Below are 57,671 nucleotides of genomic sequence, written 5' to 3'. Positions count from 1 at the left end.
CCTGCCTGCAGCAACCGGGCGCGGCGTTCTGCTCTGCGCTGCTCGGGTGACACACCGGCGTAGGCACGGGCCACGGGACGGACTCCAATCCGGTAATCGGCGTTGTCAGATTACGTCGGTGCAACCTCGCGCGCACCCCAGGCGTCTAGACCTTTGCACGGGCGCTCAGCTGCCGGTCGCGCTCTTCTCCAGCGGAGGACAGCCGCCCGTGGAGTAGGCGGTGTTGTACTCGAAATGCCACTGCTCGTTTTCGTAACGGCGGCACCAGCCTAGGGTGCTGCCGTTTTTCTCGACCCATTTTGCTGATTCGATCGGCTGAATGTCGACGGCGAATCCGCGGACGTGCATCGACCGGTCCGGCGGGTTCAGCACATAACGCGAGGCGAGTTCCGCGGTGCCGAACTTCTGCACGGCGTCGTCGAACTCCTGCTGCTGTTGCTGCCTGCTGCGCTTGCCGTCGTTCAGGCAGAGCTGAACGCCCTGCTCAGAGGCCTTGGCGCGCAACGACTTCCACGCCTGCAGCACCTCGGGGCGCAGGCCTTCCGGCGACTCGTCGAGGTAGCGAGCGTCGATTGCGCACTTCGGCCCGTCCGGCGGGCCGGGCACCTCCTCGAGAATCGCGAGCGGCTTTCCCGGGTGCCGGTCGAACACGAGCGTCAATCTGCCCAGGTATCCCAGCGCGCCGCCGGCGGAAACCACGAGTGTGACGATCAGCAGCACGCCGAACGCGACGCGTCTGGAGGTCTTAGACATGAATCGAATAATACGTCCGCGCGCGACGGCGTCTGTCAGCGTCCCGTAACAGTCTGTCGGCAGGTGTGTCCCCGCTCGCGTGGCGGAGAACACATCCATTTGGCCCAATCACGCTTTCGGCGGAGCGGACAAATGTGATCGGTGAACAGATCCTGGCCCCTTTCGCGGCGACGAAACATGATGGCAACATCTCCGGCGGCTGAGAACCAGCCCGTTTTCGTGAGGTCTCAGGAGGACCGCTTTCATGTTCGGCCGCATTTTTGCGATCGTTGCTCTGTCCGTGTCAGCTCTCGCGTTCACCGGCACCGCGCAGGCCGCTCCTGCCGCAGGAGGGGATACCGCGTTGTTGCTCACGGTGCAGTACTCGGACATCGAGGACAACGCCTTCAAGGCAACCGTCCTGACCTGCGAACCAGGCGATTCCCACCCGCGCAGGGCCCAGGCCTGCGCCACCCTGGCGTCCACCGGGGCCGACCTGCAGGCCATGCGCTCGGACGACCGCGCGTGCACGTTCATCTACGCGCCGGTCGAGGTCACCGTGTTCGGCTTCTGGCGAGGCAAGCCCGTCTCGGAGGTTCAGACCTACCCGAACTCGTGCGTCATGCTGGCGCACACCGGTGCCGTTTTCGATTTCTAGGACTCGATCACGACACCGGAAATAATGTGCGGCGGGGCGCGGCAGGGGCGCTCCGCCGTACATTTTCTCGTACCGAAATCCGTTGTGAGCCGAATGGCGCAGGCGCTGCCGGGCGTGCGAAGGTGTGATCATGGCCGCCACCTCGCGCTTCCCGCTGCTGTCCTGGACGACCATCGCCCCGGTGTTCGGCGTGCTGCTGCTCGCCCTGGCCTGGGGACGTGACCTCGCACCGGTGCTCGTCGCGCTGGTCGCCGTCGTCCTCGCGGTCACGGTGCTCGCCGCCGTGCATCACGCCGAGGTCGTCGCACTGCGGGTGGGGGAGCCGTTCGGCTCACTGGTCCTCGCGGTCGCGGTGACGATCATCGAGGTGGCCCTGATCGTCACGCTGATGGTGTCCGGCGGCCCCGAAGCCTCGTCACTGGCCCGCGACACCGTGTTCGCCGCGGTCATGATCACCACGAACGGCATCGTCGGCATCGCGTTGCTGCTGGGCGCCCTCAAGCACGGCACGACCCTCTTCAACGCGGAAGGCAGCGGCGGCGCGCTCGCCACCGTGATCACCCTCGCCACCCTCACGCTGGTGCTCCCGACGTTCACCACGACCACGCCCGGCCCCGAGTTCTCCGGCCCGCAGCTCGCGTTCGCCGCGCTCGCGTCCCTCGCCCTGTACGCGATGTTCGTGTTCACGCAGACCGTCCGGCACCGCGACTTCTTCCTGCCCGTCACCGAGGACGGCGTGATCGAGACCGAAGAACACGCCGAGGCACCGTCCGGCAAGGCCGCCCTGGCCTCCCTCGGCCTGCTGCTCGTCGCCCTCGTCGCAGTGGTCGGCCTCGCGAAGATCGAGTCGCCCGCGATCGAGGCGGGCGTGCGGGCCGCCGGCTTCCCGCAGTCGTTCGTCGGTGTCGTCATCGCCCTGCTGGTGCTGCTGCCCGAGACGATCGCCGCCGCACGAGCCGCGCTGCGCGACCGCATCCAGACCAGCCTCAACCTCGGCTACGGCTCGGCGATCGCGAGCATCGGCCTCACGATCCCGACCATCGCGCTCGCCACCGTGTGGCTGGACGGACCGTTGCTGCTCGGACTCGGTCCGATGCAGATGGTCCTGCTGCTGCTCACGGTTCTCGTCAGCGTGTTGACCGTGGTGCCCGGTCGTGCCACGCGGCTGCAGGGCGGCGTGCACCTCGTGCTGCTGGCGGCCTTCCTGTTCCTCGCCGTGAATCCATAAACCCGAAGAGACTATTGCCACGTTACGACGTTCGGCCCTACATTGCGGTAACGCCGGTTACCACAAAGGGGTCCAACGATGCAGCTCCGCACCGTGCTTGCCGCCGTTCTCCTGTTATCAGCCCTGGTCACACCCGCTGCCGCGGCCGCACCGGGCGACCTGGTCAGCAGTCAGGAGGTGGCGTGGCATCCGGAGCCCCTGCGGTTGCTGCCCGCTCCCGTGAAGGCCTACGACATCCGCTACCGCTCGACGTCCGCGACGGGCACGGGCAACGTCGTGTCCGGCATGGTCCTCGTCTCGCCGCTGCCGTGGACCAACGGCCCGCGCCCGATCGTCGCGTACGCGATGGGCACGCAGGGCATGGCCGACCGGTGCGCGCCCTCGCGGCAGTTGCAGAACGGCACCGAGGTCGAGATCGCGTTCCTCTCGCAGGCCATGTTCAACGGCTGGGCCGTCGCGATCACCGACTACGAAGGCCTTGGCACGCCAGGAGATCACACCTACGCCGTGGCCCGGTCGGAAGGCAGGGCGCTGCTCGACGTGGCACGGGCCGCGAGCAACATCCCTGGTCTGTCGGCGAACGCCCCGGTCGGCGTTTTCGGTTACTCGCAAGGTGGTCAGGCCGCGTCGGCCGCCGCCGAGCAGTGGAAGGCCTACGCGCCGGAGCTGAACGTCGTCGGTGTCGCGGCCGGTGGTGTGCCGGCCGACCTCAACGCGGTCGCGAAGTTCAACGACGGCAACGCCGGTTCGGGGCTGGTGTTCGCGGCGGCCGCGGGGTACGCGGCGGCCTATCCCGAATTGCCGCTGGCCGAGGTGCTGAACGAGCGCGGCAAGCAGGTCGTCGAGCAGATCCGCAACTCGTGCGTCGCCGAGATCGCCCTGGTGGCGCCGTTCACGCGGTTGAACTCGCTGACCACGCGGCCGGACGTGATCCAGGACGCGGCGTGGCAGAAGAGGCTGGTGGAGAACACGCTCGGTGCGGTGAAGCCCGCCGCGCCCGTCTACCTCTACCACGGCACGATCGACGAGCTCATTCCGTTCTCCGTCGGGCAGAAGCTGCGGTCGCAGTGGTGCGGCCTCGGTGCTGACGTGCAGTGGACCGCGCTGCCGTTGCTCGGTCACGTCGCCGCTGTCAGCGCGTGGGGTTCGAACGCCCTGAACTGGCTCGGTGACCGCTTCGCCGGGAAGGTCACGCACCCCAACTGCTGATCACCGCGGCAGCGAGGGCCGGGAACCAGGCCACTGGCGCGATCCACGCGTGCGCCAGCGCCAGTGGCCTCTTCAGCAGTGACTTCACCGCCTGGAAGTAGGCGTTTCCCCCTGCGGTGGGGTTGCGCTTGCGCCAGCCCCTCACCATCAGGGTGTCGCCGAACGTGTTGTGCAGGGTGAGCACGGCGAACCCGATCCAGGCCAGCACGGGTGAACCCGCTGCCATGAACGCGATCCAGATGCCGAGCCCGACGACCGCGGTGACGACGTGGTAGTAGGCGAGGGCCGGTATCGGTCTTCGTGCTCTGAGCAGCCGTGCCAGCAGTACGAGCCCCACCACGATGTTGAGGATCCACCCGACCAGCGCGATTGTCGCTGTCATGGTCCGACGGTACTACGATCGTAGTGTCAAGTCACTACGTTTATAGTGACGCTGTGACCTCGAACAGGGACCGTGCTCTGGCCGCGGCGATCCAACTGCTCGGCACGGAAGGGTTGCGCGGGCTGACGCACGCTCGCGTGGACGACAAGGCCGGGCTGCCGAAGGGTTCGACGTCGAACTACTTCCGCACCCGCGCGGCGCTGCTCGACGGCGTGGGGGACGCGATGCTGGCCAGGGAGGTCCCCGTCGTCGAGGCGGCGCTCACACCGGAATCGGCGGAAGACCTCGTCGACGAGCTTTGTCAGCTGTACGAGTTCATGACCGGACCGAACGAGGTCACGACCACCGCGCGCATGGTGCTGTGGATGGAGTCCGCGGCCAACGAACGGATCCGGCAGGCCTTGCTGAGCGGCCGGGCCGTGATGATGGCGATGCTCGTGCCCGCACTGGCCCGCCTCGGCGCGCGCGATCCGGTGGCGGCGTCGGACGCCATCGGTGCGTGCTTCCAGGGCCTGTTCCTGCAGCGTTTCGCGAGGAGTGAGGAGGTCGATCCCCGGCCGCTGCTGGAGATCATCGTCAGAGGAGCTCTGGCGCCGGGAACCTCCGCCGGAACGTGAAGCCCTCCGGCGTCGGGCCTTCACGCCGGACCAGGTCGAGCTTCGCGAGCCCCTCCTCGGTCGTCGGCTGATGCCCGGCGGGCACCCACCACATCACGTCGAGAGCGGTGTCCGGGTCGAACCACTTCGCGCTGCGCTTCACCGCCTCCAGATGGAGGCCGCCGAACGTGAAGGCCCACAACGACTCGACCGACTCCCACACGCTGAGGTTGAACGCCTCCAGCATCGGATCGCGCCCCAGCCGGCGCAGGTCCTCCATCATCCGCTCCGACGTCGGCCGCCACACGAAACCGGGGGCCCGCTGCGCGAGGTCGTTGATCGCGTCGACCCTGCTCGTGAACCCGCGCATCCGCCAGTGGTCGAACGGCCAGCGCCCGGTCGTGATGTTGGCCTGGGCCAGGTGGAAGTCCCCCATGCCCCTACTCTGACATGATCAGCCCATGAGGTGCGTGGTGCTGGACGACTACCAGGGTGTGGCTCTCGCGAACGCGGACTGGTCGGGGCTCGACGTGACGGTCCTGCGCGAACACCTGGACGATCCCGCGGACGCCCTGGCCGACGCCGAGTGCGTGGTGATCATGCGCGAACGCACCCCGTTCACCGCGTCCCTGTTCGCCCGGCTGCCGAAGCTGCGGCTGCTGGTCACCAGCGGCATGCGCAACGCCTCGATCGACCTCGAAGCCGCGAGGGAGCACGGCGTCACGGTCTGCGGCACCGGCAGCGCGAAGACCCCGCCGACCGAGCTGACGTGGGCGCTCATCCTCGGCCTCGCCCGGCACGTCGCCGTCGAGAACGCGGCCTTCCACGCCGGCGGCCCGTGGCAGAGCACCGTCGGCGTCGACCTCGCCGGTGCCACCCTCGGCCTCGTGGGCTTCGGCAACCTCGGCAGGGCCGTCGGCCGCATCGGCAAGGCGTTCGGCATGGACGTCGTGGCGTGGAGCCAGAACCTGACCGCCGAGCGCACGGACGCCGAGGGCGTGCGCCTCGCGTCCTCCTTGCACGACCTGCTCGGACAGTCCGACTTCGCGTCCCTCCACCTCGTGCTCGGCGACCGCAGCCGGGGTCTGGTCGACGCCGCCGCGCTCGCCACCATGAAGCCCACGTCGTTCCTGATCAACACGTCCCGTGCGGCCATCGTGGACAACGCCGCCCTGCTGGAAGTGTTGCGGGAGCGCCGGATCGCGGGCGCCGGCCTCGACGTCTTCGAGGTCGAGCCGCTGCCGTTGAACGACGAGCTCAGGACTTTGCCGAACGTGCTCGCGACCCCGCACCTCGGCTATGTCACGCAGGCGAACTACCGCACGTACTTCACCGAGGCCGTGGAGGACATCCACGCGTTCCTCCGTGGCAAGCCCGTCCGTGAACTGTCGTAACCGGACCCACTCCCGGTAGAGCACCCGGCGGCTGAACGGGTGATAGGCCGACGTCTCGTCGTCGCAGCGGTAACGCCTCCATCCGGACCGGCGACTTCTCGCAGTGGCGGCACAGCTGTGCGCTGCGTCGCTCCACATCGGATACCTGGCAACGAGGCGTCGGGGGCCTTACGCCGAAGGGCGGGTAGGCCATGCGGTCTTCGCGGAGCATCGGACGGCGGACGACGGCGGTTCTGACCAGCGGCGCACTCGCGTTGTGGGGTCTGGCGGCGGTGAGCCCACCCGCGGTGGCCCAGGCGGAGGACGTGCAGAAGATCCTCGCGGGGATCAGCGCGTTCGGCGACTTCTCCGAACAGCTCGCGACCGTGGGCAAGCTGGGGGAGGCGCTGCCGCTGCTGGGCGTGAGCCCCGGCGCCGCGCTCGGCTTCGGCGATCTCGTCGCCAAGACGGTGCACGACCCGCTGAAGGACAAGCAGAACTTCCCCGACCTCGCGGGCACCTACCAGCTCGGCGGCACCCGGCCGGGCACGCTGACCGTGCAGACCAGTGACGCCAACGGGATCAAACGCGTCGACGCGACCCTGCACGTCACGACCGTGGCGGACAAGCAGCCGATCGGCGTCGCCGACCCGTCGGTCAGCTTCACCACGTCTGGCGCCGTGGACGTGGCGTTCACGCTCGACGCCAAGTTCCACTTCGCCTACCAGGACGCCACGAAGTCGTTCTGGCTGGTGAAGGACGGCGACTCGCCGAAGTTCACCGTCGGCGCGAAGGGCGAGCTCGACCCGGACGCCGTGCCCACCGCGGGCTTCGGCATCCTCGGCGTCGACCTCGACAAGGGCGCGAGCCACGTCACCGTCGAGGCGAACATCACCGCGTCCGCCGACGACCCCAACGGCGACGGCAAGCTGACCGAGATCACCGAGCAGGGCGCCGCGGCCGGGCTCTTCCACATCGGTCTCGGCAACCCCGCGGGCAAGGTCGACGCGAGCCTCAAGTTCACCTCCCAGCAGCTCGCCGGCGCGAACGTCGGCGGGCTCACCGGCACGATCGGCGTGCAGTGGCCCGACATCGCGAGCGGCGCGCCGTCGATCACCGTCACCGGCCCGGACCTGGCCCAGCTCAACCGCTTCACCACCCTCAGCCCGCGCGACCTGCTCGAAGGCCTGAGCCACCTGGTCAACTCGATCGACGCGGTGCAGCGCGCCCAGTGGGGGTCGGTGGCCGACCCGGTCGGCAACGTGAACCTGCCGTTCATGCGCGGCACGGTCGCCGACGCGGTGAAGGCGGGCAGCGCGCTCGCGAAGTTCGTCGACGCCAACGTGTTCAAGCCCGAGGAGGACCCGGCGAAGGCCGGGCTGCCGAAGTTCAGCTCGGTCCAGGAGCTCTTCACCAAGCTGAACGTCGCCCCGATCTCGGTGTCGGGCGTGAACTACCGCGACGACGTGAAGAAGCTCGAGTTCACGCTCACCATGAAGGAAGACGCGCCGAGCGACGGCAAGCCGCTGGACGTCGTGGCCGAGCTGACCTCCGGACAGGGCGACGGTGTCACCTACACCGACACGACCCTCAAGCACGTCAACAAGACCAAGCCGTGGCTCGTCGACTCGTTCAAGGGGCGCATCGTGTCCGCCGGCACCTCGCAGGGTGTCGTGAAGAGCAACACCGCCGACGAGATCACGCTGGAAGAGCCGTGGCAGGGCGGCAAGCCGCTCGACAAGTCGCCGTACAAGGTCAACGCGCCGGACCCGATGACCGGTCAGGTCACGTTCGGCGACACCTTCGCGGGCAAGGGGCTCAAGGACGCCAACGCGCTGAACGCCACCGCGACGGTCAAGCCGTCCTACGAGGCCAAGGCCACGCTCGTGCTCGACCTGCGCGACCCGATCAAGGGCGAGGCGTGCAAGCCCCTCGACCCGGACGCCGCGACCAGCGGCTGCCCGTTCGCCGACAAGAACCCCGACGGCACCACGACCCTGGTGTCCAGCCTGCCCCGCACGCCGGACCGGTTCCTGCTGCGCACCGGCGGCCAACTGCTCAGAGCCACGGCCAACGTCGACACGAACGTGGACGTCAACGGCAGCGTCGGCTACCTCAAGGTGCACCTGTCCGGCGACCTGCACATGTCCACAAAGGACGGATCGGCGGACATGCTGTCGATCAGCCTGAAGAAGCTCGGCGACGCCGACGGCGACCTGCCGTTGTCGCAGATCTTCGCGAAGGTCGTCGACAACCCGGACACCCCGGCGCTCGAACCGGAGAACCTGCTCACCGTCGCGGTCGGCGCCAAGGCCACGGGCAAGGTGAAGCTCGACGTGCCCGGCATCGAGAACTTCTTCGGCGGGCCGGTGGAGGTCGGCGTCACGATGCCCGACATCACCGAGCCGACGAACGTCCAGTTCACCGGCCTCGACGCGCTCGACAGGGCCAAGGCGTTCGACTTCGACCCGAACAACCCGCGCGCGATGTTCGGCCAGATCATCAAGGCGCTGCAGGTCCTCAACGGCTCGCTGCAGGCGGTCGAGGGCGACGGCAAGGTCAAGAACACGCTGACCACCCCACTGCCGGTCGTCGGCAAGTCGCTGTCCGAGCTGCTCGGCAGCGCCGACACCGGCACGGGCAAGTACGGCAACACCACGCTCAACGGCAAGAGCGTCGGCTTCCTGCGCGACGACAGCAGGACCGGCGACAAGGCGTTCGGCGCCGACCTGCAGGGCCGGGCCGTGCTGGTCGGCACCCAGGTCGCGGTGATCTTGGCGGCCGACCCGCAGAACAACCGCGTGCTGCTGGCCGAACCGTGGGGCCAGGTGCCCTCCGACGGCACCGCGTACGCGTTCCGCAGCCCGCTGGAGGACGCGGTCGACCGGCTGACCGCGGCACCGCCGGACTACCTGCAGGACCTCGTCGCGCAGCTCAACGCCGCGCTGCCGAGCGGAAGCGGGATCTCGTTCGCCTACCAGGTCGTCGACACCAAGCCGTCGATCGTGCTGAACGTCGACGTCAAGCGGAAGGTCGCCACCTCGCAGCCGGTGCGGTTCTCGTTCACCGACGACAAGGGCACCCCGCGGTCCCTGGTCGGCGCCGAGGGCGAGGCCACCGCGAACCTGGCGCTGACCGGCTCCACCAAGATCGGGTTCGTCCTGCCGCTGGAGGCAGGCGACGGCCCCGCCAACGCGGGCGCGCTCAAGGTGCTGCCGAACTCCACTGTGGACCTCACCGCGCACGGTGGGATCACCGGTGTCGTGAAGTCCTCCGTCGGGCCGTTGTCCATCGCGCTCGGCAACCCGAAGGGCACCGAGAAGGCCGTCGCCAACGCGCACTACAACGCGCACCTCGGCTACAGCGGGCAGAACCCGGTGTCGCTCAGCGACTTCGTCAAGGGCGTGTCGCTGACCCTCAACGGCGACAACCAGCCGGTGACGTGCGCTGGTGATCCCGCGCAGGGCACCGACCTCGCGCTGTGCGCGGTCATGCCCGTGTTCGTCAGCTCCGACAACGTCACCTGGACCAAGCTGTCGAGCCCCGGCGACTCGTTCATCGTCCGGCTGCCGCGTCAGGTCAGCGACCTGGACCAGGCGTTCTCGTTCAGCCCGGACCTGCCGGGTGGTGTCAAGCGGTTCGAGATGCCCACCGACATCGGGCAGAAGATTCTCGACGCGCTGCTGGACTTCTCCCAGTTCGGCGACGGCATCGAGAAGTACCTGGCGATGATCGAACGCGCGCTGCGCACCGCCGCGTTCGACGGCAAGCTGCCGCTCGTCGGGGACGACATCCAGCAGGGAGCCGACAAGTTCGGGCAGCTGCGCGCCAAGATCCAGGAGGCGATGACCAAGCTGCCGGGCGGTGGCCGGGTGAACAACACCGGCGAGCTGCAGACGTGGGTCAACGACCACCTCAAGCCCGCGGTCGGCAGCGCGGTCACGGTCGGCTTCACCTGTGACGCCACGCTGGCGCCCGCGACCAACGCCAAGGCCACGGCCCAGGGCACGACCGGGTCGAAGAAGTACGTCTACGGCGTCGTCGCGACGGCTCAGGGCAAGGACGCGCCACCCGCGGTCGCGGAGGTGACCAACGGCGCGGACCCGTTGACCAACGACAACTTCAACCGCATCACGTGGACGAAGTCGCAGTACGCCACCGGCTACAAGATCATCCGCAAGACCGACCCGAACACGAACAACTGGGTCGTGATCAAGGGTGACATCGCCGGCGACCAGGTCCAGTTCGACGACAAGAACCTGCCCAACGGCGCGGCGTACGTGCCGGCCACCTCGAACCCGAAGCTGACGGACTGCCCGGGGGCGGCGTCGCTCGCGGACATCACCGGTGCCACGTTCACGTTCGACGTGTGCGACGGCGACGTGTTCGGCAACGACTGCGACAAGGAGACGCTGACCCCGGAAAGCCCGCTCGACATCGGCATTCCCGGTCTGTCGCTCAAGGCGGCGGAGGGCGCGCCGAACATGAAGGCCGCGCTGGCCTACCACCTGCACGTCAAGGTGGGCGTCGACAAGAGCAGCGGGTTCTTCGTGGCCACCAAGGACGGCCCGAACCCGGAGCTCGGTGTCAAGCTGAGCTTCACGCTGCCCGACAACATGAAGGCGCGGCTCGCGTTCCTCGACGTGAACCTCAAGCAGCACGCGGGCGGCGCGACGGACCTCTTCGCCGGCACGTTCGTCGTCGACCTGCACAAGAAGGGGCAGGCGGCTTGCTACGAGAACTGCGGGCCTGCCAACGACGACCGGATCACGCTGGCCGACCTCGCCGACATCGGCCAGGTCGCGAGCGTGTCGCTGAAGGCCAAGGTCGGCATCGACTGGGACTTCGACGTGAGCGCAGGACCGCTGCCCGGCATCAACGGCTGGTTCCACCTCAAGTGGGAGTGGAACGCGTTCGGCGGCAAGCCAGGTGACGGCACACCGGAGATCGCGTTCAACAACGTCCAGCTGAACGCGGGCAAGTTCCTCGGCGAGGTGCTCAAGCCGATCGTCGAGAAGATCGCGCTGTTCACCAAGCCGATCCAGCCGATCATCGACCAGCTCTACGCGCCGATCCCGGTGCTGTCGGACCTCTCGCGCGCGGTCGGTGGTGGCGACGTCAACCTGGTCACCATCGCCAAGGAGTTCTCGACCATCGCGGGCGGGCCGGACCTCGAGTTCGTCGACAAGATCCTGCGAGCGATCCAGCTGATCAGCAAGATCGCGAACAACGGCGGGGCGGTCGACATCGGCAGCTTCAGCGTGCTCGGCGACAAGGCGAAGACCACGACGAACTCGCCGGACAACGCCGCGTCGCTGATCGACCCGAACAAGATCAACCTCGCGCCGGGCGATCTGGCGGCGAAGATCGACGCGTCGGCCGGTGGCAGCACGAAGATCGTGTCCGACGGCGCGGAGGGCAACGCGGCCGGGTTCACGTTCCCGATCCTCAAGGAGCCCGCCAAGCTCTTCGGCCTGATCATGGGCCAGGACGTCGACCTGATCAGGTTCGACTCCGGTCCGTTGCGCCTGGGCTTCTCCTACAGCCAGTCGTTCGGCCCGGTGTACGCGCCGCCGCCGGTGCTGGTGACGATCTCCGGCAGCGCGTCGGTCGAGGCGCGGTTCCGTGCCGGCTTCGACACCTACGGGCTGCGCAAGGCGATCGAGTCGGGCAAGGCCGCGTCCATCCTGGACTCGATCTACCTGGTGACGACCGACGACGCGGGCAAGCCGCTGCCGGTCGTGACGTTCCGCGGTGAACTGGCCGCGGGCGCGGCGGTGAGCGTGGTGCTGATCGAGGTCGGCATCAAGGGCGGCGTCGCGCTGACGATCAACCTCACCTGGGCGGACCCGAACAACGACGGCAAGTTCCGGTTCTTCGAGTTCTCCAAGGTGGCGCTGAACAACCCGATGTGTCTGTTCAACATGGACGGACGCCTGAGCCTGTTCCTCAAGGTGTACATCACCCTCGGGTTCTCGATCTTCAGCGTGTCGTTCGACTTCACGCTGGCCGACATCACGCTGCTCGACTTCTCGGTGAAACCGAACTGCACACCGCCGCCACCCGTGCTCGCGCACAAGGACGGTTCGACGCTGGTGCTGCACATGGGTGACGGCGACATCGGCAAGCGCGCCAACTCGGCGTGGACCGACAACAAGAACGAGGAGAAGTGGACGATCACCCAGCTGGTCAAGCCGGGTGGCGGGTTCGACGGCTTCGCCGTGAGCGCGCTGGGCTTCCGCGAGGAGCACCGCGACGCGAACCTCACCAAGGTGGTCGGCAACGCCACCGGTGACATCGGGAAGCGAATCATCGTCTTCCAGGGTGACGGCGACAAGAGCGGTGCAGCCAACGACGCCAAGGCCGAGGCCAAGCCGTTCGACAAGGACGTCGAGGTGACCGGCGGCAAGGGCGACGACTCGATCAAGACCGGCATCGGCAGGTCGGTCGTGAACGGTGGCCCCGGCAAGGACCAGATCACGACCGGCGACCTCGCGGCCGCGTTCGGCGGCAAGGGAACCGCGACGGTCGACGGCGGTGACGGCGACGACGTGATCACCGTCGGTGGTGCCGACGACGTCGTGTCCGGCGGTTCCGGCAAGGACCGGATCGCGGCGGGGCTCGGCAAGAACCGGATCGACGGCGGCGCCGACGACGACAACATCGGCATCGCCTCCGACAGCCCGCTGGCCGAGACCAACCCCGGCAAGCCGGAGTACGTGGCGCAGGCCAACGTGATCATCGGCGGCACCGGCAGCGACCGGATCTCCGGTGGCTCCGGCAACGACACGATCTACACCGGCACCGAGGTGCAGACCGGCGTCGACGACCACGGCCCCGCCGACAAGGGCGTCAACGGCGACAACGCCAAGGACGCGGTCAACGTCGTGGACACCGGCACGGGTTCGGACACCGTGTACGGCAGCCAGGGCGTGGACTTCGTGACCGGCCACTCGTTGAAGGAGCAGGTCGACGACATCCGCGGTGGCGGCAACAACGACGTGCTGACGGGCGGCTACGGCAAGGACAAGGTGTTCGGCGGTCCGCACGACGACTACGTCATCGCGGAACCGTCCGACGTGGGCGACCAGGCCGGCAGCGGTGTCTTCGGGCCGGTGCGCAACGTCAAGCACCGCGTCCTGCCCACCGGTGTGACGCCGTCGTCGAAGCTGCTGGTCGGCGGGTACGGCAACGACCACGTCATCGGCGGTGACGGTGGCGCGGAGATCTTCGGCGACAAGCACGCCAACCCGTGCACACCGCCGAGCGACAACCCCGCGTCGATGCCGCCGGGTGAGCCGGAGGACAACCAGGACGGCCGCGACCTCATCACCGGTGGCACCGGGGTGGAGATCGTCGCCGCCGGTGGTGCCGCGGACAACGCGGACGCCAAGTCCGGTGCCGATCGCGTCTGCGGTCAGCTCGGCGATGACGTGCTGGCCGGAGGCAACGACGACGACACCATCTACGGCGGTGGCGGCAAGGACATCGCGTACGGCGACGCGGGCAAGGACTTCGTCTACGGCAACAACGACGGCGACACCTTGTACGGCGGCGCGCAGGAAGACGTCATCGAGGGCAACAACGGTGTCGACCGCGCGTTCGGTGGCGCGGACAACGACCGTGTCATCGGCGGCACGCGCAAGGCCGGTGAGCCCGACGTCGGCGACTTCCTCTACGGCGACGCGGGCAACGACATCGTGATCGGCGACAACGGCGTCGACGGGCCGTTCGACCTCGACGGCGCGAACGCCGCCGCTGGTGGCGCGGACTTCGTCTTCGGTGGTGACGGCGAGGACCGCGAGTTTGGCGGTCTCGCGCACGACGAGATGTCCGGTGGTCCGAAGGACGACTACCTGGAGGGCAACAACGCCGACGACGTCGTGCACGGTGACGGCGGCGAGGACCGGATCATCGGTGGCAGCTCCGAGATCGCGTCCGGTGCAGGTCGTCCGGACGCGGGTGACACGCTGTTCGGCGACACCGGTCCCGACCTGATCGCGGGTGACAACGCGGTGCTGTCCCTTGTGGACGGTGCGCAGGCCACGCCGGTCACGCTCGGGCGAGGTTTCGCCAAGGCGCACAAGGTCGAGCTGCTCGACCTGGGCTACACGCCCGCCGCCGGCACGTCCGGCAAGGACAAGATCAGCGGTGGCGACGAGTCCGACGTGATCTACGGACAGGGTGACGAGGACACCATCACCGGTGACGGTGCCGACGACTACGCCGAGGGCGGCCCCGCCCGCGACAAGATCGACGGCAACGACGGCCAGGACGACCTCGTCGGCGGCAGCTCGACCGAGGACTCACCCGGCGTGGGCCAGCCGGACGCCGGTGACGTCATCCACGGCAACAACGACCAGGACGTCGTCCTCGGCGACAACGGCCGGTTGGTGCGCGGAGGAGCGCCGCACCGGATCGTGCAGGAGCGCGGCCTGACCGCTCGCGCGATCGTCCTGTACGACCTCGGCCTGACCCCGCACGCCGACTCGTCCGGCCCGGACGAGGTCGACGGCGACGACGCCAACGACGTGATCCTCGGCCAGGCGGGCCCGGACCGGTTGAAGGGCAACGGTTCCGACGACTACGTCGAGGGTTCGCAGGGCGTCGACTGGATCGAGGGCGACGACGGTGACGACGACCTCGTCGGCGGCAGCAGCACCTCGCTCTCCGGCGCCGGTGACACGACGGTCGGCCAGCTCGACGCCTCGGACGCCGTGTTCGGCGGTCCTGGCAACGACGTCGCCATCGGCGACAACGGCGTCGTGCTGCGCCCGGCGGCGGGGGAGACCCCGACGCGTGCCACGATCCGCCTCGCTCCGTCGGGCGGAAACCCGATGGCGCCGCGGATCGTGCAGCGCTACGACCTGCAGCCGGGTCCGGCCGACCGGTTCGGTGACGACCGGATGTCCGGTGGCTCGGGCGTGGACGTGGTGTGGGGCCAGGACGGCGGCGACTTCCTCACCGGTGACGGCAACGCCGACTACCTGGAGGGCAACGGCGGCAACGACGTGCTGCGCGGCGACCGCGGGCTCGGCTCGCCGTCGTCGGAGACCACCGTGGTGCCGTTGAACGACGCGAACTGGCCGGGCAGCTCCAGCGGGCCCGACCAGCTGGTGGGCACCGCACCCGACGGTCAGGACGACATGATCGGCGGCAGCACCGTCCAGGGCTTCCGCGACGGCAACGACGCCTTCGAGGGCAACGGCGAGGACGACGTCCAGCTCGGCGACAACGGTTCCCTGAAGCGCACGCTCCAGGGCCAGCCGGGGTCGATGACCGAGCAGGTCTACACCGAGCGCTACAAGTCCGGTGCCGTGCCGTCCAACGCAACGGTGTCGCGCATCGCCGACATCGGCCCGTCGACACGCTTCTGCACGACGGCCCAGGCCACGTGTGAAGCAGCCGGTGCGTTCGGCAACGACACGATGTACGGCGACGACGGCAACGACGGCATGTGGGGCCAGGACGGCAACGACACCATGCACGGCCAAAACGGCGACGACGACATGTACGGCGAACTCGGCGACGACGTGATGTTCGGCGGCGACGGAGAGGACGCCATGCTCGGCGACCGCGGTGGCGTGGTCAACGAGTACATGAACGCCAACGACGTGGCCGCGCGCGGCTTCACCGTGCAGCTCAACTCGGTGCCGCAGGAGAACTACACGGGCTTCCGCGCCGACTCCTACGACCGCCGCGTCGACCTGCTGCACGACGTCAACGGCGACCAGTTCGTCGGCGGCCCGACCGCACCGGCCATGCCGCACGACGGCATCACCGAGGGCGGCAACGACCGCATGCGCGGTGGCCAGGGCAACGACAACATCCACGCCGGCTTCGGCGACGACCTGGCCAACGGCGACAGCGGCGGCGACCAGACGTTCGGCGGCGACGGCGCGGACGTCCTGTGGGGCGGCAAGGGCTGCGACCCCGTGGTCAACGCTCAGACACCGGACTGCCTGAACAACGGCACGTTCGACGCCTCCTCGCGCGGCACGAACGACAGGTTCATCGACCACACCTTCGGCGGCGTCGGCGGCACTTCCACCGCCTCGCAGCAGGGCGCACTCGGGTCCGACGTGCTCGACTTCAACCCGCGCGGCGCGTACCCCGGCAACTGCGCGCCGGGCATGTGGCCGGTGACGCTCGGCGACGGCGCCATCGACCCGTGCCTGTGGTTCGAGATGACCGACAAGGCCAACGACAACCCTGCCGTTCCCGCGACGCTGGCCGACAACCAGCACCACGACGGCACCGACTGGATCTACGGCGGCTGGGACCGCGACGTGCTCCAGGCCGACCGCGCGCAGAACGGCCCCAACCCCGGCGACCGCCTGATCGACTGGACCGGCGCCTACAACCTCTACACCCACTGCCCGGCCTCGTACGGCGGCTACAACGACATCCGTCAGCGCAGCCCCGGAATGGAGACCTTCCTGCAGAGACTGGCGTGGGGCACCGGCGCGGGCCAGACGGTCAACGACGCTCTGACCAGCGGCACCTCGGCGTTCCGGGAACTGGCGCTGGTGTACGCGGCCGACAACAACGCCCACGGCTCCGGCCCCGCCTACCCGACGACACCCGGCCACTTCGACTCACCGGTCTCCTGCACCGACTGAAAGGAGCTAGCGGTAGTTACCGACTGGTAGTAAGTTCTGCGGCATGACGCCTGACGCTTCCGCGCACATCGACGTGGCCGCCTCGCCGCAGCGGGTGTTCGACCTGGTCAGCGACCTGCGCAGGCTCGGTGGCGTCGCAGAGGAGTACTCGGGAGGCCGGTGGCTCGGCGCCACCGGCCCCTCCGTGGGAGCCCGGTTCCGCGGCGTGAACCGGCGCGGCTGGCGGGTGTGGCCGACGGTCTCGACCGTCACCGACTGCTCGGAGTCGCGGTTCGCGTTCGAGGTCCGCTCGCTCGGCATGCCCGTGGCGCGCTGGCAGTACGACATCGAGCCGACGGACTCCGGGTGCCGCGTCACGGAGTCCACCTGGGATCGGCGGCCCGGCTGGTACAAGCCGATCACGATGCTGGCGACCGGCGTGCGGGACCGCGCCGTGACGAACCAGCGCAACATCGAGGCGACGCTGAAGCGGTTGAAGCAGGCCGCGGAGAGCTGACCGCGGCGCCAACGCCCGTGTGACGGTGTCCCGGCGAAGTAGTGCCGGACTAAGAACCTCGACGTCGGTGTCGCGGTAGACGGTGCTGCTCCGGACGTTCGGGTCAGGGGCGGCCTGCTCGATGACAACCGGACAGAAACGCTCACATTTTCACTCGCCGTCCAGTCGCACGGTACCTGCGCGTCGATTGCCGTGAGCTGCAAACATCGGAGGACCGAAACTAATCCCGGTCGCTCCACCACGTTGAAAACGCTCTCAAGTGCGTGAGAGCGTGCCCAAACGACGGTTGACACCCTCGTAACGCCTGCGTTCAATGCTCGTCAAATATCCTATAGGATCAGAGATCCGAGGAGTTGGCGTGGCAAAGGTCCTACGCGCCGAGGCGTTCCAGGTCGACGTTCCCGTCGAAACCCTGCGCACGGACGCGGTCCAGCAGTTCGTCAAGCAGGAGACCGTGTTCGTCGAGATCACGACCGACGACGGCCTGCGCGGACTCGGTTACGCCTACACGATCGGCACGGGTGGCAGCTCGGTCCTCGCTCTGCTGAAGGACCACCTGCTGCCGCGGGTCGAAGGTGCCGACGCGCGCCGGATCGAGCAGATCTGGCAGGACCTGTTCGCGAGCACGAGGTCGACCACGGTCGGCGCCATCACGTCGCTCGCGCTGGCCGCCGTCGACACCGCGCTGTGGGACCTGCACTGCCTGCGCGCCGGAGAACCGTTGTGGCGCATGGCGGGCGGCTTCCGGCGGGAGGTGCCGCTGTACGACACCGAGGGCGGCTGGCTGCACCTGTCCACCGAGGAGCTCGTCGCGGGCGCCAAGGAAACGGCCGCGCAGGGGTGGCAGGGCATCAAGATGAAGGTCGGCAAGCCCGATCTGACCGAGGACGTCGAACGGCTCGAAGCCGTCAGGGAAGCGGTCGGCGAGCGGTTCGCGATCATGGTCGACGCCAACCAGTCGATGACGTCCGCCGAGGCCATCAGGCGGGCGAACGCGTTCAGGCACGTCAACCTCGCCTGGCTCGAGGAACCGCTGCCCGCCGACGACGTGAGCGGGCACGAACGCCTGGCCAGGTCGACCACGATCCCGATCGCGGTGGGGGAGTCGCTGTACTCCGCGGCCCAGTTCCGCGAGTACCTCGAACGCGGTGCCGCGTCGATCATCCAGGTCGACGCGGCGCGGATCGGTGGCATCACGCCGTTCCTCAAGGTCGCGCACACCGCGGAGGCGTTCAACGCCGACGTCTGCCCGCACTTCCTGATGGAGCTGCACGTCAGTCTTGCCGCCGCGTTGCCCAACGGGAGGTTCGTCGAGCACATCCCGCAGCTGCGCGCGATCACCAAGAGCGAGCTGACCGTCCACAACGGACACGCGCTCGCGCCCGACACGCCTGGTCTCGGCATCGACTGGGACCGCGACGCAATGGACGACCTGCGTGCCAATTGATCGAACACAAGTCACAAAGGAGTGGTCTTGAGAGCGTTAGGTGTCGTTGCCGGCCTGCTCGCGTCGCTGATCGCGGTTCCGGCTGCCCAAGCACAGCCTGTCCAAGCACAGCAAGAAGCCCCGAAGATCGCCCAGAAGCCCTACATGGGCTGGAGCAGCTGGAGCCTCCAGGCGACCAACTACCCCGGCGTGAACCCGGACGGCCCCGCCAGCTGGCTGAACGAGAAGAACGTCGTGGCGCAGGCGGACGTGCTCGCGGCGAGGTTCAAGCAGCACGGCTACGACCACGTCAACGTCGACGCGGGCTGGCTCGGCTCGTTCGACGAGTACGGCCGCCCGGTCGCGGACGCCAAGAAGTTCCCGCGCGGCATGAAGTGGCTCGGCGACCACGTGCACGGCAAAGGCCTGAAGTACGGCTCGTACCTCGCGGTGGGCCTGGACCTCAAGGCGTACAACGACGGCAGGACGCCGATCTACAACGCGCCCGGTTGCACCACCAAGGACATCGTCTACCCGGACCTGCGCAAGACCAACGGGTGGGACATGGCCTACAAGATGAACTTCGACAACCCGTGCTCCCAGAAGTACATCGACTCGATCGCGCAGGTCATCGCGGGATACGGCGTCGACTTCCTCAAGCTCGACGGCGTCGGCCCCGGCAGCTTCAAGGGCGGCGAGAACTACGACAACACCAGCGACGTCAAGGCGTGGAAGACCGCGCTGCAGCGCACCGGGCGTCCCATCGAGTTCCTCATCTCCTGGGCGCTCAGCCACCGCCAGGCCGACGTGTGGAAGGCCAACACCAACGGCTGGCGCATCGACACCGACGTCGAGTGCTACTGCCCGACGCTCGTCACCTGGAACAACTCGGTCAAGATCCGCTGGAACGACGTCGTGCAGTGGATCGACGACGCGGGTCCCGGCCGCTGGAACAACCTCGACAGCCTCAACGTCGGCAACGGCGAGATGGACGGCATCACCGAGGCCGAGCGGCGCAGCTACATGACGCTGTGGGCGATCTCGAACTCGCCGCTGTACATGGGCGACGACCTCACCAAGATCGACGAGTTCGGCTACAAGCTGCTCACCAATGACGAGGTCATCGCGATCAACCAGGCGGGCATCCCCGCCCGGCCGGTCGACCAGTACTCCGACCAGCAGGTCTGGTACGCCCGCAACGCCGACGGAAGCTACACCGTGGCGCTGTTCAACCTCGGCTCCCGGCCCGCCGCGGTCACGGCGGACTTCGCCCAGCTCGGCATCAACGGCACCGCCAAGGTCCGGGACGTGTGGGAGCGCAAGGACATCGGCCAGGCCAAGGGCTCGTTCAGCGCCGATCTGCCGGTGCACGGCACGAAGCTGCTGAAGATCACCCCGCGCTCCGCCGTGTCGCCGGCCGTCGTGCAGGGCACCGGCGCCACGCCGACCAGCGTGTCGCTGAAGTGGCAGGGCAGGTCCGGCGTCCGCTACGACGTCTACGCGGGCAACAGGAAGGTCGCGACGACCACGGACACCACCGTGACCGTCACCGGCCTCACCCCGGCCACCTCCTACGAGTTCACCGTGGTGCAGAACGGCAACCGCTCGAAGCCGATTTCCTTCGTCACGCCGAAGGAATCCGTCACCTACGAAGCGGAGAAGGGCAGCACCGGCGGCGGCGCGACCGTCTACGGCTGCGCCTGCTCGAACGGGTCGAAGGTCGGGTTCATCGGCGGCAGCGGCATTCTCACGATGCCGACCGTGACCGTGCCGCGTGAGGGCACCTACCTGGTCGAACTGTCCTACGTGGACGCCAGCTCCAGCAGGACCGGCATCGTCACGGTGAACGGCACCAGCTTCAAGCTCCCCGTCGCCGGCTCCAACGACGACAACTGGAACACGCCGCAGAAGGTGACCGTCCCGATCTACCTGTTGGCGGGCGACAACACGATTCGCTTCGGCAACCCCGACGACTCCGTGTTCGACGTCGATAGCATCCGCATCTGACCCCCGGACAGGAGGCGTCGTGGTGACAACCGTGCAAGACTCCAGCGCCCAGGTCGTGCGTGGACCTGCCACCACGGCGCCTCCGCCCACAGCCCGGCGGCGCACAGGCCCGGCGTCGCGCCGCCACGACACGTGGGTCGCGTGGCTGCTCGTTGCGCCCGCCATCCTCGGGTTCGGCGTGTTCTTCGCCTACCCGATGCTGCGCGGTGTCTACCTCAGCTTCACCGAGTTCCACATCCTCACCCCGCCGGTGTTCACCGGACTCGCGAACATCCAGGAGCTGATCCACGACGGCAGGTTCTGGCACTCGCTGGGCGTCACCGCCTACTTCGTCGTGCTGTCGGTGGTTCTCGGCGTCGGTGTCTCGCTGATCACCGCCGTCGTGCTGCACCGCCTGGGCGTCAACACGACGGTCCGCGGGCTGATGATCCTGCCGTTCCTCATCTCCGGCGTCGTCACGGCCCTGGTGTGGACGTGGATGCTCGACCCGCAGCTCGGCATCGTGAACCAGCTGATCACGTGGGTCACCGGGGAGCCGATCATGTTCTTCGGTTCGGGCGGCTGGGCGGTGCCGACGCTGGCCGCGCTGAACGTGTGGAAGTCGATGGGCTACAACGCGGTGCTCATCTTCGCGGGCCTGCAGACCATCCCCGCGTCGATCTACGAGGCCGGGCGGATCGACGGCGCGTCGGAGTGGCAGATGTTCCGCTCGCTCACGCTGCCGTTGCTGCGGCCGATCCTGGTGATGGTCGTGATCCTCAACGTGATCAGCGCGACCCAGGTCTTCGACATCGTCCAGGTGAGCACCAAGGGCGGCCCGGCGGACGCATCGCTCGTGCTGCAGATGTACATCTACGACAAGGCTTTCGGCCAGTTCGACTTCGGCTACGCCGCCACCATGTCGCTCGCCCTGTTCCTGCTGCTCGTCGCGGTGACCTTCACGCAGCTGCGGATGGCCCGCGCCGGCGAGTCCGACACCAACTGACCAGGAGGCTGCGGTGAGAATCGGTCGTACCGTCGCGTGGGGCTACCTGGTGGTCGTCCTGCTCGTCACGATCTTCCCGTTCTACTGGATCCTGCGCACCGCGCTGTCCAACAACTTCGCGATGTCCACCGATCCGTCCTCGTTGCTGCCGGTGGACTTCACGTGGGGTCCTTTCAAGCGCGCACTCGGTCTCGCGACGCCCGCCAAGGCCGCCGCCGAAGGCGGTTCGGGCGCCAAGATCGACCTTGCCTTGGCGCTGTGGAATTCCGTTGTGTACGCGGGACTTCTGACGCTCTGCACGGTCGTGTTCTCGGCACTCGCGGCGTATGCGTTCGCCCGGTTGCGGTGGAAGGGCCGTGACGTCGTCTTCGGGGTGCTGCTGACCGCGTTGATGGTGCCGTCGGTGTTCACGTTGCTGCCGAACTTCGTGCTGATGAAGGATTTGGGGCTGCTGAACACGTTCGGCGGCATGATCCTGCCCGGCGCGTTCTTCTCCGCGTTCAACATCTTCTTCCTGCGGCAGTTCATGCTGGGGCTGAGCAACGAGGTCGAGGAGGCCGCGATCATCGACGGCGCCGGGCCGTTGCGCGTGTGCTTCCGGATCGTGCTGCCGATGAGTGTCGCACCCATGGCGACGCTGACGCTGCTGACGTTCATCACCACCTGGAACGACTACTTCTGGCCGTTGCTCGTCACCAACGACGAGTCGGTCCGCCCGCTCACCCTCGCGCTCGCGGTGTTCAAGCAGTCCTCACCGCAGGCGTCGCTGGACTGGGCGGGGCTGATGGCGGCGACGCTGGTCGCGGCGCTGCCGATGTTGCTGCTGTTCGTGGTCTTCGGACGGCGGCTGGTCAACTCCATCGGCTTCACGGGGATCAAGTGAGACTGCATTGGCCGTCAGCGGCGGCTGAGTGGACCGAGGCGCTGCCCGTGGGCAACGGACGACTCGGCGCGATGGTGTTCGGCGGGGCCGGGCGGTCCCGCGTGCAGGTCAACGACGCGACCGCGTGGTCGGGAACGGCCGTCGGTCCGGCGAAGGCGCTGGCCGACGTGCTGGCTTCCGGCGCCGGTCCGGAGCGGCTGGCCGAGGTGCGCTCGGCGATCTTCGGCGGCGACCTGGACCGGGCCACCGGCCTGCTGATGTCGTTCGAGGGCCCGTACAGCCAGACGTTCCTTCCGTACGTCGACCTGTGGATCACGCTGCCCGAAGGCGAATCGCACGGCCGCACGCTGGACCTCGGCACGGGTGTCGTCACCGAACGGCTGACCATCGACGGTTCCGAGGTCGTCCGGCGGGTGTGGACGTCGGAAACCGCGCTGTGCGTGGAGATCACCGGCGCGGTGCCGCTGGACGTCGAGCTGACCACGCCGTTGCGCGAGGTGTCGCGCGACGGGCTGTTCCTCGTGGTCGACATCCCGGTCGACTCGGCGCCGAAGCACGAACCACAGGTCGAAGCCCCGGTCTACGGTGCCGGCGAACGCGGCACGGTTTCCGTCAAGATCGAGAACGGCGACCGGTGGCTGCTCACGCTCACGAGCTCCACCACAACGGAATCGCTGTGGAGCGGCCAACGCCACGGCGACCACAGGACGCTGATGGACGCGTGCGACGTCCGGTTCGGCGAGCTGCCGGACGTGATCGACGTGCCGGAGTTGTTGTCCGGCAAGGACGACCAGCTCATCGCCTCGGTGCTGTTCGCATACGGCCGGTACCTGCTGGTGTCGTCGTCGCGGCCGGGTGCGCCGCCCGCGAACCTGCAGGGCATCTGGAACGCCGAGCTGCGCCCTGCCTGGTCGTCGAACTACACGATCAACATCAACACCCAGATGAACTACTGGGCGGCCGAGGTCACCGGGCTCGCCGAGTGCCACGAACCGTTGTTGCAACTGCTGGACAAGCTCGCGGTGACCGGTGCCGACGTGGCGCGCTCGCTGTACGGGGCGCGCGGCTGGGTGGCACACCACAACACCGACGCCTGGGGCTGGTCGCTGCCGGTCGGCATGGGCCACGGCGCGCCGTCGTGGGCGATCTGGCAGATGGGCGGGGCCTGGCTCGTCCAGCACGCCTGGGACCACTACGACTTCGCCCGCACCTGGTCCAGCCTGGAGCGAGCGTGGCCGCTGCTGCGCGGCTGTGCCGAGTTCTGCCTGGACTGGCTGGTCGAGGGTCCGGACGGTTACCTCGACACGTGCCCGTCGACCTCGCCGGAGAACTGGTTCCTGGACGAGGATGGCACACCGCAGGCGTTGAGCTGGTCCGTCACGATGGACGTGGCGCTGATCCGGGCCGTGTTCGAGCGAACCCTGGCGCTGGCTCTGGCGTCCGGCCGGGCTGATCCGCTGCTCGCGGAGATCTCCGCCGCCCTGCCCCGCCTGCGGCCGGTTCCGGTGTTCGGCGGACGGCTGGGGGAGTGGGCGGAGGACGTCCCGGAGGAAGACTCGACCCACCGGCACCTGTCGCACCTCGTGTCCGTCTACCCGCTCGGCCAGATCGTCGCGGGCACCCCGCTCGGCGACGCCGCGGTGGCGTCGATGAACCGGCGCGGCAACGGCGCGATGGGGTGGTCGTGGGCCTGGAAGATGGCGTTGCGGGCTCGCCTCGGCGACGGCGAGACCGTGCGGTCGCTGCTGTCCGAGGCCTCGCAGGCGTTCACCGGCGATCGGCACCGCGACGCGCCGTTCGACGGCTCGGAGTGGGGCGGCCTGCTGCCGAACCTGTTCAGCACGCATCCGCCGTTCCAGATCGACGGCAACTACGGCTTCACCGCCGCGCTCGCGGAAGTCGTGGTGCAGAGCCACACCGGCGTGATCGACGTCCTGCCCGCCCTGCCCACCGGCTGGTCGCGCGGCTCGGCCCGCGGCCTGCGCTGCCGAGGCGGTCTCGCCGTCGACGTCACGTGGCACGACGGCGAGGTCCTGGTGCGGTTGCGGCGGTTGTCCGGTGACGCCGCGGAGATCGTGCCGGTGAGCATCAACGGCGAGGTCACCGAGGTCGTGGTGAGCGACGTGGTGGACGTGCGCGGGAGGATTTCGTGCTGACCGACCTGGACCTGGACTCGCTGTGGGAGTACCGCAGCTCGTACGTCCGCCCCGACGACTTCGACGCGTTCTGGGACGAGACGCTGGCCGAAGCGCGAGAGCTGGACATCAAGGTCGAGGTGGTGCCCGTCGACACCCCGTTGCGGACCCTCGACGTCTACGACGTGACGTTCTCCGGCTTCGGTGGCGACCGGATCAAGGCCTGGTTGCGGACTCCGCGCGGCACCACCGGTCTGCCCGCTGTCGTGCAGTACCACGGTTACGGCAGCAACCGGGGGAGTGCGGTCGAGAACCTGACCTGGGCCAGCGCTGGGTTCGCGCACCTCCAGGTCGAGGTGCGCGACCAGCGCGGCGGCGCCGGGTTCATGACCCGCGGCATCGCCGACCGCTCCACCTACTTCTACCGGCGGGTCTTCGTCGACGCCGTGCGCGCCGTGGATGCCGTGCGGGCACTGGGTTCGGACGGCGTCGCAGTGATCGGCAACAGCCAGGGCGGCGGGATCGCGCTGGCCGTCGCGGGCCTGGTGCCCGACCTGGCCGCGGTGCACGCCCAGGCCCCGTTCCTGTGCGACTTCCGCCGCGCGCTGAACGTCTGCGGCCGCCCGCCCTACACCGAACTGACCACCTACATCGCCGAGAACCGGCGCTGTGACATCTTCCCGACACTGTCCTATTTCGACGGTGTGGGATTCGCTGCCCGAGCCACCGCGCCCGCGTGGTTCTCGGTCGGCCTGATGGACGACATCGTGCCGCCCTCCACCGTGTTCGGCGCCTACCACGCCTACGCCGGTCCACGCCAGATCCAGGTCTGGGAGCACAGCGCCCACGAAGCAGGCGGCTCCGACGACCTCGACATCGCACTCGACGCCTTCCGTTCCCGACTGGAGATGCCATGAAAATCGCCGCCCTGGCAGCCGTGACAGCACTCGTGGTCGCGGGGTGCGGGAGTTCCGACACGGGCTCCGGCAACACCGTGAACTGGTGGACCTGGGACGACAAACAGGCAGTCGCCTACGGCGAGTGCGAGAAGGCGTTCGAGGCCGCCAACCCCGGCACCGACGTGAAGATCACCCGCTACAACGTCGACGACTACTTCACCAAGCTCACCGCCGGGTTCGTCGCGGGCACAGCACCCGACGCGTTCCAGAACTCCGTGCAGTTCCTCCAGGCCTACGCCTCGCAACACCAGCTCATGCCGATGGACAACCTCATCGCCAAGTCCAATCTGGACCTGAAGAAGTACTCGGTCGGCGTCGACACGTGGAAGTTCACCGACGGCAAGCAGTACGCACTCCCGCTCGACTGGGCCGCCGCCGGCATCTACTACAGCAAGGACGCGCTGACCAAGGCGGGCATCTCCGAAGCGGACGTCGCCACGATGACCTGGAACCCCGACGACGGCGGCACCTTCGAGAAGATCGTGGCACGGTTGACGATCGACAAGAACGGCAAGCGCGGCGACGAACCCGGCTTCGACAAGAACGCCGTCGCCACCTACGGCGTCGGCGCCATCGCCGGCCGCAGCTTCATCGGCGAGACCACGTGGGCCCCGCTCGTCTCGACGCTGGGCTGGCGCCTCGGCGACAAGGACCAGTGGCCCACCAGGTTCAACTACACCGACCCCCGCTTCACCAAGACCATGAAGTGGGTGACGTCCCTGACCGAGCGCGGCTTTTCCCCGAAGCTCGGCACCTTCACCACCGGCAACCAGTCGACCATCTCCGACATCGACCTGGTCGGCTCCGGCAAGACCGCGATGACCATCGGCGGCTCCTGGTCCGCGCCGTCGTTCGGCAAGATCCCCGGCGTGCCCGTGGGCATCGCGCCCACCCCGCTCGGCCCCGGCGGCAAGCGTTCCGTGCTCTCCAACTCCAACGGCAACAACATCTGGGCCGGCACGAAGAACCCCGACCTGACCTGGAAGTGGGTCAGCTACATGGGCAGCGAGGAGTGCCAGACCAGGGCAGGCGCCTCCGGCACCTTCTTCCCGTCGATTCCCGCCGCCATGGACAACACGGTCGCGTCGATGAAGTCGCAGGGCGTGGACCTGACCGTCTTCAACCAGTACGTGAAGGACGGCGTGCTCTACCCGTCCACCGCCTACGCCAACGGCTCGGCCGTCCAGTCCGCCGAACAGCCGCTCTTCGAGGCCTACTTCGGCGGCCAGCGCTCCGATGACGTGTTCGCCGAGATGGAACGCGTCAGCCAGGAGATACTGGCCAAGAACTGACGGAGGAGTGGTGTTGCGGACATCGAGCAGGCGTGTGCTCGCGGACGACGTCTACGAGCAGATCCGGGCGCTGATCATGAGCGACGGCATCGAACCGGGCGCCCGCGTCAACATCGACGAGGTGGCCCGCCAGCTCGACGTGTCCCCGACCCCTGTCCGCGAGGCCTTGGCCCGCCTCGAGTCCGAAGAGCTGGTCAGCAGGCTCCCGTTGCGCGGCTACCGCGTGACGGAGCTGCTGAACCGCAAGCAGGTGGACGACCTCTACGCCCTGCGTCTGCTGCTGGAGCCGCCGTCCGCGGCCCTGGCGGCAGGCCGCATGACGCCGGAGAACGTCAAGCTGATCGAGGAGGAACTGGCCACCTGCCCGGCGGCTCCCGCCGACGACGCCTATGACGACTACAAGAACCTCACCGCGCACGACCAGCGCCTGCACGAACTCATCCTGCGGATCGCGGGCAACGACGCGGTGGTGCAGGCGTTCGCGAAAACGCACTGCCATCTGCACCTGTTCCGGCTGAACTTCCAGCAGCCGTTCGGTGTGCAGACCATCACCGAGCACCGCGCGATCGTGGAGGCGCTGATCGCCGGGGACGCGGCTGCGGCGAGAGACGCCATGACCACGCATCTGGAAGTCGCGCGAGCCCGTTTGCTGGACCGGATGTAGCCAGGCGATCAGCACCGTTCAACCGATTGCGGCGACCAGGGTGCTCCGGCAGTGTGCAGGACATGGTCGTCCTCGCTGATGCGGGCTCTCAGGTGTGGTTCTTCGGCCCGGTCGACGCCGACGTCTTCGCGGCGTGGGGTCAGGTGATCGGTGCCGCGGGCACGCTTCTGGCCGTCGTCGTGGCGATCTGGATCGCGATTCGCGACGGCCGTTATCGAGATGCGGAACGCCGGGACAACGAGGCAATGCACGCACGGCTCGTGTCCGGTTCCCGTGCGTCGAATCCACCACACCTGACCATCAGCTATTCCAATTACGGCAACTGCCCGGTGACCAGTGTGCGGGTCGTCGACGTCGTCGGGCGGTTCGGCGAGACGCATTCTTCCGGCTGGTCGATCGACGGCTCGTCCGAACCGTACGTGCTGGGCGCGATCGGGCCGGGACAAACGGTGACCACCCCGCCGATTTCCGTCACCTGGCCGGAGGGCCACCAGGTCGACGAGACTGCAGCGCTGTACTACCCGACCATCGTCTTCTTCGACGCCAACGGCCGCTGGTGGGAACGCCGGGCCCACGACCAGCCCCGGCGGCTGCTCAGCTCGCCGGGGGTGGTTCCCAAGCTGCCGTCGCGGAACGCGTAGCTGTCGAACGGCGGAGCCGCGCCCAGTCGAATCCAGTCGAACGGCAGACGCGTCGACCGCCCCGCTCCACCTGTCGGTGCGACCCCGCTGAGCTTGTTCACGATTCACGAACCGAACCCGTGCCCACACCGGGAAGACCCACTCTGACCAGCAAGATCACGATCACCGCAAAACCTTAAACGCATTTAAAATCCATGTGGTCTAGTCCGATTTGAACCCCGTCCGTGACCTCCCCGTAGTCATCGGTACAACACCGATCGACCCCCCGAGGAGAATCGAATGGGCGCTCGACACCGCAAGCCCGCCATGATCGGCGCGGGCGCCATGCTCGCGGTCGCTGCTGTCGCCGGTGGCTTGTTCGCCTTCAGCGGCACCGACTCGAACGCGGCTGAGGACTGCGGCGGTCTTGACCAGGCCCTGCAGAACAACCTGAACTTCATCGCCGGGCAGCAGGCGAACCCCGACGCGCAGTCGGACGCCCGCATCGCCAACCGGCAGGCGGTCGTCAACCTGATCAACCAGCGGCGCCAGGCGGCCGGCTGCGGCAACAAGGTCGAGGCGAAGGCCGAGAAGGGCCAGGCCGCCACGTCCGGAGAGGACTGCGGTGGCCTGGACAAGGCGTTGCAGAACAACCTGAACTTCATCGCGGGCCAGAAGGCCAACCCGGACGCGCAGTCCGAGGCCCGGATCGCGAACCGGCAGGCCGTGGTCGACCTCATCCAGCAGCGGCGCAAGGCGGCGGGCTGCAAGGGTGACGGCGGCGCGGCGCAGGGCAACGCCAACCAGGGCAACAACAACGCCGGCAACCAGGGCAACGCCAACGCCGGCAACCAGGGCCAGAACACGGCTGCCCCGAAGCCCGACGCGAACCAGGGCGGGGCCTCGGGCCAGCAGGTCTGCCAGGGGTCGACGGTCACGCTGTCCGGCGAGGGCGGCGCGCCCGCCGCGTCGAGCGGCGAGTTCCCGATCGGCACCACGCTGAAGGTGACCAACCTGGACAACAACAAGTCCACCACCGTGAAGGTGGCGTCGGTGTCCGGCAGCTGCGCGCTGCTGAACAACGCCGCCTTCGAACAGGTGCGTGAGCCCGGCAAGTTCCTGATCCGCAACGCGAAGATCGAGAAGATCGGCTGACGACTGTCCACAACGGACGGGCACGCCCGCGTGGCGCGGGGGTGTGCCCGTCCGTTGTGCTGTGCGGAGGTATCAGGATTCCTGCTGACGGCGAAACGGTTCCGCAGGCGGCGCTCGGGTGGGATCTTGGTCTTCGGGCCAGCTGTCGAACAGTGCCGGAGTGAGCCAAGTGACCGAGAAAACGCAGTCACCGTCCGTCTTCCGGAACGTGCCGTTCGTGCGACTGTGGACGGGTACGACGGCGTCGGGCCTCGCGATGTGGGCTCTGCCGTTCGTGCTGGGCCTGGCCGTGCTCGAACGCTCGATCACCGCCGTAGAACTGGGCGTGGTGCTCGCCACCAGAACAGCGGGGTTCCTCGCCGCGGTTCCGGTCGCGGGCGTGCTCGCCGACCGGTATCCCCGCCGTCGGGTGGTCTTCTGGTCCTGTGTCACGGCAGCGGTCGCGACGCCGGTCATCGCCGTCGGCATGGGGAAGTCCCTGCTGCTGATGGCCGTCGCGGCGACGGTCGTCGGAGCGGGCCAGGGCGCGTGCCGGCCCGCGTTCCAGGCGCTCGTGGCCGAGGTGGTGCCGGAGTCGCAACGGCAGCAGGCGAACGCGGCGACCACGCTGGCCATCCGGGTGACGACGCTGGTCGGGCCGAGCCTCACCGCGCTCGCGGCGGTGCTGGTGGACGCCAGAGCGCTGCTGGCGGTGACCGCGGTGGTGTGGCTGTGCGCCGCGCTCGTACCGCCCGCGGGGACGGGCAGGCCGCAGACCGGCTCCACCCGCGCGGGATTCGTGGCCGACTTCGTCGACGGCATCAAGGAGGCCCGCCGCCACCCGTGGTTCCTCGCCGGGCTCGCCGCGCTGAGCGTGGTGATCGCCACCGGCTACTCGGCGTCGGCCGTCCTGCTGCCCGTGGTGAGCAGGGATCGCTACCACACGGAGGCGGTGCTGGCGGCCGCCACGACCGCGCACACCCTCGGCGCTCTCGCGGGCGCGGTGCTGATCGCCCGCTGGCGGCCGGGAGCGGCGGGGTGGGCGGCACTGGCCGGGCTCGGCTGCTACGCCCTCATCCCGCTGAGCCTGCTGCTGCCGGTGCACCTGGTCGTCCTGATCGCCGCGTACGCCGTCGCGGGCATCGGCATCGAGCTGTTCAACGTGCCGTGGTTCACCGCGACCCAGCGCGAGGTCGAACCCGGCAAGCTCGCCCGGGTGTCCTCTTTGGACTTCCTGCTGTCGTACGGGCTGGCGCCGGTCGGCCTGGCCGTCGTCGCGCCGGCGGTCGAGGAGTTCGGCCTGAGCGTCGTGCTCGGCGGCTGCGCGCTGATCTGCCTCGCCGCTCCCGCCGCTGCCGCGCTGGTCCCGTCATCGCGCGGGTTCCGCGCCAGGACGTGACCTCACCAGTCCCAGCGGAACCCGCGAATCCCCGGCCGCACGTCCAGTGCGACGTCCAGCAGCGTCCTGCTCGGCTCCACGGACGAGTTGTCGGCGAGCTGGACGACCGAAGCGGGTGGCGCGCCCTCGAAGGTCACCTCCAGCACGTACTCCCGCGTCGGCAGCCGGAACCTGCGCTCGTAACCGAACGCGAGCGGGCTCAGCTCGGAGTTGACGAGCTCGTGCTCGATCACGATGCTCTCACCCTTGCGCAGCACGCGGTCGAACAGCAGTTCGGTGATCAGGAAGCCCTGTGCCTCGTCGCGCACCAACCGCCCGATCTTGCAGTTCTTCAGCGTGCGCACCTCGGGCAGCGGCCGGTCGAACTCGTCGCTGTGCATGATCGCGACCCACCGGTCGGGCCCGTTCATCGCCGCCGACAGCACCTGACGTGACCGGAACGAGCGTTCGCTGCGATCTGCCCCGACGGTCACGAAGTCCTGCTGGCTCACCCGGATCAGCTGGTCGTCCCACCGCGTCTCCATGTCGAGCAGCGCGTGCTCCACGTGCGACGGCTCCGGCCAGAACTCCGGAGCCCTGCGCAGCCACCGGCCGCGTGGCCGAGACGACGGCCCCAGGAGCTCCGAGAGGTGGCCGGGCGGCACCTGCAGGATGTGTTCCAAGTGGACGACGGCCTGCAGCGACTTCTTGCGCTCCGGCCGCGTGCGGCCCGTCTGCCAGTAGCTCAGCGTGGTGAGCGAGACCGACACGCCGTGCTGGGAGAGGTGTTCGCGGATGCGCTCCAGCCCGAGACCCCGATTCGTGATCGCCGTCCTGAGCGCCTCCGCGAACTCCTCCACGCGGGCCACGCTAAAGCATCGGTTCGTCCTGGTGTAGCCCCTGAGGTCCACGATAGGGCCGGTAGGTGACCTGACGGCCGTTCATCACCATCTCGATCTCGACGGTCTCCTCGGTCGTCAGACCCATCGGCCGCAGCACGACGGGGTTGCCGCCCGGCTGGTGGATCCGCACGTTCACTCCCTGCTGCGTGGCGATGAGGTGTCCGACCAGGTCACGGGCGTTGCCGGCGCCGTTGTTCTCGTTCGGGTCCGGCTGCATGTTCCAGTTGATGTTCTCGACCAGAGCGCCGTACAGGTGGCCGGTGTGCATCGGCCTGCTGACGGTGGAGTCGGCCACGGCCCTGGCCACCGCGGGGTTGGTCGCGGCCAGCTCCGTCACCTGCAGGCGCAGCGCCGCCGGGTGGACCTGCTTCACCGCGGCGACAGCGGCGTAGAGGCCGTTGTCGGTCGTCGGCGGCGGGGTCTGCCGGCGCAGGACGTCCTCGTTGAGGTGCCGCAGCTGCCGCAGCGTGTGGTTGACGTGGTCGGACGCCACCAGCCCGTGCGCAGCGACGACCTTCTGGTCCTTCTGGATACCGGCCTGCTGCTGAGCGAACGGTGCGGGCATCGGCGCGGACACCGCCGCGTTCATCCGGTTCTTCGCCGGCGCGCCGAGCTGCGTCTCCATCTTCCTGGGCGGGTTCCACGTGCTCGTGGTCTGCCCGTCGGCGGGCGGGCGGAACGGCTCGGTGATCCGGTGCTCGCCGGTCGAGAGCCGCTCGCGTTCGTCGGCGAACTTGGTGCCCTGCTTGGCGGACTTGCCGTCGAAGAACCGCTCGCTCACGTTCGGCAGCGCGGTGTGCGACTGCGGCAGCTTGCCGTCCTTGATCAGGCCGTACGCGATCCTGGACAGGTCGGTGCCGGTGTCGCCCGCCACGAAGTCGGTCGTGAACGCCTGCCCGCGCACCGGGTGCCGGTTGTTCTGCGCGTCCACCGCGACCTGCTCGGTGGCGTCCTCCAGCAGCTCAGGGTCGGCCGGGGTGTGCAGCGCCGCCAGTTCCTTCGCGTAGACCTTGTTGAGCGACTGGCCGAGCTGCCCGAACTCCGCCGCGCCCTCGCCGAACTTCACCGACGGGTCCGCGAGCGGCACCAGTGCGTCGAAGAACAGGTTGGGTTCCGGCGTGTACGGCAGCAGCGGGTGGATGCCCTGCTGGTTGCGGCGGGCGTGCATGTCCGCGTCGATCAGGTGCACGAACCGGTCGACGAAGTCCGCCTCGTTCAGCTTCGCCCGGTAGACCTGCTTCTGCTCCTCCGTCGTCTTCGCGTCACCGTCGATGCGCGCCAGGACGTCGGTCCGCAGCTGCTGCGGCGGGACGGCGACGCGGTAACCGCCACCGATCATCAACGGCCGCAACGGCGCCGGGATGTCGGGCCCGTCGGCGGGACCGACATCCTCGGCGGTCATGAGCTGCGTGACGTGGTCGAAGACGTGCCGGCCCTCGCGCGTGCGGCGATCACCCGCGTCGAAGTCCATGATGGACACGTACGGGTGCTTGCCGTTGGCGGCCAGCGCGGTCACCGCGAACTCGTGCGCGTTGCTGTGCAACGTGCTGTTGCGGGTCTCGCCGAACTTGAAGCCCTTCGGCCCGTGCGGCACGCCCACCAGAGCGATCGGCTCCGTGCGAGCGTTGACCACCGGTGCCGCGGCCGCCAGCGCGTTGTCGATCTCCTGCTGCGACGACGCGTTCACGCCGAGCACGAACGCCACGCGGCCGTTCATGTCGCCGGCGTTGGCCATGACACCGTTGATGACGTCGTCGAGCTGGTTCAGCTCACTCGCCCGGACGATCATGCTCACGACGAACGCGGGCGGCTCGTTGTTCGCGATGCCGTCCTTGGTGCGCTGCAGGTAGTTCTCCGCCGTGATCGGCGTGAGCTGCTGCCCGTTGGCGAGGTTCGCGAACGCCGTGTTGTGCACGCCGTGGTCGTCCTCGCGGCGGCGCTTGACCGGGTCACCCACGTCATCGACGTCCACTGTGTCCGGACGATCGCGCTTGGGCATGTTCGGTGCCGGGAGATCCGTGCTCGCCGTGCTCGGCTGCGGCTCGTTGTGCGACTGCAGCGCCTTCATCCGCTCCTCGACGAGCCGGAGGTGACGCGGCTTGAGCATCGCGTCCGCCTTGTCGATGCCGGCGGTCATGGGGGAGTTGTCGTTGACGATGTGCCCCTTGCCGTCCTGGTGCTGGAAGATCGGCTTCACGGCGCCGGTCTCGAGGTACTCGTCGCGCAGACCGAGGAAGTGCCCGACCTCGTGCGCGAGCCTCCGCTGATCCGTGGAGGCGGGCCAGGTGAGCTGGTTGGCCCTGCCGCCGGGATCGTTCGTGACCTTGATCGTCGCGTGCGCGTCGTCCGGGTTGTCGGTGAACTCGACGGTGACGTGGAACTGCTCACCGCTGGGCAGCCGGTACCCCTGGTTGAACATCTCCTCGACGCCCGCGAGGGTGCGTTCCCGCACACCGGGGTCCGGGTTGTCCAGGTGCAGCCGGACCGTGAAGTCCCGCACCGGCACACCGTCGACGTCCAGCACGCGGGTGTCGTAAGCGATCGGCCCGCGCCACGCCTGCATGGTGATGCCATGCGGCCCGACCGTCGTGGTGTTGAGGACACCGGCGTCCTCACCACGCACCCAGCTCGACGCCGGGGTGGTGGCGCGCGCGTCCGCGATGGCCTGCGACGACACCGGGTGCTGCGGGTCGAACCACGGCGCACTGGTCTCCGTGCTGTGCAACGGGCTCGTCCGCGCGTCCGCTGGAGGAGCCGACCGGGCGATGTCGTCGTCGAGCGTCACCACGGCATCGGCGTCGGGCGGAGCGGCTTCCGGGGCCGTCTCCTCGACCGTGGAGGTGGTCGTGGGTGGTGGCGGTCCCGGACGCGTCTGCACGTCTCGGGTGGAGGTCGTGTCCGGGGCCGTCTCGTGAACCCTGGAGCTGCTCGCGGGTGGCGGGGGTGCCGGACGCGTCTGCACGTCGCGGCTGGAGTTCGTCTCCGGAGCCGCGGAACTGCTCGCGGCACGCGTCTGCACGCCCCGGCCGGAACTCGTCTCCGGAGCCGCGGGAGGCGGCGATGCCGGCGTCCGCACACCCCGGCTCGACCCCGCCTCGAAGCTGTCCCGGTCGCCCGGCACCGGCGGCAGCAACTTGGACGTGTCAGGCCCGGGCTTGGGCGGCGGCGGAGGGGCCGGAAGGTCCTTGTTCAGGTCCGGCCCAGGCGAAGCGGCCTTGTTGAAGTCGGCGATCTTAGTGTCGACCACGGCCTTCGCGTCCCACCACGCCTGCTGCTTGGCATCCGCGGCCCGGCGGGCGTCGTTCAGCTCGGTCTCCGCCTGCCTGACGCGGTTCTCCTGCGCCGCGCGGTCCGCGGCCTGGTCGGCGACGGTCTGCTCGTACCTGGTCTCCGCCTCGGTGCGGACCGCGTCCGCCTGTGCGACGACCTGCTCCTGCGCGGTGAGTTCCGCACGGCGGGCGGCGGCTTCCCGGCGTTGGACGTCCAGCTCCGCGCGCGCCTCGTCGAGCTGCCGCTGGGCCTGGTCCAACGCCGTCTGCGCCGCGTCCGCCTCCTGCTGTGCGGTCTGCAGCGCGGTCTCGGCGTCGGCGTGCGCCTGGCGGGCGTCCTCGACCTGCTGCGCCAGACCCGGAGCGTCCGGCGTGCGGGTCAACTGGTTCTCCAGCGACCGCACGGTCTGCGCCTTGGCGTCGACGTCGGCCTGGGCGTCGTCCACTTGGGACTGCGCGCCCAGCACTTCGAGGCTGAGGGTGCTCACCCGCGGGGTCAGGTCCGCGATCGCGTCACGGGTGCGGGCGACCTCGCGGCGCGCGGTCTCGGCCCTGGCCTCCAGCGGTGGCACCTTGGCCTGCTCGTCGAGGTGCTTCTCGATGGCCGCGTTGTACTCGATCTGGACCTTGGTGAGGTCCGAGTCGTTCCTGGCGAGCTTCGCGGCGACCTCGTTGATCACCTGCTGCGCCTCGTGCCGCTTGGCGTCGACCTCGACCTCGGCCTTGCGCCAGTCGTCGGCGGCCTTCTTCACCTCGGTCTGCGCGTCCGTCAGCTCCTGGTCGAAGCCGTGGCCCAGCACGGTTTCCGCGTCCGCCGCCTGCATGCGGACCGAGGCCGAGTTGGGCACGGACAGGTCCACGACGGCCGTCTTGCCGCCGATCGTGGCGACCACGCGGTACTCGACGCCGAACTGGACGAGACCGGTCCTGTCCTTCGGTTTGAGGTTGCTGGTCTTGTTGTCGGCCGGGCCGCCGGAGAGCGCGGAGGAGTCCTCGCCCGCGTGGCGCAGCTCGACGCCGCTCACGCCGACGCTGACGTTGTCCTTCGGGTCCGTGTTCTGCTTGATCGCCGCGCCACCGGTCGCGAGACCGACCGAGACGTCACCGGTCTCGGAGATCTTCGCCTCGCCGCTGGTCGAGCTGACCTGCGACTTCGGGTTCTCCAGCGCCACGCCGTCGCTCAGCGAGCCGAGCTTCGGGTCGACGAGCTTCGCGTACACCTTGACGTCCGCGTCCTTGCCGAACGTCAGCGCCGCCTCGTGCAGGCCCGGCACGTCCAGCGGGCCGGACAGCATGCCAGGCAGGTGCGGCTGCAGGTTCTCCGAGCTCAACGTCGCCAGCAGCGCGTTCAACGAGCCGGTGCCCTTGCCGGTGAGGCCCTTGCCCGCGCCCGCGTCGGTGAGTGCCTGGACGGCCGCGTTGCGCAGGTCCTGGGCGCCGCGCAGGGTCTCCACCGACGCGCTCGGCGGCAGCGTGCCCGGGCTTCCGTCCTTCTGCCACTCGGAAGCGACCTGCGGTGCGCCCTGGTCCGCGGTGCGGGTGTGGACCTCGCTCCAGTACGGCTGCGGCTGGGCGTGGGCCGCGACCTTCTGGTTGTCCGCGTGCAGCCGGACGACCATCTCCTGCACGCCGCTGCCGGCCTTCGCGACGACCTTGTTGCCCTTTTCCACGACGAGCTCGAACTCGACGGGCACGGTGTAGCGCGCCGCCGGTCCGCTGGCGCCGCGGTAGTTGCTGAACTGGTCGGTCGTCGAGGTGGTGACCGAGCTGCTCTTCGACTGCCCGATGTTCGCCGCCGCGACCGCGCCCGCGGTGCCGGAGACGTTCGGGTTCGCGCTGCCCGGAGCCGCGAGGCCAGGTGCCTTCACGCCGAGGCCCCAGCCGGTGCCGCGGCCCTGGCTGTCGCTGACCTTCTGCGATCCCGCCAGCGTCGACTCCATCTCGACGCCGTCGTTGACGACCTCCTGGAACTGCGGCGTCTCCGCCTTGGCCCGCAACGTGACCTGGAACGAGTCCTTGCCGAACGTGCCGGGCTGGTGCACCAACAGCGGCACACCGCCGTCCATCGCGCTGTCGATCATCGCCTTGACGCTGGCCGGTGAGCTGAAGTCGACCAGGCGCTGCAGGGTGCTCATCGAGTCCCTGAGCACCGAGTCCGGCACCAGCGGGTCGCCGAACCGCTTGGCGGTCTTGGCGTTGACGTCCGCGGTCAGCTTGGTGACCACGTCCGACAGGTCCGGCACGCTCTCCACAGTGGACAGACCGAGCGAGCCGGGCTCGCCCTTGTTCACCGTCGCCGGCGGTGCCATCTTCGGGAACTCGGGCTTGGGCACGTTCGGCTGCACGTCGGGCAGCAGACCCATGTCCCGCGCCACGTCCTCGGTCACCCGCACGAACACCGAGTTGGGCAGCGTGACCGTCGCGCCCTCGGCCCGCGGCGTGCTGCCGGCCAGGAAGTTCGCCGCGCGGCTCTCGCCGACGACGGTGACGTCCGCGTCGAGCTGCACCAGCACGGTGCGGCCGCCCGACGGCGTCACGAAGTTGCGGTCGACGCTGCCGCCGATCTCGTTGGACGACGACTTGGAGTCCGACCACGGCGTGACCTTGCCGGCCACCGCGACGCCACCGGAACCGCTGGTCTGCGTGGCCGGCGCGGCCGGGTTCGGCTTGATCGGCACGTTGATGCCGCCGGTGAGGTCGACCGACCTGCTCGTCGACGACGACTCACCGGCCTTGTAGCCACCGGTGTGCGCGTTCTCGGTGCCGGTGTTGTCCGAAATGGACACGATCTTGGGGTTGTTCAGCTGGAACGACACGCCGATCGCGCCGGTGCGGTCGGTGACCCGCCGGTCGTACTTGAGGCCCTGCTCCTGCATGCCGGTCTCGGTCAGCTTGCGCAGGTTCGCCTTGATGTTCTCCGGGGAGAACATCTTGTCGATCTGCGCCCGCGACGCGGTGCCCGGCACGGTCAGCGCCGAGTCGCCGCCCGCCGCGCGGTTGAGCGCGTCGATGGCCTGGTCGCGCAGCGCCGTCGTGTTCGCGACGGCTTCCACGTGCAGGAAGTCCGGCGACTTCTCCTTGGGCTTCGAGCTCAGGAGCTCCTTGACCGTCGGCGCGTCCTTGAGCTTGCGCGTCTCCGGGTCGCCGGGCTTGAACCCGTCACCGGGGTCGTTGTCGAGCGTGGAGCTGTCCGACACCCACAGGTTGACCTTGCCGTCGATCTTGTCGAGCCCGTTGCCGGTGCTCGCCACGACGTTCTGCTCCGGCGAGTGGAAACCCGGCGCGCCCGGCACGATCCGCCGCACCCACGCGCGGGGCCGGGTGAACGTGGTGATCTCGACCTCGAACTCGACGTCGTGCTGGAACACCTGGGCGTTCGGGCTGCCCACGTTGAGCGAGGTGCTGTTGACGGTCGGACCGGCCGCGGTCTTGTCCGACCACGCGTGGTTGTACTTCACGCCGAACTGCGGCGTCGGCGTCAGCGAGGCGACGTCCGTCTTGGCCGGGATCGTCACCTTGCCCTCGACCCCACCGCTCCAGCCCTTGGTGGTCGTCGTGGAGGCGTCGAGCTTCGGGCCGGTCGACGACGCGTCACGGACGTTGCGCGCGTCGGCCTGGCCGAGGTGCCGCGGGTTGGTCAGCTTCGCCTTGACCGTGACGTTGACGTAGGTGTTGGTGGTCTTGCCGCTGTTCTTGAGCTGCACCTGGACGCCGGGGCCCATCAGGCTGTCCATGTTGGTCTTCAGCGCGGCGGGCGAGAGCTGCGAGGTCAGCTTGCGCTGGTTCTCGATCTGCTCGGCCACGTCGGCGAAGCTCTTGCCCTTGCTGCTGCGCGGGTTCGCGTTCGGGTCGTTCCAGTTCGGCAGGAACTTCTCGAAGCCGGGCAGGCCGTGCAGCGCGGACTCGACCTGGTTCTGCACCTGCGCGGCCGGGGTGAACTCGCCGACCTTCGCGTTGCCAGCGGCGATCGCGTCCGCCAGGTACGGCGGAGCGAACTTGGTGCCCGCGGTGTTCGGGTCCACAGTGGAGTTGCGCGTGCCGTCCGGCGTCGGCAGGCCGAGCGCGCCCGCCTCCGGCAGGCCGACCCTCAGGTACGTGGTGACGGGGACCTTGACGTTCTCGCCGCTCGGCGTGCGGACCTCGACCTCGGCCGTCACCTTGTACAGACCGGTGTCGCCCTTGATCTGGATACCGCTCTTGTGGCTGACGTTCGTGCCCGCGTTCACGTTCTCCGCGACGCGTGCCGAGTAGCCGAGCGTGGCGCCGACCTGGCCGCCGACCGCGTTGGGAATGCCGATGTTGCCGCCGAACCCGGCGGTGACGTCACCGCCGGACTTCGTCGTCGAGGACACCCCACTGCTGTGGGAGGCGGTGTCGTGCAGGCGCAGCACCGAGCTGCCGTGCGTGCCGACGAGCTCCGCGGTCTTCAGCGTGGCCGTCATCTGCACCGCCGCGCCCTTACTGGCGTGCGGGCTGATCAGGTTCGGCGACGTGACGTAGGCGCCGCCGAGCATCGAGCCGAGGTTGTTGCGGATCGTGGTGGGGCTCAGGAAGTTCTGCAGCGCCTCACGTCCGGGAGCGCCGACCTTCGTGATCGACGGGTGCAGCTTCGCCGCGACGTCGGAGAACGCCTTCTGCTGGTTGTCGACCGACACCGCCTCGGGAGCGGGGTGCTCGATCTTCGCGCCCCACTGCGCGTCTGGCGGCGTGACCGCGGCGGACGTGTTGCCGGAGCTGGTGATCGTCGCGAGGTCGTTGGGGATCTGCAGCGTGACGTCCGTGCCCGTGGTCACCGGGTCGAGGTTCTGGACGTTGCCGCTGGCGTCGGTCAGCGTGATGTCGTACGACACCTGCACGGTGGCCTGCGTCGAGCCCTCGCCCGCCCGGATGGCGCGCTGGTCGGTGAGGGAGTTCGACGTGCTCTGCGACTGCGCGGGCGTGGCGAACTGCGCCTTGCCGCCCAGCGAGCCGTACGGGCCCATGGCGACACCGGCCGTCGCCGAGGCGCCGATGTCGTTGGCCGTCGCGACGGTGTGCGTGGTCGTGGAGGAGTTGCCCGACTGCGCGACCGCGTCGACCTTGACGTTCGGCGCGTCCACAGTGGACGGTGTTGGCGACGCCTGCATGGTGGCGCGGACGTTCGCCTCGTACCAGGTGTTGCCGATCTTGACCTGGAAGTTGCGACCGTTGTCGAGGAACGACTCGAAGTTGCCGGTCAGCGCCTGTTGGATGCGAGCGGCGTCGGCGGGCTTGAGGTTCGGGATCGCGCCGGTGACCTGGTCGGCCCCGCGCACGTCGGTCGCCGCGATCGTGCCGAGTGCCTTGTTGTCCTGGAAGAAGGCCGGCAGGTTCCGCGTTCCCGGCATGACCTGGCCGACCTCGGGCGGGGTCAGCGTGATCATCGGGATGACGGGGTTCGGCGTCGGCGCCGGTGGTGGCGGTGCCGGACGCGTCTGCACCTCGGGTTCGGGTGCGGGCGGGGCGCCCCTGGTCGACGGGCCCGGATCGTTCGCCGGGGTGTGCGGGGAGTAGGTCGACTTGCCGTTCGGGTTCGGGTTCCGGTCGATGTGCAGCTCAGGCCCGAACTTCGGCGCCTTCCACTTCGCGGCCTTCTTCTTGTCCGTCTCCGTGGAGTGGTCCTTGACCTCGGGCTGGAGCTCGTAGAACGGCTCGACCCGCGTGCTGGTGCCGTCCGGGCCGTGGACGACGATCGGCCGGTTGAGCTCGGTGGCGATCAGCTTGACCGCGAGCTCTTCCGCCTTGGCCGCCTTGGCGTTCTCGGCGGCCTTCTCGTCCGCGTCGGCCCTGTTCTGCGCGTCGCGCTGGTCCGGCGTCAGCTCGGTGCCCGGCGTGTTCGTGTTGTCGACCGGGTGGTTGTAGTTGCTGTCGCTCTTGAACTTCGGCGGGATCGGGGTCGGCTGCGTCGGGCGCGGCTCGATCAGCGCGTTGACCAGGTGGCCGTTCTGCAGGCCGTGCTCCTGGCGGAAGTTCGCGATCTGCGTGGTGATGCCGGACGACGCGATCGAGCCCTGCCGGATCGTGTTCGTGCGCAGGTCCTTGGGCGGCGGGACCGCCTTGCCCTTGCCCTTCGGCTTCTTGCCGCCCGACTCGGCCGCCAGCGCGTCGTGCACGGCGTTGAACACGCCGTCCGGGCGCGGGTCGCCGGCGAGCGGTGCGATGGCGTGCTCGAGCGTGCCGAACGTGCGGGTGACGTTGCTGTTGTTGTCCGACAGCGCCATGTTCAGCACTGTCGCCATCTTCTGCTGCTTGGCCGTCGGGTCGATGTGGCCGAGCTCGGCCTCGGTCCGCGGCGGCAGCTTGGGGGCCTTGCCGGTCTCCGGGTCCACGTCCGGCACTTCGCGCGGCGGCGGGTAGTTGGTGGTGGGGTCGATCTGCGGGTCGACACCCATGTGCCCGTGGCCCGGGACGGGTGCGGAGATCGCCTGGTTGAGGGTGTTCTTGTCCTCCCAGCCGAGCTTGAGCGAGTCGACCTTGGAGGGGTTCCAGCCACCCTTGGTCTCGGTGAGCGTGTGCTTGCCGGTGGTGGAATCGGGTTCGTACCTGTGCTCGATCAGCTGCTGGGCTTCGCGCTGGGTGTGCGGCTTGTTGCCGGGATTGGGCTTGCCGCCCTTGGGTTTCTTGTCCTGGAACTCGTTGCGGATGTCCGCGGCCGACGTCTCGGCCTTGGCCGCCTTCGCCGCCTTCGGGGTGTCGCCGCCGTAGGTCCGGTTCGGCACCGTGTTGAGCGCGACGTGCGACTGCGGCCACGACTTGCCGTCGGACTTCGCGAACCCGAGCGCGATGCGGGACAGGTCGGTGCCCACCGCGCCGTTGACGAAGTCGGTGGAGAAGTTCTCGCCGCGGTACGGGTTGCGGTTGGTCTGCAGGTCGACGTCGATGCCGGACTGGACGGCGACGTCGGTGACCGCGGCCGTGAACTCGGGGCTGTTCCGCGCGACGTTCTCGTTCGCCCTGATCTCGGCGTTGATCCCGGCGAGCGTCTTGGCCTGGCTGGGGCTCGCCTTGCCGCCCTGGGCCGCGATGTCGGCCTCCAGCTGGGCCTTGGTCGCCTTCAGGTCCGCGTTGAGCTCCGGCTTCGGCAGCTGGTTCGTGTGGATCTCGACCAGTTCCTTGCCCGCGAAGGAGTTCATGGACTTGCCGAGGCCGTTGAACTCGGCCTCGCCGTCGCTGAACTTCACCGAGGGGTCGACCAGCGGGACGTTCGCGTCGATGAACAGGTTGGGCTCGGGGGAGTACGGCAACAGCGGCGCCGAGTCCGCCTGCCGGACCCGCGCGTCCATGTCGTCGTTCATCGCCTGCTGGAACTTCTGGACGAAGCCCTCTTTGTCCCTGATGTGGTCGCGCGCCAGGTCCAGCTGACGCTGCTGCTCGTCCCGCTTCTTCTGGTCGAGCGAGGTGTCCTCGTCGAGAGCCTGCTGCTCCTTGTCGATCCGCTTCTGGATGTCGTTGATCAGCGCGTCGGGGTCGCCGACGCGGTAACCACCCGCGTGCATGAGCGGCCGGATCGGGCCTGCGTCCGGCGAGTTCAGCGTCTCGGTGAAGTGGTTGAAGACGTCCTTGCCCGACGGGACCTGGCGCGAACCCGAGTCGAAGTCCTGAATGGACAGATACGGGTGGGTGCCCTTGCCGTTCAGCGCGCCGACCGCGAACTTCGTGGCGGAGCTGTTCATCGTCTCGTTGCGCATCCGGCCGAACGGGAAGTCCTCGTTGGCCTTCACCGTCGACAACGGCACGATCGCGATCGGCTCTCTGCGGTTCGCGACGTTCTCGTTGGCTTGCGCGATGTTGGCGGGCATGTCGGCGTTCGAGCCCTCGCGGCCGTTCACGCCGACGACGAACACCATGTTCTCCTTGATGTCACCGGCGTCCTTGGTGATGGCGTCGATGACGGAGTTGATGTCGCCCAGCTGGTTGTGGCCGACGATCATGTTGATCACGAACGACGGCTGCTTGTTCTCCTCGACGCTCTCCTTGAGCTTGGCGAGGTAGTTGTCCTTGGTCGGCAGGTCGATCTCGCCGTTCGCCAGGTTCGCGAACGCCTGGTTGTACTGGAAGTTCACGTCGCCCAGCGACAGCGTCTCGAAGTGGGCCGTGAGGTCCTCGACCTGGCTGTCGTTCTGCGGTTCCATGTCGACGTCGCCGTCTGGCTGTGTGTCGACATCCATCGAGGAACCGGGGTCGTTCCACGTGCCGGGACCGGGCTGCCGCTTGGCAGGCGGTTCGGAGCTCGGCTCGGCGTCGCTGTCGTTGTCGCTGTCCCAGTCGCGCTGGTGCTTCGGCGGCATGGGCCGCGAGTCGGCGTCCGGCGTGGTGCCGGGTGGCGTGCTCGGGGCAGGCGGTGGCACGGTTGCCGGGCCGGGCGCATCGATCCTGGTGTCCGGCACCATCACCTGGCTGTTGGCGGTGCGCTCGATCAGCCACAGGTGCCGCGGCCGCAGACCCGGGTCGGGGCCGTGGACGTCCGTGCCCATCAGGCCGCCGTCGTTCTGGTGGACGCCGGAGTTCGTGTCGTGCTGCTGGAAGACGCGGCTCGAGTCCTTGTACTCGTCCGGGATGCCGAGGTAGTGCAGCGTCTCGTGCGCCAGCACCTCGGGGCTGGTGTTCGGGTTCCAGTGCGTCTGGTCGACGTTGGGGTTGTCCGGGTCGACCTTGATGGTGGTGTGGGCGTCCGCCGCGTTCTCGGTGAACTCGAGGTTGAGGTGGAACTGGTCACCGCTGGGCAGCCGGAAACCCTGGTTCAGCAAGGTGTTGACGCCGTTGGTGGCGTTGGCCTTGACCTGCTCGACGACCTTCGGGTCGACGTTCGCGGCAGGGTCGACGTGCACCTTGACGGTGTACTCCTGCACGAAGTTGCCGGGGGTCGTCTCGATGCGGCGCAGGTCGTAGTTGATGAGGCCCTGGTAGGACTTGATGTTCGACGGCGTGCTGTCGGTGCGCACGTCGTGCACGACGACGTCGACGGTGCGGACGTTCGTGTCGTTGCGGCGGTCGGCCCAGGTGCTGCGGTCGGCGGGGTCCTTGGGGGCGAACCAGTCCGCGGTCTTCGCGGGGTCGTGCCGCCACGACTCGTCGGTGATGACGTCCTTGCCCTGGTGGGATTCCGGGGTCGGCGGGGTCATCGGCGGCGGGGCGCCACCGCTGCGGACGGTGGTCGGCGTGTCCTTGCTCGGCGCGGGACGGCTGTCGGCCTCCCTGTCGAGCTGGCTCTCGCTCTCCGGCGTGACCCACTCGAGCCCGGACCACTTGTTCTTGAGGTCGGGGTCGAACATCGACGCGAAGTCGGTCTTCCGGATCGCCGGCACGTCGCTCGGCATGTACCCGGGGTTGAAACCGAGGTTCAGCCCGCCGGGGTCCATCGCGACCTGGCCGATCAGCCCGATCTGCGGCGCAAGTCCGTTGTCGGCGAGCGCGTTGGGCCCGGACACGTCCGGAGCCTGCTCCTTGAGCTTGCCGAGGAGCTCGGGTGCGTTCTTCCGGTCCGGAACGTCCTTCGGCACCACGCGGTCGACGAGCGTGTCGAACTTCTGCGGGATGATCTCGGCGAACTTGGTGATCAGCGCCCCGTCCGGCGGTGTCACGATGAACGCGTTGCCGAGCTCGCCTTCCCGGTACCTCTCGTCAGCGGCCCTCTGGACGTTCTCCGGGGTGAGCTGCGCGTTCTGGTCACCGAGGGCGTTGCGCATGCTCTGCGCGTCCCGCAGCCGCGGCCCGATCACCGGCACGTCGGTCGGGTGCATCTTCATGTCGCCGATGTCGTTCAGCGACACCGACCCCGGCTTGATGTCGACGTCGACGTACACGCCACCGTTCTTGGCCAGCACCGCGTACCGCGCGATGTCCGACGCGAGGTTGTACGCCTCGGCGCGCGGATCCTGTGCGGCGCTGTAGACGTCCTTGAGCGTCGTGTTGCTGTCGGTCGGCGGGACCTTGTTCGACAGCTCGTCGACCAGCGAGTCCACATCGGACCTGATCTCGACGCCGGCGTCTGCCAGCCTCTGCTTGACCTCGGGATCCCAGTTCGCACTCGACCCGTCAGTCCACAGCGTGGCCTTCCAGCCGTTGTTCTCGTTGGTCTGCGCGGCCCACTCGACCATGCTGTTGACCGAGTCCGGCGACGGCGTCTTGCCGAACCAGGCGAAGTGCAGCTCCTTGGGAACCTCGACCTTGCCCTCGTCGCCCTTGGCCTTGACGGCGTCGTCGTACTGCTTCTGGAGGGCCGCGCCCGCCTCGGTCCCTTGCAGCCGGTTGATGAGGATGCGCGCGTTGGCGGGCTTGCCGTTGGCGACCGCGGCGTCGATCTCGGCCTTGACGGCTTCGACGTCGATGTTGCCGGCCTTGGTCTCGCCCTTGAACAGGTTGACCCAGGGGCTGGGTGGGGCGGCGTTCGGTGCCGGTGCTGGTGTCGGTGCCGGCGGTGGGGTGCTCTTGGCGAACAGGCCCTTGATGAAGTTGATGCCCAGGTACTTCTTGATCGCGGCCCGCTTCTTGCCCTTGCCGCCGTCGGGACGTGGCTGCGCCTGGTAGTTGGCGGCAGCCGGGTGCTGCCTGGGGACCACGTTCGGGGTGGTGTTCTGGCCGGGGTTCGGGGCCGGGGTGACGAGGGGTGGGGCGACGACGAGGTCGGGTGCCGCGGTGGGGGTGGTGTTGGTGGCCGCCGGGGGGACGTTCGTCTGCGCGCCGGGGGCGGGCCGGGACTGCACGGACGGGTCGCCCGGTTTTGGCGTGCTGGGCGGGACGTCGGGGCCTGGCGCGGTGGTCGGCGTGTTGACCGGTGGCGTGTTGGCGCCCGGTGTGTTGACCGGCGGGGTGTTGGGGCCTGGGGTGTTGGGGTTCGGAGTGTTCGTGCCGGGCGTGTTCGGAGACGGGGTGTTGACCGGTGGGACGTTGGCGGCCGGAGCCGGACGCGTTTGTGCGGGCGGCGTGTTCGTGTCCGGGGTGGGCTTTGTCTGGACCGGCGGGGTGTTGGTGTCCGGTTTGGGGGTGTTGACCGGAGGAACGCTGGTGTCCGGCTTCGGCGTGTTGGCCGAGGGCGCGTTCGTGTCCGGCTTCGGCGACGGCACGCCGGCCGGAGGAACGTTGACGTCCGGCTTGGGGGATGGGGCGTTGACGTTCGGGTTCGGCGAGGGTGTGGCGGCCGGGGAAACGTTGGTCTCCGGCCTGGGTGCCGGGGCGGTGGTCTCGGGCCTCGGTGAAGGCGCGTTGGCCGGTGGAACGCCGGTGTTCGGGGCGGGTGTGTTGACCGAGGGCGTGCTCGGTGCGTTCACCGGCGGTGCGGGCCGCGACTGGACGGGCGGTGCCGTGTCGGTCTTCGGGGCCGGGGTGTTCACCGGCGGTGCGGGCCGGGACTGCACCGGTGGTGCGGTGTCGGCCTTGGGCGCCGGGATGTTCGCCGGGGGAACGTTGGCCGGCGGTGCGGCCGGAGCCGGGCGTGACTGTACGGGCGGGGCGGTGTTCGCGTTCGAGCTCGGCGGGGTCAGCGGGGTTGGCTTCGGGGCCGGTGGCGGGGTGGACGGTGAGGTGCCAGGGGCCCTGGTGATGGTGTTGTCCGGGGTGGAGGGCTTGGGGGCGTCGAACACGCCCTTGCCCGCGCTCGGGCCGCCGAACTTGCTGCCGCCGCGTTCGGTCGTCGCGGCTGCCGGGTTGGCGCCGCCCGGTGCCATCGGCGGGGCGGCTGGGGCGGCCGCTGCCGGAGGTGTCGTGCCAGGGGTGGTGCCCGCCTTGCCTGCGCTCTGCGGAGGCGTCGTCACGGCGCTCTGCGGACCTGGGGTCGACGGGGTCGGCGTGCCGGGGACGCCCGGCTTCGGCGAGCCCGCGTTCGGGGTGCCGGGTGAACCGGGCGACGCCGGGCTGCCCGGCTTCGGGGCGGGTGGGGGAGTGGACGCCGAGTTCGGCGGGGCTTTGGTGATGGTGCTGTCGGGCGTGGCCGGCTTGGGCGCGTCGAACAGGCCCTTGCCGCCACCCGTGCCGAGCTTGCTGCCGCCCCTGTCGCCGCCCTGAGGGCCGGTGCCGCCCATCGGTGGGGCCATGCCCGGAGCGCCGATGGGAGGTGGGGTCGTGCCGCGCGAGGTGCCGGTTGACGGTGAGGTCACGGCGCTTTGCGGGCCTGGAGGCGTCACGCCGGGCTTGGGGCCAGGGATCCCGGCGCCCTTGCCACCTGGTGCGCTGCCGGGCTTCGCGGAACCCGGACCACCGGGCGTGCCGCCGATCACCGGAGGCGTCACCACACCGGCGCCACCTGGACCCTTGGCACCGCCCACGCCGACCGGTCCCGCACCGCCCTTGATGTTCGGCGTGGTGCCGACGGGGGTGCCGCCGGGGCCTTTGGCGCCGCCGGTGGAAACCGGTCCGGCTCCGCCCTTGATGTTGGGAGCGAGGCCGACCGAAGGGCCGCCGCCGGGCGTGTTCACGCCACCGCCGACAGGTCCCATGCCGCCCTTGATGTTCGGCGCGGTGCCGACGGAGGGACCGCCGGGGCCTTTGGCACCGCCGGTGGTGACCGGCCCGGTGCCGCCCTTGATGGTCGGAGTGGTGCCGACGGCCGGACCACCAGGACCTTTGGCACCACCGGTGGAAACGGGACCGGTGCCGCCCTTGATGTTCGGGGTCGTGCTGACGGACGGGCCGCCGGGACCCTTGGCGCCGGCGGTGACCGGGCCGGTGCCGCCCTTGATGTTCGGGCCCTGGGAGACCTTGGGGCCGCCCTGGACGTTGTTGCCCGCGGTGTTGACGCCGCCGCCGGTGATGGTGCCGGGGCCGGACGCCTTGGGGCCCGCACCCGCGTTGTTGCCGGGGGTGGTGACGTTGTTGCCGGGTGGTGGCTTGGCCGTCGTGGAGGTGTCGAACGAGTTGAAGGACTTCTGCTGGCCCTGATCGGTCTGGATGGCCGTCTGGTGGGTGGCCTTGAGGTTGGCCTGGACGTCGGTGAACGCCTTGGCGCCCCTGTCGGCCTGGGAGACGGCGTGGTCGTTGGACGCGTTGAGCGCCGGCACGGCGAACAGGCCGATGGGGCCCAGGGCGTTGCCGCTGAAGTTCAGGCCGCGCAGGCCGCTGGAAATGCTCGCCAGCCGGGATCCCAGGTCCCCCGCCTTGCTCTGCAGGTTCTGCATCGAGGAATCGCTCATGGAGAAGCCGCTGTTGCCGGTGGGGACGTTGCCTCCGCCGGTACCCGTGGGTGAGGGGGACGGCGTCGGGTTCGGCGCCGGATTCGGGTTCGGCGACGGCGACGGTGTGGGATTGACGTTCCCCTTGGCCATGAGCGGCTTTTCTCCAGTTAGAACAAAGCGGGGTTGGCGGGATCCCGGCCGGGGACTACTGCTCCGACGGCCTGACGGACCTCTCGTGAGCCACGGTCTGGCGGAGCGGCTGCACCGGGGCACCGCCGGACTGGGCGGTCGTCTCGTAGGCGGCGGCCGGTTCCGCGGCTTCGACAGGTGCCTCGAAGCTCGCGTAGGCCGTGCGGGCCTGGAGCGGGTTGTGGTTCTCGCGGTCCGCCTCTGGCACCTCGAACGGGGTCGGCGCCATCGGCTGGTAGGCCTGCTGCATCGGCTCCGGGGTGGGCTCGACGACGCTGTACAGCTCCTGCGCCTGCATCGGCAGGACGGCCTCGTGGACCGGCGTTGCCGCGGTCATCGAGACACCGGACGCCACGGTGGAGTCCGACGCCGTCCTGGCGACCGCCTCGTGCATCGGTTCGGCTGCGACCAGACGATCCGCCGCGTGCATGGGCTGAACGGCCTCCACCCGGTGTGCCGCCTGGAAGTGCGTCGGTTGCACCGCTTCGGCCCGGTGAGCGGCCTGGAACGGCTCGGCCGCGACGGTGCGGTCTGCCTGCACCGCGTGCATCGGCTCGGCGGCGACGGTGCGGTCTGCCAGCTGCATGGGTTGCAACGCGTGCATTGGCTGGGCCGCGATGGTGTGGTCTGCCTGCACTGTGTGCATCGGCTGGGCCGCGACGGTGCGGTCTGCCAGCACCGCGTGCACCGGCGCGCCCGCCACGGCCGAGTCCGCCTGCGTCCGCGACAGGGCGTGCATCGTCGGCGTGGAGTCCGCCTGAACGGTGCCCACCCGAGCGTTGGCGACAGCGTTGGGCGCGGTAGCCGTGGCCGTCCCACCACCACCACCACCGGAGTTGTTCGCCACCGCCTCGTCGATCTTCTTGTCGACGTCCTTCGAGGCCTTCCAGCCCTCGTAGGAGATCTCGGCGACGTCGGCGGAGTTCTCGAACCGCTCCCAGCCCTTGCTGATCTTGGCCATGATGTCGTCGAGGTCGCCGATCCGCTTCATCTGCCGCCCGAGGGCGGCGACGACGCGGGCGATGCGGGACGCGATGTTCGTGCCCAGCGCGACCGCCTTGCCGACCGCGAAGCCGATGAAGGCCGGGATCGAGGCGCCGAACGTCGGGATCATCGTGGCCGCCGCGATCAGCGCGCCGCCGATCAGCGAACCGATCAGCTGGGCGATCAGGTCGCGGACGATGTCGCGCAGGACGGTGACCAGCATGCCCATGATCGCGACGATCTTGGCCTTGGTCTCGACGGCGCTGGCGAGCTCGTCGAGCTCCTGCGCCATGCCGTCCATCGACGCCTTGAAGCGCTCCGACGACGTGCCGGACCAGCCGTCGAACGTCGCGAGCCCCTTCTTGTGGTCCTCCGCGAGCACCCGCAGCTCGGCCGCGCGCGCCTTGGTGGCCTCGACGTTGGCCTGGATCTCCTCCGGGTTGCCCATCACCTGGTTCAGGGCGTCGCGCAGGAACGACACGTGCTCGATCAGCCAGCCGACACCGGCGCCGATCAGGCTGCCCAGCGGGTCGATCGCGAGCATCACCGTGGCCGACGCGGCACCGATGGCGTTGAACGTGATGTCCAGGGCCTTCTCGGTCTCGGACTCCGCGTCCTTGCCGATGCCGTCGATCAGGCTGCCGTAGGCCTCGATGAACAACGAGCCCTTGAGCTTGTTCTCCTCGGTGATCTTCATCCCGGGAGGAGACGGGAGCGGGGTTTCAGGAGCGGTCATCGCTGTTTCCTCACCAGGGCTGGTTGTCGTCGTCTTCGTCGTCGTCCACGGGGCGGCGTCCGCGGACGGGTGGCGGCTGCGGGGCGGCCGCCCGGCTCACCGAAGCCGAAGCCGAAGCCGAAGCCGGGGCCGGCACGGGCTCCGGCTCGTCGTCGATGTCGTAGGCGTCGGTCTCCTCGATCTCCTCCTCGTCGGCGGGGATCGAGTCGGAGACCATCTGGTACGCCTCGGTGCCCTCGCCGAGCGGCTTGAAGATCTCGAGGACCTTCTCCGCCGCCTGCTTCTGGGCGTGCCGCGCGGTTTCGAGGATCAGCGCGGTGAGCCGGGGCGCGCCCAGCTCGACCGCGCGGTGCCCGAGAACGAGGTTCTGCAGGCCGCCGTTGGGACCCACGGTCACCGTCACCGCGCCGTCCTTCGACGTCACGGTCGCGGTGGACGCGGCGAAGTTCTCCTGCAGGTCCTCCGACTTCTTCTTCAGGTCGGCCAGCTTGGCCTCGTACTCTTCGACCCACTGGGTGGGGTTCGCGGGATTCACACGGTCCTCCGGCGGCGGCGGTTCAACAGAGCTCTCAGGCGAGCACTGCGTCGATTCGGGTGGCGATGCGGTCGTTGTCGGTCGGCGAGAGGCTCAGCCAGCCGTCCGAGTTGACCATCAGGTAGCGGCCCTGGTGCGTGTCGAACCAGTTGATCACGACACCCGAGCGCTGCCGGCCGCGGGTGACACCGAACTGGCCGGCCGCGACGCGGTTCGCCGCGAGCTCACCGAACTGCTTCGCGTCCTGAGGGGACAGACCGGCCCGCTGCAGCGCGGCCCGGTCGTCCAGCTCGTCGTCGGCCGCGCCCCACGGGTCGTCGGAGTCGTCCTCGTCGGACTCCTGGAGCGCGACGGCCTCCCGCAACGACTCGACCCGCACGTTCACCGCCGTGCCTGGGCCGGGCTCGCCGTCGGGCAGCACCCGCACGATCTCGCGGGCCAGACCGGTCTCCCGGATCGCGAGCAGCCCGATCCGGTCGTCGTCGATGACCGCCAGCACGGCCCGGTCGCCGTTGGAGGCGGCCAGCGCCCGCACCGTCCGGTCGAGACCCGCGACCGCGTCCACGGACACGTCGTGGTCGTCGAGCAGCCGCAGGTAGTCCTCCAGCCGCTGGTTGTCCGCCAGACCGCGCTGCCGCAGCTCATCGAGCGTCTTCTCGCGCAGCACGCGGCGGTCCTGCTCGGTGTCGCCCTCGCTCGGCACGTCCAGCGGGTAGGGCATCCTGCCGAGCCGCAGCTCGTGCCACAGGACGTCGAACTCGCGGGGCGAGAGCAGGAACTCGGGGGTGATCACGACGCGTCGGGGCCCTTCTTCTTGGGCTTCGCGCCACCGATCACCGACGGCGGCAGGTTCTCACCGGGGACCTCGAACAGGTCGCCGCCCATGATGTAGCTGGCGGAACGGTGTTCCTTGTCCTCGTCGCCCTTGCCACCGGCAGCCGGGGCGCCACCCATCGGCGCACCGGCCATGCCGGCACCGGCCGCCGTGGCCGCACCGGGACCGGCCATGCCCATCGGCACGCCAGGACGGGCCTGACCCTGCACACCCGCCGTGCCACCCGGCTGCATCGCGCCACCGGCGCCACCAGCACCGGCAGGACCGCCGCCGAAGCCCGCGCCACCACCGGCAGCGCCGAAGTTCGGCATCGCGCCCGGCTTCATGCCCGCCGAGGCACCACCGCCGCCACCACCGCCAGGACCGCCGGGCATGCCGCCCATCGGCGTCGTTCCCTTGGGCGAGTTGGGGTTCTGCGGCGTGTAGTTCGGGTTCGGGATGTCCTTGCCGACCACGGGGATCTTGGGGATGTTCGGCCGCTGCTGGCCACCGGCCGGACCCGAGCCGGGGTACGGCGTGCCGGTCGGGAACTGCGGCGTGTAGTTGCTGCCACCACCGCCACCGCTGGTGTACGTGGTGCCGGGGTTGGGCGGCGGCGTGTAGCCGGGCGCCGTCGGCGTGTAGGTCGCGGCGGCCACGTTCGTGTTGCCGGGGTTGTAGTTCGGCATCTGCGGCGTGTAGCCGCCGCCTCCGCCACCGGGGCTGGGCGGCGGGGTGTAACCGGGTGCCGAGGGCGTGTAGGCCGCCGGGGCAGGCGCGGTGGCGCCACCGCCGGTCGGAGCGCCACCGGTCGTCGCACCACCCGAGGGAGCGGGCGGAGCGGCCACACCGGCACCACCGGCCGCGTGCGTGGACATGAGGGCTTCCGCGCCGTTGAGCGTGGGCGCGCCCGACATGCGCTGCGTCGCCAGCACGGGCTGCTCGACCTGGCCGGTGTTCGGGTTGAACGGCGGCTTGAACGTCGGCGTCGAGGTGTCGATCTGCCGGGAGTTGTTCTCCATGTCGGTCATCACGGTGACCGCCTGCTCGTGCGCGGCGCGCGACGCGGCGTTGGCCACCGCGATGTCGGCGGCGGCGAGCACGAACGCGGGTGTGCCCGGCTGGGAGAGCGCGGCCGCGGCCTTGTTCCAGTCGAACTGGACCGGCGCCGGCATCTGCGCTCGCGCGTTCTCCATCACGCGGCCCTGCTCGGCGACCTTGTTGCCGACCTCGACGGCGGTGCGGGCGGTCTCGTCGACCCAGTCCCCGAGCTTCTTCATCGCGTCACGGGCGGCCTCCGCGGCCGCACCGGTCCACTTGGACTCCGACGCGGTGATCACCGCGTTGATGGTGCGGGCGGCCTCGGTCAGCTCGGCGCCGTACTTGCCCCACTCGGAGCTGATCTGGCCGGCCTGACCGGGGTCGTTGTTGTTGTGCACGGCGGCGTAGAGCTCTTGGTGCGAGCGTGACGCCCAGTTCTGGGGGTCCGTCAGGACCGGCTTGTTCTCGATCTCGCTCGGGTCGGTCTCGGGGGGCATGACCGGCTCGCCTCTCGCGTCAGCTGTTCGTGATCTTCTTGAGTTCGGCCTGCTTTTCCTCGTCGAGGCGCGTGAAGTTCTCGATCGCCGCGACGATCGAGTTCTTCGTCTGCTCCAGCACCGTGCGGTACGCGGTCATGACGCTGACGAACGAGTACTGCTCACCCTCGGCCCGGTGGGTGAACTTCTCCCGCATGGCGTCACCGACGGGGTTCGCCCCCAGCGGTGCGGGGCGGGCGATGCTGCTGTTGGCGCGTTCGATCCACGAGTCGACCTGGTCGATCTGCGCCTGGAACTGCTTGCGGAGCTCCTCGCCCGCGGCCGGGTCGATCTGCACCTGACCCGAGCTGACGGTGTCGCGCAACGCGACGGCATCGTTGTCACCGACGATGTACATGCGTGCAGTATCAAGTAGATGTTGATGGACGGCTCACATTCCACCCTCGCGGGTCGCCAATTGAGACCCGCGTTCACAATCCGTTGCGGCGCAGCCAAACGGGCCACGTCCGGCTGAACCCGCGGTGATCGTAAAGATCGTTTCCCCAGGTTGTGGGAGCGCTCTCGATTCGATGCCCGTTCGGGCATCGGATCTTTGTTCACATCACTGGAACGGGTCTTGACCTGGGTCTGATGTGGCTCAAATCACACACGTCCCAGGTGGATTCTTAGGCTTCTCTTGATCTCGTTCAGGCAACGGCCTGAGATCGCCCGATCGGGTGTTTCATTCGCCTTTGATGAATGTTGTGCCGCTGCAAGGGTTTTCACGCCAGCACGGTGTCGATCCGGGTGGCGATGCGGTCGTTGTCCGCAGGGGAGAGGCTGAGCCAGCCGTCCGAGTTGACCACGAGGTAACGGCCCTGGTGGGTGTCGAACCAGTTGATGACGACGTCGGCGCGCTGACGTCCGTGCGTCACGCCGAACTGGCCGCCCGCGACCCGGTTGGCGGCCAGCTCGCCCAGCTGCCGCGCGTCCTGTGCGGACAGTCCGGCGCGCTGCAACGCCTGGGAGTCGTCGAGCTCCTCGTCGGCCGCACCCCACGGGTCGTCGAACTCCTCGTCGTCCTCCGCCTCCTGGAGCGCGGCGGCCTGCTGCAACACCTCCGCCCGCACGGACATCGCGTTGCCGGGGCCGGGTTCGCCCTCCGGCAGGACCCGCACGATCTCACGGGCGAGCCCGGTCGGCCTGATCTCCGCGAGGCCCACCCGGTCACCGTCGATGAGCGCCAGCACCGCCTGGTCGCCGCTGGAGGCCGCCAGCGCCCGCACCGTCCGGTCCAGGCCCAGCACGGCGTCCACGGACACCTCGTGGTCGTCGAGCAGCCGCAGCAGGTCCCCGAGGCGTTCGTCGTCGGCCAGCCCGCGTGCACGCAGCTCGGCGAGTGTGGTGGCCTGCACCGTCCTGAGCTCCTGCTCGGTCGCTCCCTCGCTCGGCACGTCGAGCGGGTAGGGCATCCGGCCCAGCCGGAGCGTCCGCCACAGGACTTCGAACTCGCGCGGCGACAGGAGGTACTCGGGCGTGATCACGGGTGCAGTATCGAGGATGGATGATCAGTTCGGCGAGTAGCTGCACCGCCTGCCCGTGCGGACGTGGCCGCGCACGTGCTCGCCGATCACCGGGTCGGCCGACGCCAGCGCGGTCACCGCCCGCCGGATCGCCTTGCCCACGGCTATCCGGGCGCGTTCCCCGGAGTCCGGGAACGACCGCGGCCGCCCGCCCAGACCGGTGGCCGCCGCGATCTCGCCGGCGAGCCAGTCGCGCTCGGCGATCTCGGCGGCACCGAGATCGCGTCCGCGCAGCTCCGCGAGCCTGGTCCGGTACTGCCGCAACGCCTCCGGGTCCAGCCGGTCCTGCGCCGTGACGTCCTCGGTGAGCGCGTTCGTGCCCGCGACGAGCTCCGCCGCGTCGATCTCCCTGCCGGGGTTGGCGGCGAGCACCGCGAGGTGCGCCATCCCGATCCCGCCGTCGACGAGGACGCTCCTGCCGCCGAGCCGGACGAGCCACTTCCTGCCCTCGCGCCGCACCGACAGGTCCGCTTCGGGAGGCGCGGCGACACCGAGTTCCGCGGCCTCCCGCGCACACGTCGCGAGCTGACGGCGGGCTTCCTCGACCTCACCGGCCCGTTCCAGCGCCTCGGCGTACTTCCGCCGGGACGACAGCACCGCGGGCCAGTGCCCGAGCGCGAGGTTGTCGCGCACCGCGGATTTGAGGTGCGTCAGCGCCAGACCGGCGTCGCCGAACGTCAGCGCCGCCAGCCCGAGCGGGTGGTGCGCCGAGCCGAAGCAGGTGACGGCGAGGCTCGCCATCAACGGCAGGTGCGCGAACGGCAGCAGGATCTCGTAGACCTCGCGGGCGACGTCGGCGTCGCCGAGCAGGTGCGCGGCATCCGCGACCCCGCTCATCGTGACGAGCCACGTGCTGGACAGGGGCAGCGACTCGAGCCCGTTGCGGCACAGCGTCGAGAGCGCGCCCTGGGCCTTGCGCCGGTCGCCGGACAACGCGGCGGCGACCGCGAGCGCGCTGAAGAACGAGTTGTCGACCGTGCTCAGCGTCGGCGAGTGCACCAGGTGGTCGAGCAACGGGAACAGCTCCGCCGTGCGGCCCTGGTACCAGCGGATCGCACAGAGCTGGGCGCCGTACCAGGCGGTGGCGTCCACGTCGCCTGCCTCGGCGCCGAGCTGTGCGCTCGCCCCGGCCAGCTGCTCGGCCTCGGCGAACCGGCCGTCGCGGATCGCGAGCATCACCTCGACCGCGCTCACCACGAACCGCACGGCCAGGTGGTCCTCGTGCTTGAGCCTTTCCCGCAGATCGGTCAGCCGGCGCACGGCGTGCGGGTCGGCGGCGAGGAAGTGGTCGACCACCTGCCACAGCAACGCCATCATCAGGTCGCCCCTGCGTCCGCTGCGCAGGCTCTCGCTGATCATCTCGGTCGCGAGCTCCTTGCGCAGCTCCACGTGGTCCGGCCCGAGGACGCAGTGGTGCGCGAGGCTGAGCGCCTCCACCCGGACGACCGGGTCGACGACCTGCCGGGCCTCGTCGAGCAGCTCCAGGACGTTCGCGTGGTCGTTGGCCTGGTAGTCGCTTTCCGCGGTCAGCCGCAACCGCAACCGCAACGCGATGTCGGACTTCGGTTCCACCAGCGTGAGGGCGTGCCTGATCCGCGACCGCACGAGTTCCGCCTCGGCGGCGGTGCGGTGCTCGTGCACCCACACACCACCGGCTCCCAGTGCCGCCGCGACGAGGGTGTGCACGTCACCGGTGCGTTGGGCGGCCTCGTAGGCCTCGGCGAACCGTTCCCGGCTGGTGCGCAGGTCCCCGTTCTCCGCGAGCGCTCGGGTGCCTGCTGCCAACAACGACTCGGGCGTCACGCCGCACACCCAAGCAGACGCCTGGAACGGGCGTGGAACGGGGTGGAACGCCTCAGGTCGTGAACCGTCGAACAGGATCTGCTTTAGGGGGCAATGCTTTGAGGCGCAATGCGTGGAGACGCGCGCTGGGTGCCGTCGCCGTGGTGCTCGCGGGCCTGCTGCCCGCGGCACCGGCGGCCGCGGCGCCCGTTCCGGCCGCGAAGTACGCGCTGGCGGCGTTCGGTTACGACCAGGGGTGGCGAACCGACCGGCACATCCGCACGCTCGTGGACATCACGCGCGACGGCAAGGCGGACATCGTCGCGTTCGGCGACGACGGCGTGTGGACGTCGATCGCACTGGGAGGCGGTGGTTTCGCCCCGCCCAAGTTCGTACTCGCGGGCTACAGCTACAACTCCGGCTGGCGGGTCGGCAAGCATCCGCGCTGGGCCGCGGACATCACCGGAGACGGCTTCGCGGACCTGGTGGGGGCCGGGCCCGACGGCGTGTGGACCGCGGTGGGCAAGGGGGACGGGTCCTTCGGCCCGATGCGGTTCGTCGCCGGGATCTTCGGTTCCAACGGACGGCCGGGCCCGCTGAGCGTGCAGCCGGGCGACGCGAACCTCGACGGACGCACCGACCTCTACGCGTTCTCCGACGGACGGGTGGACGTCTCGCTGGCCACGGGTGACGGCGGCTTCGCCCTGCCGTACCTCGCGACCGCCGAGTTCACGGCGGACCGCTTCGACTTCGCCCAGTTCAAGGTCGCCAACATCGGCGGGGACAAGCGGCCGGACATCCTCTCGGTCCGCTACCGCCCCGCCCTGGCGCCGATGTCGGCGATCGCCCGCCCGGACGGCACCTACGGCGCCTCGCAGACGTCGACGAGCGCCGAGGACCAGTCCGCCAACGCGATCTTCTCCGTCGCGGACATCACCGGCGACGGCTACGCCGACGCGGTCCGCTTCGGCGGCGACGCCAACACCTACACCGGCCGCGCGACCGGTGCCGGCACCTTCACCACGTTCGGCGTGGGTGTCGGTTACTTCGGCTACAACAACGGCACCGGCTACGGCACGTCGTCGCAACCCTCGCCGTCGATCGGCGATGTCACGCACGACGGCCGCGCGGACATCGTGGGCTTCGGCTCCACCGGTGTCATGTCCGCTGTCTCTCGCGGTGACGGCACGTTCGGCCCGGCCCGCCTGGTGAACGCGGACTTCGGATCGGGGAGCGGGTGGACGGTCGCCCGGCATCCGCGGGTCCTGGCGGACATCACGGGTGACGGCGCCGCGGACGTCGTGGGCTTCGGCGACAAGGGCGTGTTCGTCGCGGTGGCCGACGGCTCGGGTGGCTTCGGGGGCGGCCAGGGGGGCAAGGGGGCCGCCGCCCGGTAGATGTCGTGTCTCGGGTGATCTGTCGCAGGTTTGTCTCGGTTGTTGTGACACAAGGTTAGG

General features: G+C 69.3%; 32 protein-coding genes (1 of these 32 running past the window's edge). 19 read left to right on the top strand and 13 right to left on the bottom strand.

Annotated features, from left to right (window positions below; genetic code table 11):
- A protein-coding gene (locus tag IEZ09_RS28610; protein ID WP_189256883.1) for a TetR/AcrR family transcriptional regulator crosses the window boundary here: on the bottom strand, positions 1–74 show its start. The gene continues 544 nt to the left of window position 1, outside the view; the window shows 74 of its 618 coding nt (coding positions 1–74); it begins with the start codon at positions 72–74; its stop codon lies beyond the left edge, outside the window.
- 91 nt (positions 75–165) lie between these two features.
- Entirely contained in the window at positions 166–753 is a 588-nt protein-coding gene (locus tag IEZ09_RS28605) for a D-alanyl-D-alanine carboxypeptidase family protein (RefSeq protein ID WP_229813037.1), read from the bottom strand.
- Between the two features lie 244 nt (positions 754–997).
- Between IEZ09_RS28605 and IEZ09_RS28600 the strand changes: the two genes are divergently transcribed.
- The 3 genes from IEZ09_RS28600 (at position 998) to IEZ09_RS28590 (ending at position 3,827) form a co-directional block, all read left to right on the top strand.
- Complete coding sequence (locus tag IEZ09_RS28600; protein ID WP_189256882.1) at positions 998–1,390, top strand: SSI family serine proteinase inhibitor; 393 nt, start codon at positions 998–1,000, stop codon at positions 1,388–1,390.
- Positions 1,391–1,520: 130 nt separating this feature from the next.
- On the top strand, positions 1,521–2,618 hold the full coding sequence (locus tag IEZ09_RS28595) for a calcium:cation antiporter (RefSeq protein WP_189256881.1): 1,098 nt from the start codon (positions 1,521–1,523) through the stop codon (positions 2,616–2,618).
- A gap of 78 nt (positions 2,619–2,696) precedes the next feature.
- On the top strand, positions 2,697–3,827 hold the full coding sequence (locus IEZ09_RS28590; RefSeq protein WP_189256880.1) for a lipase family protein: 1,131 nt from the start codon (positions 2,697–2,699) through the stop codon (positions 3,825–3,827).
- Here the strand turns inward: IEZ09_RS28590 and IEZ09_RS28585 are convergent.
- On the bottom strand, positions 3,808–4,209 hold the full coding sequence (locus tag IEZ09_RS28585) for a hypothetical protein (protein ID WP_189256879.1): 402 nt from the start codon (positions 4,207–4,209) through the stop codon (positions 3,808–3,810). The genes IEZ09_RS28590 and IEZ09_RS28585 overlap by 20 nt on opposite strands.
- Before the next feature lie 53 nt (positions 4,210–4,262).
- Between IEZ09_RS28585 and IEZ09_RS28580 the strand changes: the two genes are divergently transcribed.
- On the top strand, positions 4,263–4,826 hold the full coding sequence (locus tag IEZ09_RS28580) for a TetR/AcrR family transcriptional regulator (RefSeq protein WP_189256878.1): 564 nt from the start codon (positions 4,263–4,265) through the stop codon (positions 4,824–4,826).
- Here IEZ09_RS28580 and IEZ09_RS28575 read toward each other — a convergent pair.
- On the bottom strand, positions 4,786–5,241 hold the full coding sequence (locus tag IEZ09_RS28575) for a DUF3291 domain-containing protein (RefSeq protein WP_189256877.1): 456 nt from the start codon (positions 5,239–5,241) through the stop codon (positions 4,786–4,788). The two genes, IEZ09_RS28580 and IEZ09_RS28575, sit on opposite strands and share 41 nt — an antisense overlap.
- A 25-nt stretch (positions 5,242–5,266) precedes the next feature.
- Between IEZ09_RS28575 and IEZ09_RS28570 the strand changes: the two genes are divergently transcribed.
- The 14 genes from IEZ09_RS28570 (at position 5,267) to IEZ09_RS28505 (ending at position 30,800) form a co-directional block, all read left to right on the top strand.
- Positions 5,267–6,199 (top strand): D-2-hydroxyacid dehydrogenase family protein, encoded by a 933-nt coding sequence (locus tag IEZ09_RS28570; protein ID WP_189256876.1) that lies wholly within the window; start codon positions 5,267–5,269, stop codon positions 6,197–6,199.
- 191 nt (positions 6,200–6,390) lie between these two features.
- Positions 6,391–16,800, top strand: a complete 10,410-nt coding sequence (locus tag IEZ09_RS28565; RefSeq protein WP_189256875.1) for a calcium-binding protein — start codon at positions 6,391–6,393, stop codon at positions 16,798–16,800.
- A 43-nt stretch (positions 16,801–16,843) separates the two neighbouring features.
- Positions 16,844–17,296, top strand: coding sequence for an SRPBCC family protein (locus IEZ09_RS28560; protein ID WP_189256874.1), 453 nt, complete (start codon positions 16,844–16,846; stop codon positions 17,294–17,296).
- Positions 17,297–17,654: 358 nt separating this feature from the next.
- Entirely contained in the window at positions 17,655–18,743 is a 1,089-nt protein-coding gene (locus tag IEZ09_RS28555) for a mandelate racemase/muconate lactonizing enzyme family protein (RefSeq protein WP_229813036.1), read from the top strand.
- A 27-nt stretch (positions 18,744–18,770) separates the two neighbouring features.
- Positions 18,771–20,729, top strand: a complete 1,959-nt coding sequence (locus tag IEZ09_RS28550) for an alpha-galactosidase D (protein ID WP_229813035.1) — start codon at positions 18,771–18,773, stop codon at positions 20,727–20,729.
- 22 nt (positions 20,730–20,751) lie between these two features.
- Positions 20,752–21,714, top strand: a complete 963-nt coding sequence (locus tag IEZ09_RS28545; protein WP_229813034.1) for a carbohydrate ABC transporter permease — start codon at positions 20,752–20,754, stop codon at positions 21,712–21,714.
- Between the two features lie 13 nt (positions 21,715–21,727).
- Entirely contained in the window at positions 21,728–22,597 is an 870-nt protein-coding gene (locus IEZ09_RS28540) for a carbohydrate ABC transporter permease (protein ID WP_229813033.1), read from the top strand.
- Positions 22,594–24,753, top strand: a complete 2,160-nt coding sequence (locus IEZ09_RS28535; RefSeq protein ID WP_229813032.1) for a glycosyl hydrolase family 95 catalytic domain-containing protein — start codon at positions 22,594–22,596, stop codon at positions 24,751–24,753. Before IEZ09_RS28540 ends, IEZ09_RS28535 begins: the two co-directional genes overlap by 4 nt.
- A complete protein-coding gene (locus IEZ09_RS28530) occupies positions 24,747–25,649 on the top strand; it encodes an acetylxylan esterase (RefSeq protein WP_189256872.1) in 903 nt (300 codons plus the stop codon). The genes IEZ09_RS28535 and IEZ09_RS28530 overlap by 7 nt, the downstream gene beginning before the upstream one ends.
- A complete protein-coding gene (locus IEZ09_RS28525; RefSeq protein WP_189256871.1) occupies positions 25,646–26,983 on the top strand; it encodes an ABC transporter substrate-binding protein in 1,338 nt (445 codons plus the stop codon). The genes IEZ09_RS28530 and IEZ09_RS28525 overlap by 4 nt, the downstream gene beginning before the upstream one ends.
- 10 nt (positions 26,984–26,993) lie before the next feature.
- Positions 26,994–27,647 (top strand): GntR family transcriptional regulator, encoded by a 654-nt coding sequence (locus IEZ09_RS28520; protein WP_189256870.1) that lies wholly within the window; start codon positions 26,994–26,996, stop codon positions 27,645–27,647.
- A gap of 62 nt (positions 27,648–27,709) precedes the next feature.
- Positions 27,710–28,288 carry a hypothetical protein gene (locus IEZ09_RS28515; RefSeq protein ID WP_189256869.1) on the top strand — a complete coding sequence of 193 codons (579 nt, stop codon included), beginning with the start codon at positions 27,710–27,712 and terminating at the stop codon, positions 28,286–28,288.
- A 279-nt stretch (positions 28,289–28,567) separates the two neighbouring features.
- Positions 28,568–29,422: an SCO2207 family protein gene (locus IEZ09_RS28510; RefSeq protein WP_229813031.1), complete on the top strand. Its 855-nt coding sequence runs from the start codon at positions 28,568–28,570 to the stop codon at positions 29,420–29,422.
- Between the two features lie 160 nt (positions 29,423–29,582).
- Positions 29,583–30,800 carry an MFS transporter gene (locus tag IEZ09_RS28505; RefSeq protein ID WP_370467755.1) on the top strand — a complete coding sequence of 406 codons (1,218 nt, stop codon included), beginning with the start codon at positions 29,583–29,585 and terminating at the stop codon, positions 30,798–30,800.
- Positions 30,801–30,802: 2 nt separating this feature from the next.
- Here the strand turns inward: IEZ09_RS28505 and IEZ09_RS28500 are convergent, their stop codons facing one another.
- The 9 genes from IEZ09_RS28500 to IEZ09_RS28460 form a co-directional block, all read right to left on the bottom strand.
- Complete coding sequence (locus IEZ09_RS28500; protein ID WP_229813030.1) at positions 30,803–31,639, bottom strand: XRE family transcriptional regulator; 837 nt, start codon at positions 31,637–31,639, stop codon at positions 30,803–30,805.
- A gap of 10 nt (positions 31,640–31,649) precedes the next feature.
- A complete protein-coding gene (locus IEZ09_RS28495) occupies positions 31,650–48,224 on the bottom strand; it encodes a glycosyltransferase (RefSeq protein ID WP_189256866.1) in 16,575 nt (5,524 codons plus the stop codon).
- Between the two features lie 55 nt (positions 48,225–48,279).
- Positions 48,280–49,983 carry a hypothetical protein gene (locus IEZ09_RS28490; RefSeq protein WP_189256865.1) on the bottom strand — a complete coding sequence of 568 codons (1,704 nt, stop codon included), beginning with the start codon at positions 49,981–49,983 and terminating at the stop codon, positions 48,280–48,282.
- A 10-nt stretch (positions 49,984–49,993) separates the two neighbouring features.
- On the bottom strand, positions 49,994–50,518 hold the full coding sequence (locus IEZ09_RS28485) for a YbaB/EbfC family nucleoid-associated protein (RefSeq protein WP_189256864.1): 525 nt from the start codon (positions 50,516–50,518) through the stop codon (positions 49,994–49,996).
- Positions 50,519–50,552: 34 nt separating this feature from the next.
- A complete protein-coding gene (locus IEZ09_RS28480; RefSeq protein WP_189256863.1) occupies positions 50,553–51,311 on the bottom strand; it encodes an ESX secretion-associated protein EspG in 759 nt (252 codons plus the stop codon).
- On the bottom strand, positions 51,308–52,870 hold the full coding sequence (locus IEZ09_RS28475; RefSeq protein ID WP_189256862.1) for a PPE domain-containing protein: 1,563 nt from the start codon (positions 52,868–52,870) through the stop codon (positions 51,308–51,310). The genes IEZ09_RS28480 and IEZ09_RS28475 overlap by 4 nt, the downstream gene beginning before the upstream one ends.
- 19 nt (positions 52,871–52,889) lie before the next feature.
- Positions 52,890–53,267: a hypothetical protein gene (locus IEZ09_RS28470; RefSeq protein WP_189256861.1), complete on the bottom strand. Its 378-nt coding sequence runs from the start codon at positions 53,265–53,267 to the stop codon at positions 52,890–52,892.
- A gap of 364 nt (positions 53,268–53,631) precedes the next feature.
- Positions 53,632–54,393, bottom strand: a complete 762-nt coding sequence (locus IEZ09_RS28465; protein WP_189256860.1) for an ESX secretion-associated protein EspG — start codon at positions 54,391–54,393, stop codon at positions 53,632–53,634.
- Positions 54,394–54,417: 24 nt separating this feature from the next.
- Positions 54,418–56,235: a hypothetical protein gene (locus tag IEZ09_RS28460; RefSeq protein ID WP_229813029.1), complete on the bottom strand. Its 1,818-nt coding sequence runs from the start codon at positions 56,233–56,235 to the stop codon at positions 54,418–54,420.
- A gap of 98 nt (positions 56,236–56,333) precedes the next feature.
- On the opposite strand from IEZ09_RS28460, the gene IEZ09_RS28455 reads away from it, so the two are divergent.
- Entirely contained in the window at positions 56,334–57,611 is a 1,278-nt protein-coding gene (locus tag IEZ09_RS28455) for an FG-GAP repeat domain-containing protein (RefSeq protein WP_189256858.1), read from the top strand.
- The last annotated feature ends 60 nt before the right edge of the window (positions 57,612–57,671 follow it).

Origin of the sequence: Lentzea flava, from assembly GCF_014648475.1 — a bacterium.
GTDB classification, from domain to species: Bacteria; Actinomycetota; Actinomycetes; order Mycobacteriales; family Pseudonocardiaceae; genus Lentzea; species Lentzea flava.
This window is presented reverse-complemented; position numbering and strand designations above follow the sequence as displayed.

What these genes read in the sequence shown, in the direction of transcription:
- IEZ09_RS28570 (WP_189256876.1), top strand. Translation starts at nt 5,267, where the DNA reads ATGAGGTGCGTGGTGCTGGACGACTACCAGGGTGTGGCTCTCGCGAAC.
- IEZ09_RS28590 (WP_189256880.1), top strand. Translation starts at nt 2,697, where the DNA reads ATGCAGCTCCGCACCGTGCTTGCCGCCGTTCTCCTGTTATCAGCCCTG.
- IEZ09_RS28605 (WP_229813037.1), bottom strand. Translation starts at nt 753, where the DNA reads ATGTCTAAGACCTCCAGACGCGTCGCGTTCGGCGTGCTGCTGATCGTC.
- IEZ09_RS28565 (WP_189256875.1), top strand. Translation starts at nt 6,391, where the DNA reads ATGCGGTCTTCGCGGAGCATCGGACGGCGGACGACGGCGGTTCTGACC.
- IEZ09_RS28595 (WP_189256881.1), top strand. Translation starts at nt 1,521, where the DNA reads ATGGCCGCCACCTCGCGCTTCCCGCTGCTGTCCTGGACGACCATCGCC.
- IEZ09_RS28515 (WP_189256869.1), top strand. Translation starts at nt 27,710, where the DNA reads ATGGTCGTCCTCGCTGATGCGGGCTCTCAGGTGTGGTTCTTCGGCCCG.
- IEZ09_RS28470 (WP_189256861.1), bottom strand. Translation starts at nt 53,267, where the DNA reads ATGTACATCGTCGGTGACAACGATGCCGTCGCGTTGCGCGACACCGTC.
- IEZ09_RS28490 (WP_189256865.1), bottom strand. Translation starts at nt 49,983, where the DNA reads ATGACCGCTCCTGAAACCCCGCTCCCGTCTCCTCCCGGGATGAAGATC.
- IEZ09_RS28575 (WP_189256877.1), bottom strand. Translation starts at nt 5,241, where the DNA reads ATGGGGGACTTCCACCTGGCCCAGGCCAACATCACGACCGGGCGCTGG.
- IEZ09_RS28585 (WP_189256879.1), bottom strand. Translation starts at nt 4,209, where the DNA reads ATGACAGCGACAATCGCGCTGGTCGGGTGGATCCTCAACATCGTGGTG.
- IEZ09_RS28600 (WP_189256882.1), top strand. Translation starts at nt 998, where the DNA reads ATGTTCGGCCGCATTTTTGCGATCGTTGCTCTGTCCGTGTCAGCTCTC.
- IEZ09_RS28475 (WP_189256862.1), bottom strand. Translation starts at nt 52,870, where the DNA reads ATGCCCCCCGAGACCGACCCGAGCGAGATCGAGAACAAGCCGGTCCTG.
- IEZ09_RS28495 (WP_189256866.1), bottom strand. Translation starts at nt 48,224, where the DNA reads ATGGCCAAGGGGAACGTCAATCCCACACCGTCGCCGTCGCCGAACCCG.
- IEZ09_RS28560 (WP_189256874.1), top strand. Translation starts at nt 16,844, where the DNA reads ATGACGCCTGACGCTTCCGCGCACATCGACGTGGCCGCCTCGCCGCAG.
- IEZ09_RS28525 (WP_189256871.1), top strand. Translation starts at nt 25,646, where the DNA reads ATGAAAATCGCCGCCCTGGCAGCCGTGACAGCACTCGTGGTCGCGGGG.
- IEZ09_RS28510 (WP_229813031.1), top strand. Translation starts at nt 28,568, where the DNA reads ATGGGCGCTCGACACCGCAAGCCCGCCATGATCGGCGCGGGCGCCATG.